Here is a 56,472-nt window from a genome sequence, read left to right on the forward strand (position 1 = left end):
TCGTATCCCTTCTCCAAAAGGAACTCGGCCAGATAAGAGCCGTCCTGCCCGGTAACGCCCGTGATAAGTGCTTTTTTCTTCATTAATTCAGTTTATCCATTTCAACGAATTCGACGTATTCGCGTAAACTCTGTTGGGCCTTTTTGGCCCTGTTCCGACCTACCGCGATTGTCGCGACTTTGCGTAGGAGAGTGCGTCTCGATAGTGTTTTGCGACCAAACTTTCATTCGGCAAGCCCTGTTGGGCTGACTTGATTTTGGTGGCCCATGCTGATGGCATCTGAACGATGTTCAACGCCTTTTCAGGGGACAGCAACAGATCCGACGCCATGACGGTTAGGAGAGTTTTCGCGTCAGGTTGCGTGCTCTCCAGCAGCGTTTCGACATTGAGACCTTCGACCGAAGGCACGTTTTTCCATGCAGCATCGGCGATCAGTTCGCGCAGTTTGTCGCGCAGATCAACGACGTTGTGGTTGCGGAATGCCACGTCGCGGGCTGTTTGGCCCAAGCTGTTGCGCAGTTCCGCCGAACCGAGCAATCGAAGAAGCGCTTCTTCAACCTTCGCGGGGCTTTGCTCGTCGACCGTAATGGCACCACCTGACTTGGACAGATAGTCAATTGTCGCGACTTCTTTGGGGCCATAGGCAAGGATCGCTGCACCCGAAGCAAGGCACTCGGGCATCTTGTTGGCCATGGAATATTGGACGTAGCGCAACGTTTCTTCGTCGAAATTATATGTCAACAGGACAGCATCTGCCCCTGCCAGCCATTCGCGATACGCTTCGGCGTCACGTGCAATTGTGTCGATAGTGGTCTGCTTCAAATCTGCGAAGAGATGAGCGCTATCGCGATGCCACCACGGCTGCGTACTGATTTCAAACGTGATGTCGTGTCCAGCTTGGCCGAGTTTTTCGACTGCTTTCGCGACGGTTAGAACGCTATCCAGCGTCATATTTGCAGCGAGGTTGCCCGAATAGCGGAGCTTCAATTGCTGGCCGTGATGGTGTTTCATCGCTGGCCATTGAACCGGATTCACACCATTCGCAAACGCGTGAAACTTGACGCCGTACCGGGCTTCGAACGCCGTAGACATTTTGTCGCAAATCGAAAGGTTCAGTGCCGCGGCATTGAGAAGGTCTGCAAAGTCATTGCAGAGTTCCTCGGAGTTCTCAGTCGGTTTGGTCTGAAGCTCAGCCGGCCAATCGTCCATGATCCAGGTCACAATCGGCGCTGTGCTTGCGCCGATAACGTCCATTGCAAACTCATGCAGGGCAGGCGTTTTCGGGACCGGACGGTAGAGAACGATGTCGGGCGCAAATTCTTCGATGGCGGACTTGGCTTCGTCGGCGGCGACGGTGGTAGTGTCATAGCCGCTCTCTTCGTTTGGAACCACTATGCCAAAACCGTTTTCGCCGACCTTAGCGACCTGCATGATACGGTCTTTGCTCCAGCCGTCGAAAAGCGTGGCTTTGAGGTCGCCCGTTGCCGTGCCGTTCCCCATAGCCGTCATGTCAAGAACGAGCAGCTTCGGGTACTTTTTGGCGTTCTGCTTTTCCTTGGCTTTCTCGACATCATCCGGAAGTTTGGCGTTCGGGAAGATATCATGGAAACTGCGTCGCTCGAATACTTCGAGCATTCCGCCCACCGTTGCATTGTAAATGGTCTGCGGTGTGCCTTCGAGCGTACGGCGTGCTTCCTCGTATGCCGCGACCATCATCTCTACCTGCGGGTCGTGCCACCGGAAACCCTTGCCGAAGTAATTGGGGTCGAAATGATTGGGATCGTCGGATTTCATGTCGAGGACACCGACAGAATAATCTTTGCCTTCCTGAGCGTCCTTCGGGATGTCGTAGCTGGCATCGACGCCAATAAGGTAGATTTCCTTGAAGCCCAGAAACGCCGCTATCTGCATCATCGAGAAGGTGACGGTGCAGCCTGTGTAGGTGATCTTGTCAGCTTCCATCGAGAAGTCGAACCCGTGCGGGTAACTCTTTCGCGGACGGTGATTGTAGAATATCGTATCTTCTGATTCCGGGAAGACATAGCCTAGATAGGCTGGGAACATCTTGATCGGACCCTTGAAGTCATTGACCCAATAAGCGCGATCTTCCGCCACCAGATGATCTTCGACGAGATAGAACGTCGGCTTCCAATCGAGTTCGCGTGCCTTCAGAAAGAAGCCGTTGACGGCAAAGGTGACTTCATCTTTCAGAACACTCAGATCGGTACGGTTCAGGCTCGGACCGTTGCCGATAAGAAAGCAGCGATCTTTGCCTTTAAACTGTTCTCTTAGCTCGCGCAGGCGGGGTCTGTACTTTTCGTCGAGGTCTTCTTTGTAGATCTTGCGCACGTGCTCGACGCCGGTGATCCGGTCGACCATACCAACACGTTCGGTCGGCAGGTAAATCGGCGCACGCGACGGTAGTCTTTTCAGTGCTTCGTCGTAAATGACCTCAAGTTCTTCCGGCGATTTGCTAAGAAGTTCGGCGCGGTTCAAAATCTCTGACAACCTGTAATCCTAATTAAGAAAGAAAGCTCGCGAGCTTTGTGATGGCTTCGTGGCTGGCTCGGATGACGGCGTCGACGGTGTTGGAGCCGTTGTGCGAGCCGAAGATGCAGCGCTCCATCGCGCGCAGGGGGCTGTCGGCGGGGAGGGGTTCGACCTCGAACACGTCGAGAGCGGCGGAGTGGACGTGGCCGGACTGCAGGGCCTCGATAAGGGCGGCTTCGTCGATCAGCGGGCCGCGGGCCACGTTGACGATGCGGATGCCTTCTTTGCACTGCGCCAGCACATCGGCGTTTAGCATGTGGAAGTTATGCTGGTTGAGCGAGCAGGTGAAGACGAGGAAGTCGAGGGTCTCGACCTGCTCTGGCCATGCGGCGCGTTCGAGGCCGGGGATACCCGCGTCACCTTCGACGCCGGGATCGTAGGCCACGACGTTCATGCCGAGCGCCTGCATACGGGTGGCGGTCTGGCGACCGATATCGCCGAGGCCGACGACACCCACGCGGCGACCGCCAAGGCTGATGCCGGCGGGCTTGGGCCAGTTGCCGGCGCGCACGCCACGGTCGATGACGAAGAGCTCGCGCGCGAGGCCGATGACAAAGCCGGTAGCGACGTCGGCGACTTCGGTGCCGAACATCATCGGGGTGTTGATGATCGGAATGCCGAGGTCCTTACAGGCTGCGAAGTCGACGTTGTCGACGCCGATGCCCCATTTGACGGCTGCGCTCAGGCGGCCGGTCTGGCCGGCTTCGAACACGGCGCGGGTCGCGGGGTCGTCACCGATGATCCAGCCGTCATAGTTCGGCAGCAGTTCGGACAGCTCTTCCTCGGTCATGATCTGGGTGACGTTGGCGCGGTGCAGACGCAGGCCCTTTTCTGCGGCGAAGTCGACGAACAGGTCGAATTGGCCGAGCATCGGCGGGCAGGTTACGAGGACGTCTTTCATTGTGCGGCTACCGTCTGGTTCTGGAGGATCATGGCAATGGCTTCGGTCAGCGCCCAGTCTTCGGGCGTGTCGATATCGGCGGCTTCCATCTTGTTCATCTCGAACAGGATCGGCTTTTTACCGATACGGGCGTCGGTCGCCTCGAAGCTGTCTTTGGTGAAAATAAAGAGGTTGGAATTTTCTTCGTACCACGGCTCCAGATCCTGCGTCTGGATCAGGTTGTCGGGGTCGTGGTTCACCGGGCTACCATCGGCGCGGTAGAAACGGGTCTGGATCTTGTTCACCGTGAACAGCGAGTCCGCAGTGCCCGCTGCAACGCCATTGTTGTAGGCGATCATCGCGTTGCGGATCGTGGTTTCCGACAGCATCGGATTTGTGGTGTGCGTCATCAGATAGGTGTCCGCAGGAACAGCCGCGATGTCGTCTTCGAGGATGCGGTTCATCGATACCAGATCGCCGCACAGCTCCGGCTTGCGGTCACGAATACGCACGCGGCCACCTTCGACAAGGCCGTTTTCGGCGAGGATGTCACGCGCGTCAGTGTTGATCACGACTTCATCAATGGTCTCGATCGCGAGCAGCGTGTCGAGGATCCATTTGAAGAGCGGCTTGCCGTGCAGCGGACGGAAGTTCTTGCCCTTAACCCTCTGACTGTTGGCTTTCATAGGGAGAAGTGCGACGCAGCGGTTTGAGCCATTCATCTTGATCAGCCTTTTTGGAAACAATTGGATAAAAGAAACGTTCTTTCGCTTGGCGCGATACAACAGCGTGTTCGTGGTTGCCTTTGTAGGAGCCGACGAACTGGTTCCAGCGGTAGCGGATCATGTCCGTCTTGCCGGTCGAGGTAATGCCATTGCGGCTCGCTGACCGCAGATCGCCCAGAGTGCTCACGGTAAAGAAACGGAGCACGTCGAAGCGCGAAAGCTGCACTTCGGGCATGATGGATTGCAGCGCGATCGCCTCGCGTTCGAACCGGCGGCGGACTTGCGCCCAGCTTTCCTGATGGTGATGGAACACGGTCGCATCGGCGACATAGCCGACCTTGTGACCGGCGATCACCATGCGCTTGGCCAGTTCCATGTCTTCGAGGCCGGTCAGCTCTTCGTCGAAACGGAACTCCGCCCAAGCGGCGCGGGACACGGCGGAATTGGCGTTGTTACAGAAGAAACCATCCTGCGGAATAGCGGAGGTCTCGGGGAAGTACTTCGCGAAAATCCGGCGTTCGGAGTAGTTGCTATCGTCGTCGCCGATCTGCCGCCCGTAGGTGTAGGACACGGTGCCTTTGTCCAGCGGGTCGCAGAGGTTGAACAGCCAGTTCTCGTCGGTCGGAATGCAGTGGCCCGAAATCATGACCAGCGCATCACCCTTGGCCGCTTCGCAACCGCGGTTCAGTGACCGCCCGAAGGAGAACTCCTGCTTGGTGATAGTGACGATCTTCGCGCCATTGCGCTGCGCGATGTCCACAGTGCCGTCGGTCGAACCGGAGTCGACCAGAACCACTTCGACCTCATGGCCCCGAACATCCTGCTTGGCGATCATCTCAAAAAGGTCGCCAAGATGGCGTGCCTCGTTCAGTGTTCTGATAACTATGCTGATGAGCACATTATTACCCTGTTTCGACTACGATTTACGCACAAAATGAACGCGGAAACTCTTTCTTCAAGACATCTACACACGCTTATAGGCTGCTCGCTTTCAGGGCAACTCACCTTTGCCGCCTTGCGGCATTCCGCCTAGACACCAATCGTTAACAAATTGCTAACGATATATATTTCTGGATAGTCATTGATCAATGACTATTGCACGCTATCGGAACGCTTGCGATGGCCCACGGGCACTGTATCCGGCATCTATGACGTTGCTTCACTGATCATTTTGTGGTCTGAAACGATCAATCCGGTTGCAGAGAATATGATGACGACACAGACACTTTCCCCGAATAACGCGAGTTCTACCCGCATTTTCATCCTGGGGACTGATAACTTATTTGATCACATTCGCACGAAAAACGTGTCCGAAAGTGAATTCGAATATACGTCTGATATCGATGGCGCTTTTGCAAATAGCTCGGCAACCGTCGTCATTCCCTTCGAATCGCCGCTTGTGCGTATGCGTGATGCCATCGCTTCGGGTACGTCTTCGCAGGATGCGCTGAAGGGGTGGACGGACGAGGCGAAAGCCGTCCTTGAAGCCATCCGCCAGAACCGCCGCCGCGCGACGCTCGTCGATGCGTCCCTGCTTGCTGCGGGTGATCAGGGATTGGTCGCTGCGCTGAGCGAACGACTCGGCGTCGAGATGACAGGCGAGGGCGAAAATGGCCGTCTCTCTGCGGAAGAACTGATCCCCCTCGGTGCGATCCTGAAATCCGACGAGGCGGCGTTGCAGATCGCGCAGGAACTCGAAGCGATGCACGTCGGTCCGGTGCAGATCCGCCTGCACGAACTGCTTACCGATGTTGAAGCGAGCGAAAGGCTTTTGCGGGGTATCGCCCGTCTGCAAGAACTGGAGACCGAGCGTCCTTTGCTCACCGAAAACATGGAGCTCTCGAGCACGCGGTTGGCCGAATACGGTCAGGAGCGCGAGCTTCTGGTGGAAAACATCCAGCTGCTGAACGAAGCGCTGCAAAGCGCCGAAAGCCTCGCGTCGGACGGCGAAAAGCGCATCCAGACCTTTAAAAACGAGGTCGAGCGCCAGCGTGCGCAGGCCAAGCTGCTGGAGGTCGAGGTCAAAAGCCTCAAGCAACGTCTCGACGAAGTCAAAGCCGATAAGAAACAGCGCGAGGCGGTCCTTGCCGTGTCGCTGGCTGAAGTTGATCGCGCCCGCATTGACGCCGAGAACCGTCTGCGCGATGTCCACGCCTCGACGTCGTGGTACGTGACCAAACCGCTGCGCTTCTTCCGCCGCCTGTTCGGCTAACTTCGTGCGCCGCCCCTACCTGTTCATCGATGTGCAGCACGGGCTGTGCAACCGTCTGCGCGCGCTCGCCTCGGCTGAGGCTCTGGCGGAGCAAACGGACCGTGAACTGGTCGTCATCTGGCGTACCGATGCGCATTGCGAAGCGCGGATCGGCGATCTGCTCGATTACTCTGGCATCGTGATAGAGACGGACGAGGCCACCGCGATCCGTCAGTCTTGCGAGGTCGAATACAACTATATGGAGGCGGAGGAGAATTCTTGTCACCTCGCTCCCGTTTTTACCGACGATACAAATGAACGCGACCGCGACGTTTATCTCCGTTCGGCCTATTCGCTGGTCAGTCCGAAATTATCATTTGATCTGGAGCAGGAAAAGCTGCGGGCATTGCGTCCATCCGGCGCCGTTCTCGATCTGATCGAACCAATTCGAAAGCTGAACGATATTGCGGTTCATATCCGTATGGCGGGCGGGCAGGGGTTCGAACACCTCGAATATGAATCGCCAAAGAATTGGCCTGCGCATCGCCACGAAGAATTGCAGAAATGGCGTCAACAGAGCAATCGCGAGAAATTTATTTCTAGAATTCGCGAATTAGAAAATAACAATTCTGTTAATTCCATTTTCCTTGCCGCCGATACACCTGAGACATATGCCGCGTTTGCCGATGAATTTGGCAATAAACTTGTGACTGTCGAACGGACGCTTTACGACCGTTCCGCTATTCAGATCCAATATGCACTGGCTGATTTATTGATGCTGACGACGGGTCGTTATTTCCTCGGCAGCCCGTGGAGTTCGTTTACCGACGTCGCCCAACGGCTCGCCGGTCCGGGACGGCCAATGGATATCAGTGGTCTGGATTTCTAAAGCCGGAGCCTGAAAAGCGGTCCCATTTTTGTTCCGCTTCGACGATCCGCGAATGCATGACAGGGCTGTCGAGCCACGCCCACGCATAGCTCGGACCTTGGTCCTTCAGCCTGTCCTTGAGCGCCGCGTATACGCTGTCAAACCCGTCCATGCCTGAAAGATAATGCGTTTCGTTTATCTCCAGATCGCGGCCGATGGACTTTTCGATGCAGGTCCAGAGCTCCGCCGCACCCTCGATAAATCGGTGGCGGAGGGCTTCCGGTAGCTCGGCATGAGCGCGCAGGATAACGTCTGCAAAGCGGCTGATCGTCGGGCCGAAATCACGCCAGCCTTCTTCGATCCCGCGGCGCAGGACGAGGCGGCAGACCTCAAGTGCGCGGAACGCGGCGGTGCCGGTTTCGGGCGAGCGGTCCTGTTGCAGCAGGCCGTGCGTGTCGAGCGTCGCGATCTCGGTGCAATAGCGGCGGGCCAGCAGGTCGAACCACAAATCGCCGTGACCGCCGAGGTGCTCGGGGTGCCATAACCCGTTGGAATCAATGAAATCTCGGCGATAAAGGCGCGCGCGGCTTGTGGCCAGTTTCGTCGGCTCGCCGCGCGGCTGGTCGGGCTTTTTGCCCTTGATTTTCAACGAGATGCGCTTCGCGATCCGTTCGACCAGCGACGGCATCAGCAATTCGCGGGGTAGGGCGTCGGCATAGGCGGAGCGGCCCTCGCAGATTTCGGCCGCGCTGAGGCGTGCGAGATTCAGGAGGGCGGCAAACAGACCGTCATCGGGCAGGTCATCGGGCGACAACATTGCGATATAGCGCGCGTCCGAACGATGGCGGCCCGTGCCGAGTGCGGTGGCGAAGGTGTCGTTGCTGGCGGGGACAACGCTCAGGCCGCTAACGTCTAGCAAGTCCGACAGTTTTTCGGGATGATCGCTCACCACGATAACGTTGATATCGGTGTCTATGACGCGCTCTGCGATGGTGCGCAGGCGGGTGGCGGTCGCCTGACGCGCGGGCAGGATCACGTCGAGCCGATCCGCGCGGCCTGCTACATCGGCCTGCTTGCGCAGCGCGTGCTGGGGAAGTTGCGCGATGGGAACCCAAGCGGCCTTGCCGATGCTGTTGGCCAAAGCGGCGGGCAGGTCGGACCACGCCTCTCCGATGAGCCAGTCGGGCATGACGGGCGCGAGGGCGCGTAGAATACCGGCCTCGGCCTGAGGGGCGGTCATTTTGACAAGCGTCGGGTGTAGGCTTGCCAGCAGGCTCGCGGGCAGCGTCATGATCTGCGCGGGCTCGAAGTTTTCGTCGTCGATGTCGGAGGCTTCAAGGTATCCATCGTTGACCTTGTGCCGCCGAAACGCGGTCAGCGTTGTTCGGCTATCGGCGTTGGCAGAAGTCAGCTGCTCGCCCGTTTCACCATCCAAGCCCCTGACCGCAAACGGTTTTGCGATGATGTTCGTCAGCTTGTGGCGCGCAATATTCTTCAGCAGCGCCTGATAGGCGTCCGCATCGGGCTCGAAACACCAAACGGTCCACTGCGGATAACGCAGCGCAAACGGCACGGCGAACGCGCCAAAGCCCGCGCCGATGTCGACCGCCACGCCCTCTGGCGGCAAGGTTTGCGAGGTAAGGAAGCGTTCGTAAATCGCCTTCACCCGCCAACGGCTGTCGCCGATCAGGTGAGCGGACGGGGGGACGTCCAGTTCGGGGCGGTAACCCGCAAAGGAAACGGTGACAGTCATAGCAGCGCCGCCATATCGCGTGCGTAATTCACGCCCGGAACACGGACGCCAAGCGCCAGCAAGTCCTCGCGCTTGAATTCGCGATACGTTTTGTCGAGCAGTAGCGTCATGCTCGTCGCCGCCTCAAGGTACTGTTTTTTATAAGGATATCCGACGTTGTGCTCGCACCATTCAATCAGTTTCATGCACGAACTGAAGACCGCACTGCGATAGAGCGGGGCATCCATCCAGCGGACCCGCGCCGCGTGGTCAAGCGTCAGGCGGCTCACCGCGATCACGTCATAGCGGCGGAGACCGGCGGTTGAGGTGATCTGCGAGCGGGCATAGCGCTTGTAGTAGGTGAAGGCGGGGAAATCGCTGATAGCGATCTTCTCGGCGGCGGCGAGTACGAGCGTGTGGAAATACACGTCCTCGAAAAAATGAGTGTCCGGAAAACCGATCCCGAAAGAGCGCAACAGCTCGGTGCGGATCACCTTGTTTGCCGACTGCGGCTCGATCAATTGCGCGAGCGACCAAACCTCTTCGGCGTTGGCATCACTGCGGTTGAAAACGCCGTTCTCGTTTTTTTCGAACAATTTGTCGAAATGCTGATCGTCAAAGAACGGATGCGGATTTCCGCGCTGACCTTGCAAAACACCGCGGCAGAAAAGCACGTCCGGATTGTGCAATTGCAGCAATTCGACAATTGCAGCGAAAGACCAGTCGGGACGGCTGTCGTCGGCATCGAGAAACGTCACGTATTCGCCCTTCGCGTGCCGCAACGCAGTATTGCGGGCGGAGGACAGCCCGTCATTCGATTGCCAGATAATCCGCACGCGCGGATCGTCGATTTGCGAAAGAAGCTGTGTTGTTTCCGCATCCGACCCGTCATTCACGATCAAATATTCGAAATCGGTAAAGCTCTGCCCCAATACCGAATTGATTGCCGTAAACAGCAATGGCCCGTCGTTATAGACGGTGGTGATGCAAGTCAGTTTCGGCATTCGGTGCGCGGTCTTCCCTTCGCGTTTCATTCAACCACTTCGGACGGATGTCCGAAAGTAAATTCAACCTGAACGAATTTAATTGCGAAAGTTAAACGGCAAAGGAAACGAGGCTCGGCAGATCGGTCCGCAGACCATGCGCCGCGCCGACGACAAAGAACTGGAGGTCGTCGATCTGGATGTGGAAATCGGCCTTCGGCATCCCGAACACAAGCGCCGCGTGACCCGGCTCGCCATAGGCCCGGTCACCGCCGAGGATCGTGTGCATCGCAACGTGCGTCGTAGTCTCCGGCGTCAGGCGGATCGCGTCCTTGAAGCGGGTGTCGCGCATCTCGCCGCGCACCATACGCAGGTGCGGCTGAAGCGTCGCGCCGGTTTTCGACGAGCCGCGCAACGACACGCCGAGCACATCGCCCTTGGCCAGTTGCGCGTGACCCAGTTCCAACCGCAGCACCACCCAACGCGGGCTGCCGGACACTTTCGCATTCAGCGATGCGATCTCGCCATGACCGGAATTGAACGACAAATCGACCGTGCCTTGCTGCGAGTCCAGATCGCAGAACAGGGGGCCATGCAAATTCGCATCGCCCGAGATTTTCCCGTCAAACGACACATCCCGCAAACCGCCGATACGCGCACTGGCGGAGGTCTGGATCGGGTGGAGAACAGCTGCGGTCATCGGGGTATTCCTTATGCGTTTGCGCAGAAGCTAGCGGTTTGATGGGCCGAGTTCTAGGTTGTTATCTGCTCGCTCCAACCGAAAATGCCGGCGGCGAGAAGCAGCCCGCCTCAACGCAGCGAGATGATGCAGTCCGCGAAATCGGTCTCTACTTTGCGATGAGACGCGGTGATGATGACTGCCTTCGGCAAAATTGCCCGAATATTGCTCAGAACTTTCAACGCTGTAGGCGTATCCAGCCCTTCTGTCGGCTCGTCGAGCAACAGGACCTGAGGATGCCGCAACAGAGCCCGCGCCAACGCGACGCGGCGCATTTGGCCACCCGACAAAGCCTCTCCGCCGATGCCGGTTTTCATGTCGAGCCCGCCACGGTCGGCGGTGACGGACGCGAGGTCCATCGCCTCCAGAACCGCGGTTAGATCGGCGTCTGAGGCATCGGGCGCGGCCAGCAGCAGGTTGTCCCTCAGCGTGCCGTCGATCAGCGCGGTGCGCTGCGGAACGAAGGTCACGATCTCGCGCAGGTCGTGTTCGGAGTAGGAGGCAACGGGCGCGCCGTTCACCATAATGTCGTCCGAAGGCAGCAGCCCCGCGATCTGCTGGAGGAGCGTCGATTTCCCCGCACCCGAGGGGCCGATGACAGCTGTCATCAAACCGGGTTTTGCCGAGAAAAGCGGCGTCTCGACCGATGGCGCGGATTGGGCGGGGAGGGGCTTCGCCTCCGGCTCCGGCGTTTGCAAGCGGGCGTCGATGCGGCGCGCGGCGAGGCGCATCCTGCCAAGCTCCGCCACCGTGCGGCGCAGCGGCGCGACGGTTTCGAACAGCGCGAGAGCGGCGAAAATGCCGAGCGCGGCGGTCGCGGTGGACATCTCTCCGGCGGCGAAAGTTGCGCCCGCCCAGATCGCTCCTGCCGTCACCAGCGCCGACAAAGCGGCCAATGCAAAGCCCGTCCGCCGCTCGATCCGGTCCAGTTTGCGGCGCGTTGCATGGCGGTCGCGGATCAGGCCGGACAGCGCTTCGGTCTGCGCTTTCATCTGGCCGTAGACCACCAGATCAATGCGCGCGCGGATCATGTCGACGATACCCGAACGGATCGCTTGGGCCTGCTCTTCCTCGCGGGCCGAATGCGCGGCTGCGACCCGCAACGCGATGGCCGAGATGACAGCCGCACCCACCAGAAGCCCGCCCGCGACGATCAGCGCGACGGTGAAATTGACCAGCCCCCAGAGCGCAAAGAACGCGACGAGCAGCGCCAGCGTCCCCGCCCCGACAGGCAGTACGAGCCGCAGCGGAATGCCGTCCAGCGCCTCGACGTCCGAGGTCAGTTGGTTCAGCGCCTGCGCCCCGCGCAGCTTTTGTTGTTCGCGGAAGGGCGCGAGGATCAGACGCCCCAGCAGTTCGACCCGCAGCGTGGCGATCACGCGCAGCGTTGCATCATGGCTCGCCAGACGTTCGCCATACCGCGCCGCCGTGCGCCCCAGCGCCAGTATCCGCACACCCGCCGAGGGGCCGAAGACGTTGAATGCAATCCCGATGCCCGCCATGCCAGCCGCAGCGGCAGCGGTGATGAACCAGCCCGACAGGCTCAGAAGACCGATGCCAGCAAGCAGCACGGCCAGCGCCAGCACGGCCCCGACGATCATCGACCGGCGCTGACGTTTCATCATCAGGGCAAAGATGCGGAGGAGCGCGGTCATGCGGCCTCCAACCGGATCACGCGGTCCATGCGGGCCGCCAATGTTTCGTCGTGCGTCGCGATCAGCAGCGCCGTGCCGCGCGATTGCAGCGCCAGCAGGCCGTCGGTCACGATCTTCGCCGTTTCCGCATCGAGGTCGGCGGTCGGCTCGTCGGCGAGCAGCAGGGCAGGGCGTGCGTGGATGGCGCGGGCCAGCGTGATCCGCCGCGCCTCGCCGCCCGACAGGCCGCCGCCGGTTTCGCCCAGCACGGTCGCGTCGCCTTCGGGCAGGGCCGCGACGACCTCCAGCACGCCCGCAGTGCGCAGCGCCTCTGTGATGTCGTCGTCCGAAAATGCCACGTTGCGGCGGAGCGTTTCGCCGAGGAAATGCGGGCGCTGGGGCATCCAGCCGAGCCGTTCGCGCCAAGCCTTCGCCGTGTCATCACCAAGCCGCAGCCCGTGCACCGTGATCCGCCCGTCCGACGGCTCCAAAAGGCCGGCAACAGCAGCGAGCAGCGTGGATTTCCCCACGCCCGACGGCCCGACGAGCGCCACCGATTGCCCCGCCGTCAGCCCGAAATCGGGGTAGGAAATGCGGGTTTCGCCGCGATTGATCGTGACGTTCGACAAAGCGAGGGACATGGCGCCAGCCAGCGGCGTGGAACCCTGACCGAGGATCGGCTGCACCTCTGCCGCGTCCCATTTCGCGAAATCCTTGGCCAATGCAGCGGCGGATGCGCGGTCGTGCCACGCAGCCGACATATCGCGGAGCGGTTGGTAGAATTCGGGCGCGAGGAGCAGCAGGAAGATGACCTCGAACGGGGTCACAGGATCGCCGGTGGCGCCGAAACTGATCTCTCCCAGCAGCGAAAATCCAAGGAACACAGCGATCGTCGCGATGCCGATAGCGGAGAAAAGTTCAAGCAGCGTGGACGACAGGAACGCGATGCGCAGCACCGCCATTGTCCGCGTGCGCAGGCTGTCGGCGCGGGTGGCAAAGTCGGCCTGCATCCGCTCTCCGGCATTCAGAAGACGCATATCGAGCAGCGCGTTCAGGCGGTCGTAAAGCAGGTCGTTCATCGACGCGACTTCATCCAGCTGTTTTTCACTCGCGGACTGCGCCGCCTTGCCGACAAGCGCCATAAACACAGGGATCAGCGGACCGGTGATCAGGAAAATCAGACCGACGACCCAGCTGTAATAAAACGCGATCGCGAGGATCACGATCGGCACCACCATCGTGCGTGCACGGGCGGGAAAGAACCGCGTCAGATAGGGCTGGAGGATGTCCAGTTTCTCGCCCGAAAGCGCAGCAATACTGCCCGCAGCGCCGTAATCGAGGGTGATCGCCTGTGCCTCGCGGGTCACGAGCTTGGTGCGTAGATTGCGGGTCAGGCGGTCGGCGGCCTCGAACGCGCGGCCCTCTCCGACGTAGCTGAGGCCAGCGCGGATCAGGCCCAGAACGGCGAACAGAATAGCGGCGGTGAGGGGGGCGATGCCAGCGAGCTCGGCGTCCAGCAAACCAGCGATGGTCCGCGCGATGACATAGCCCTGCGCGATCCACAAAAGGTTGCCCACAACGGCCAATCCTGCCGCTTGTTTCAGCAGCGGCGCGACCGGCGCGACAAGCGTATCGAGGCTGGATTTCGGACGTCTGGCCATGCGCAGGGACATATCTAGGAAGTTGCACGTGAACAACGGAATTTCGTGCAAATCCCGTGCGGCAAATGGGTCGCGGCCTTTCCAAACGGAGAACCCGACATACATTCACGTTCAAGCATGTGAATTTTGAAATGTCAGGAGTGATTATGACCAACCCGATCGTCCAACCATTTTGGGATAAACCGACCGGAAGCTGGCAGTATGTCTTCCACGACCCTGAAACGATGAAGGGCGCGATTGTCGATCCGGTGCTGGATTTCGACCCGCTCGCCGCTGCGACGGGGTTCTCGAATGCGCACCGTATCCTCGAATATATTCGCGCCGAGCGGATCGAGGTGGAATGGATCCTCGACACGCACCCTCACGCCGACCACTTCTCTGCCGCGCCGTATCTGGCGGATATCCTGAACGCCCCGCGCGGGATCGGAGAGAAAGTGCGCAAAGTTCAAGCCCTCTGGAAAGAGATCTATCACCTCCCCGATTTCCCAACCGATGGCTCGCAGTGGGACCGTCTGTTTGCCGATGGCGACCAGTTTATGGTGGGCAATCTGCCTGTGAAGGTCATGTTCTCGCCCGGTCACACGCTGGCCTCGGTCACCTACGTTTGCGGGAACGCGGCCTTTGTGCATGACACGTTGATGATGCCCGATGTCGGGTCGAGCCGCGCCGATTTCCCCGGTGGCAGCAGCGCCGCGCTTTACCACACCATCCAGCGCATCTTTGCTCTGCCTGAAAACACGCGGCTCTTCATCGGTCACGACTACGCACCCGATGGCCGCGAGGAGCAGTGCGAGGCGACGGTGGCGGAGCACAAGGCGCAGAACAAGCACTTCAAGGACAACCCGTCCGAAGCGGAATACCGCGAGGTGCGCGACGCGCGCGACGCCACGCTAGGCCTGCCCGAACGGATGCTCGCCGCGCTCCAGATCAACATCCGAGGTGGCCGGCTGCCAGAGCCCGAGGCCGATGACCGTTCGTATCTGAAGATCCCGCTGAACTACTTTGAATCGCGCGCATAACGCCGGTTGAAACTGCCGCCCGCTTCGATGAATGTCGCGCCATAGCGTCAGACCGGAGCGGGCCGCATGTCCCTCCCCAAACATTTCGAAGAGCCCCGCCACGAGGCGATTGCCGAACTGGTCGAGGCCGCGCCGCTTGCCGCGATTGTCGTGCAGACGGACGAGGGGCTGATCGCGAACCACATTCCGCTGCTCCGCGCGCCTGCGGGTCATTTCATCGGACACGTCGCGCTGGCGAACGTCATGCACAAACTGGTCGGCGATCAGGAGGTTCTGGCGATTTTCAAGCGGAGCGACGCTTACGTTTCGCCGAACTATTACCCCTCCAAGCACGAGCACCACAAACAGGTGCCGACGTGGAATTACGAGGTCGCGCACGTCTACGGCCGGATGGAATTCCAGCACGACACCCAGTCCAAACGCGCCGCCGTCGGTCTGCTCACCCGCCATCACGAGCGCAAGGTGAACGGCGATCAAGCGTGGAAAATGGCCGACGCGCCTGCCGACTATATGGAGCAGATGCTAGAAAATATCGTCGCGTTCCGCTTCGAGCCGACCCGCGTTCTTGCCAAGCGGAAACTGAACCAGAACAAGGACTTGCGCGACCGTGAAGGCGCGGCGGAGGGCCTCCGCGCCGCAGGGCACGACGATATCGCGGGTCGTATGCTCGATTAAGTCGTGCTGACGATCCAGCTGGGGCGGATGCCGCTGGCTTCGATGAACGGGGTCACGTCTTGGCCGCTGAACAGCCCATGGTCGGTGATCAGGATCGAACCGATGCCCGCCGCAGCGCCGCCCAGAACGTCTGTGTGGAGCGTGTCGCCGACCATCGCGATGCGGCTGCGGTCGATGCCGTTCAAGCGGGCGAGGGCGGTGCCGAATGCATTGCCGAAGGGCTTTCCATAGAAATCGGGCGTCACGCCGGTCTCTGCCGCGATGCGATGCGCGAAGGTGCCGGGTTCAATCGACAGGTCATGTTCGCGCGGCGCGACGAGGTCGGGGTTGGCGACGACCAGCGGGCGGGGATGGTCCTTGAGCGCGGCAATCAGGCGCTCGGTGTCGGCCTCTTGCCACCGTTCTGACGACAGCAGAATGAACCCGCCCGCTGTGTCATAAAGTGACGGGTCATCCAGCAACTGCCCCAAGCGGACACCCTCGGGCGCATCGCTGAAATCGTCAGCCTCGGTCGCGGCGGCGGCCCAATTGCCGGCAGGCAGCGCGGCAAAGGCGACGTCGCGGCTGGAGACGACTTCATCAGCAGTGAAATCAAAGCCCAGACGGTGGTATTTCGCCAGCACCTTTTCGCGGGTGTAGCTGGCAGCGTTGGTCAGCACGACGAGCCGCTTGCCTTTGGCCCGCAGTTCCGCAATCCGCTCTACCGCGCCTTCGATCGGCGTCTCGCCGCGGTTCAGAACACCGAAAGCATCGAGGATATAGGCGTCGAAATCATCCACCGTGTCCGACAAATCGCGGCCCGTTTTGGACGCTGCGGGAAAGCTGGCAGAGGGGAAACTGGCGCGGACGTTTTCGTACTGCGCAAAGGCCTGTTCGGTATTCATAAAACTCGGTCTGGTCATGGTTTCGGCGGGAGAGCAGATAGCCCTCCCGCCGATCCGTTAAAGTATCTTTTTGCGAAGGTAAGACGACACGACTTCGCCCAAGATCACAAGGGCCAGAATGGTCAGCAGCACCATCGACACCTCGGGCCAGTTGAACGTGTCGATCGCGCCCTGAAGGATCATCCCGATGCCCCCCGCACCCACAAGGCCGAGCACCGTGGATTCGCGCAGGTTGATGTCCCACCGCAGGATCGCCACGGCAAAGAACGTCGGCATCACTTGCGGCACGATGGCGTAGAGCACGATCTTGAACCGCGAGGCTCCGCAGGCTTCGAGCGCTTCGACGGGCTTGCGGTCGATCTCCTCGATCGCTTCGCCGAGCAGTTTGCCCAAGAAGCCGATGGAGCGGAACATGATCGCGACGATACCCGCAACGATACCGGGGCCGAAAATCGCAACGAACAGCAGCGCCCAGATGATCGTATTCACCGAGCGCGACGACACGAGGATGAAGCGGCCTACCCAGAGGAAGAACTTGTTCGGGGTGGTGTTCTGCGCGGCGATATAGGCGACCGGCAGCGATACGACGACCGCGATCAGGGTGGCGAGCGTGGCGATGTTCACCGTTTGCCAGATCGCTTCGAGGATCGACGGCAGGTTCTGCGGATCGGGCGGCATCATGCGGCCAAAGAGGTCGCCCATCTGCGACGGCGCATCCCAGACCCACGCCCAGATGACGTCGATCGAGCTGAGCGCCCAAGCAACGATCAGCGCGGTGAGGGCGAAGCCTCCGTACCGGATTAGGCGCTGTTTTGGGGTGAAGCGGGACCACTGGTCCAGTTGGCTATGAACTGAGGTATTCATTATGCGATCCGCTTTCTGACAACGCCGCTGACGGCTTCGGAGATGAGGATGACGCCGACGATGACGATGGTGATGGCCAGCGCGAAATCATAGTCGTAGCGGCCAAAGGCATTCGCCAGCGTCGCGCCGATCCCGCCCGCACCGACGATGCCGACCACGGCAGAGGCGCGCAGGTTACTGTCGAGCTGATAGATGCCCAGACCGACGAGGCGCGGCATGATCTGCGGGATGATTGCGTAAACCAGCGTCGGAATGAAGGCAGCACCGGCCGCACGCATCGCCTCGACCTGACCGAAGTCGATCTCCTCGATCCGTTCGGCCAGTAGCTTGGCGACGAAACCGACCGAATAGACGACCAGCGTCAGTGCACCCGCGAAGGGGCCGAAGCCGACGGCTTTGACGAAGATGATTGCGACGATCACGGGGTGGAAACTACGGGCGATGATGATGATCGCGCGGCCGAGGATATAGACCGGCTTCACCGCGATATTGCTCGCCGCCATGAACGCCAGCGGCACGGACAGCGCGATGCCGCCGACGGTGGCGAGGATGGCGATCTTCAGGCTCTCCATGAAGCCGTCGAACAGCAGCCCTGCACGGTCGAAGTTCGGCGGAAACGCACCGCTGAAAATGCGCTGCGCACGGGTCATGCCGTCCGAAACGCGGTCCCAGTCAATAGGCAGCGTGGCGAGGGTGAAGACCACGTAAACCGCCGTCACGATATAGAGGCCGTACCGCAAAACAGGGTTCGCGATGAACGGCGGCTTGCGCCAAGTGTCGGGCTGCGTGCTCATGCGGCGGCTCCGACGGCGGCGCGGTCCTGTGCGGGGACGCCGGCGTAGATTTCGTCCATCTCGGTCTTGGTGAGCTGCGCGGGCTTGTCATCGAAAATGATGCGGCCATAGCGCATCCCGACGATGCGGTCGGAGTATTCCTTGGCCTCGGTCACGTTGTGGATGTTGATGATGACGGGCAGTTTCAGTTCGCTCGCCAGATCGCGCAGCAGCGACATGATTTGTTCGGAAGTCTTGGGGTCGAGCGACGCGGTCGGCTCGTCGGCCAGCAGGATCTCGGGGCGCTGCATCAGCGCACGCACCACGCCGACACGCTGGCGTTCACCGCCCGACAGCTCGTCCGCACGCTTGTCCGCGTAGTGGGCGATGCCGACACGCTCCATCAGTTCGTAAGCGCGGCGGATGTCGTCCTTGGGGTAGCGGCGGGTCAGCGCGGGCCAGGGCGGAATGTAGCCCAGACGGCCCGACTGGACGTTTTCCATCACGGTCAGACGGTCGATAAGGTTAAAGCCCTGAAACACCATGCCGATACGGCGGCGGGCAGCGCGCAATTCGCTGCGTTTCAGGGTCGTGAATTCGGTCCCGTTGAGATTGATCGACCCCGAAGTCGGCTCGACCAGACGGTTGATGCAGCGCAGCAGGGTGCTTTTGCCAGCGCCCGACGATCCGATGACCGAGGTGATCTGGTCGCCCTCTACGGTCAGGTCCAGCCCTTTCAGAACGGGGTCGCCCGATCCGTAACGCTTTGTCAAATTGGTGATTTTTAGCATGAGTGCCTCTGGGACATAGCACGGCCATGCCCCTGCCGAATGTGCGTCCGGCAGAAACGTGGAGAAGCCGTGAAGCTGTCCGGTCGGCGAAATGACCGACCGGACGCCGATGGTGGGAGAAACTTAGTTTCCTGCGAGGCCCTGCGGCGTGTACTCGACGCCGTTGGACGCTTGGATCTGACGGATAACCGCCCACTGATCCTTGTAGGTGATCGGGATGAACTTGCTCACGCCTTCGAATTCGTCGCCAAGCGCGGTGCCTGCGAAATCAAAGGTGAAGAAGGCTTCCTTGATCTTCTCGGCCAGCTCGGGGTCGAGGTTATGCGCGAGGTTGAACGAGGTGGTCGGGAACGGATCGCTCTCCCAGATCATGCGGACGTCCGCCGGATCATAGAGGCCGCGTTCCGCCATGCGGTCGACGACTTCGGACGCAACCGGAGCCGCATCGTAGTCGCCCGCGACAACGCCCAGCATCGACTGGTCGTGCGAGCCCGAATAGATCACTTCGTAGTCCTCGTCCGGCACAACGCCGAGATCGGGGAACAGTGCGCGCGGTGCCTGATTGCCCGAGTTCGAAGTGGGCGAGGTGTGCGCCACGCGGCGACCAGCGAGGTCGGCGACCTCTTCGATGTCGCTGTCCGATTGGGTGAAGACTTGCAGCTTGTAGCCGAACTGGCCGTCCTCTGCGCCCATGATCGCGAAGGGCACCGCACCGGCGAGGTTCACCGCGAACGGGGTCGGACCGGTCGAGAAGCCCGCAACGTGCAGACGGCCCGAACGCATGGCCTCGACCTCGGCAGAGTTCGACTGGACCGCAAAGAACTGTACGTCCTTGCCGGTGGTTTCCGACAGGTGCTCGATGAACGGCTCCCAGATGTCGGCGTAAACGGCCGGATCTTCGACGGGGGTGTAGGCGAATACGAGCGTGTCGGGATCGCTCAGCTGCGCCGGATCGGTCGGCGTGTCGGCCACAAGGTCGCCGTTCGCGTCGCAATAAAGCGTGTCTAATGCACCCTGATTGGCACAATCCTGTGCCGAAGCTGCGAATGCGCTGATGCTGAGTGCGCCCAGTGCCGTCGCGGCACGGGTGATGAATTTGGTCATATAATTTCCTCCCTTGGACGCGGCGACCCGATCTTGTTCCTCGTGGGCCACCTGCGTTGGTAGGGCCACGATAAAAGCGCCCCGATCCCGATGGCGAGGCGTAGTGTGTTAACGAAAACCGCTCCAGACTGCCTTCGGGTTAACAATGTTACAAACAGGTTTGCTCTGCTTAAACTGGCCGGAAATCTGCGCTATCAACTCTGACCGGCCTCCATTCAGGCCGGACATAAGCCAAGCACGTAGCAGGAGGAGAGTTGCATGCAGGCCGGCAAGGGAGAGCCGACAATCGCCATCGTCGACGACGATCCGCACGTCCGTGAAACGCTGTCCGCGCTCATGGTCGAAAGCGGGTTCGGCGTCGTGACATGTGCCGACATTCCGAGCTTTCACGCGCTTGGCGACCCGCCGCCCGTGGACCTTGTGGTGATAGATTTGCGGCTGAGTGGCGAGTCCGGTCTGACGCTCGCGATGCACATCCGCGAACGCTACGAAATCCCGATTGTCATGCTGACGGGCGTTGGCAACGAAATCGACCGTATTATCGGACTGGAAACCAGTGCGGACGATTACCTGATCAAACCTTTCAATCCGCGCGAGCTTGTCGCCCGCATCCGTGCCGTCCTGCGCCGCTACGGACACAGCAGCGCCAAGCCCGCGACGAACGGTCAGACGATTGCCTTCGGCGCGAAGAAACTGGACCTCGAAAGCCGGCGGCTACTGGATGGTGAGAACGAGGAAATCCCGCTGACCAACGCCGAGTATCGTCTGCTCGAGTTCTTTGCCAAGAACCCCGAGCGGGTCATCACGCGGCCCGAACTGCTCGAAGAACTTGGCTCGGATATGGAGCGCTACGTGGACCGCACCATCGACGTTCTGATCCTGCGCCTGCGCCGCAAAATCGAGCCTGTTCCGTCCAAACCCGTGCATCTGCAAACCCGCCGGACCCGCGGCTACGTGTTCCAACTGTCGCCGGGTTGACGATGGATTTCATCCGCAACCTCAGTGTCCGTTTCCGCCTGTCAGCCGCCATCGCGGTGCTGTTCACGCTCATGCTGCTGGTCAGTCTGATCGGGATGCGCGTGCTGAACCGGACCGAATTGTGGATGAACGTGCTCCATCAGGACACGCTGACAGAGGTCTCCGCCGCGCTGACGCTTTCGCAGGAATCCTCCGATCTCGCGACCTCCGCGCCGTTCCTTTTCGCTCTGTTTGCCCCGTTCCAGCTTGAAAAAGAGGCGCAGAGCATCCGCGAGAACCTCCAGCGGATCGAAGAGCAATCGGTCGGTGATCCCGAACTGGAATTCCCAATTGCGCGGCTGCGGCTGGCGATTGATGATCTGACGAACGCGCTGCTACCCCAGACCGAACGCAAGGCCGCACTGGAAGCGATCGACCGCGAGATGGTACGCCTCAACAACCGCGTGCGCAGGCTGGCCAATGACGACACGCTGCCGCTGGAGGATCGCCAGCAATGGGCCGACCTGCAACAGCTCGCGATCAACGCGCTGGGGGCCGCACGTGCCGATGCGCTGATCGAACTGGGCGACTTCAGCCGTCTTTTTACCCAGCGACGCGCACAGATTGGCGACCTGTCGCCCGACCAACAGACAACGCTGGCCGAGCTGGACGACGCCATGCAGCGCGGTGGCGGGCTTTTTGTGCTGAAATACAATGATCTGGCGGCGCATCTTGATGCGGAAAACGCGCTATTCCGCATCCGTCAGGAAACCAGCCGCATCAGCACCTACGCCGAAACCAAGGTCACTTCCGCTCAGGAACGCCTCAGCCAAGCGCGGATGGACACGTCTCGGAACCTCGAACTGGCGAAGAAATCGTTCTTCGCCTTCATCCTCGCCAGTCTTCTGGTCGCCGTGAGCTCCGCCATCTACGTCTCCCGCTATGTCGCGAGGAACATTCAGGAAATCGCTGGCAAGATGCGCGAGCTTGCCGCCGGAAACCTGCGGGCGGACCTGCCGAACAAGGTGAACTCCGACGACGAGATCGGGCAGCTTTATGCGGCGTTCGATGTGTTCCGCGAAAACGCCCGCAATCTGGACCGGCGCACGGGACAGATCAGGCACCAGAACGCGCTCTTTTCCCGTGTTTTCAACAACATCAGGGACGGTGTTGCCGTGGCCTCGGCGAACGGACTGATCGAGGCGGAGAACGCCAATCTGCGCAAACTCCTTCGCCTGCCGCCTGACACCACGAGCGGCCCCAACCAGATGGAAGAACTGATTGCGCGGTCCCGTTTCTCCCGCCAACCCACCGCCCGCGAGGTGGATTTCGAAGAATACGCCGACCCCGACGGCAACATTGTCGAGATGCGGCAATCGCCCCTGCCGAGCGGCGGCACCGTCTGGCTGGTGTCCGAAACGACCGAGCGCAAAAAGGTCGAAGCGCGGCTCGAAGAAATCCGCCGAGTCGAGGCGCTCGGTAAGGTGTCGGGCGAGATCGCACATGACTTCGGCAACATCTTGTCGAGCATTTCCGGCAACCTGCACCTGATGGAAAAAGCCGACGCCGACCGAGCCCGCGCCCTGCGCCAGCGGATCGGGTCTGCGCTGGATCTCGGCGTTTCACTGACCGAACGGCTGCTCGCTTTTGCCCGCAAACAGCACCTCGCGCCACAGGTGACGGACATCGGCGAACTGGTCGAAGGCATGGCCGATCTGCTGGAAATCGCCGTCCCGAGCACGGTGGAGATCGCGATAACCGTCCCCGAGGCACCATCGCTCAGCCTCATCGATCCGGGGCAGCTCGAAAGCGCGATCCTGAACCTTTGTGTCAACGCGGGGCAGGCGATTGACGGGGCGGGGCGGATCGAGATCACCGTTGCGGCGGGCGATGGCACGACCGTGACCATCGCGGATAACGGGCGCGGAATGACGCCGGAAACGCTCCGCCAAGCGACCGAGCCGTTCTATACGGCGCGCGCTGACGGGCAAGGGACGGGCCTCGGGCTGTCGATGGTGGACGGGTTCGTGCACCAGTCGGGCGGCGATATGACGATCACCTCGGACACGAGCGCCGCCGCGCATGGCACCGTCATCACGATGACCTTCCCGCCGGTCGAGGCGGTCGCCGGACCACAGCCCATGACCACCGGCACCGCGCTCGTCATCGACGATGACCCTGCCTATCTGGCGTCCGTCGCGCAGAGCGCCGAGAAGGCGGGCTACACCGTGCGCCGCGCGCAGACTTTTGCCGAAGGGCTCGCGATGCTGGACGCCGAAGATTTTGCGCTCGTTATCAGTGACTTGAACCTCGATAGCGGGAATTCAGGGTGGGATATCCTCAGCGCCGCGCAGGCCCGAAACCCAGAAAGCCGCCTCATCATCATGTCCACCCGCGAAATCCGAGCAGGCGCGAACGGGCTACAGGCCGCGACGTTCAAGAAACCGTTTGCCGATGCCGACCTGCGGCGCGTCTTGATGTGAAAAAGGCCGGAGCGTGAACTCCGGCCTTTCCATTCAAAGCGTCCGCTGGACTTCTTCCATCCAATCGAGCCGCATTTCCGGCACTGATTTCAGCAGCTTGTCGGTGTAATCATCGAACGGCGGCGCGAGCACCTTCGACTTCGGACCGTAGCGCACCAGCTTGCCGAGGTGCATCACGGCGATGCTGTCGGCGATGGCGCGAACGGTGGCGATGTCGTGGGTGATGAACATGTAGGACACATGCTCGCGGTCCTGCAAATCCTTGAGAAGACGGAGGATTCCGTCAGCCACCAGCGGGTCGAGCGCGCTCGTCACCTCGTCACAGATGATCAGCTTGGGTTTGGCCGCAAGAGCACGGGCGATACAGACACGCTGCTTCTGGCCGCCCGAAAGCTCTGCCGGATAGCGGTCGATAAAGCCTGCGCCGAGTTCGATTTCGTCAAGCAATTCGACCACGCGGTTGCGCAGTTCCTTGCCCTTCATACCGAAATAGAACTGGAGCGGACGGCCGATGATCGTGCCAACGGTCTGACGCGGGTTCATCGCGACGTCCGCCATCTGGTAGATCATCTGCAATTCGCGCAGATCGTTGCGGCTGCGTCCCTTGAGGTCCCGCGACAGCTCGCGGTCTTCGAAGGTCACGCGGCCCTTGATCTGCGGCAGAAGCCCCGTGATCACGCGCGCCAGCGTGGATTTGCCCGAACCGGACTCCCCCACAACAGCCAGTGTGGTGCCGGGCTGGATCGCGATGTTGATGTCCGAAAGCACCTCGCGGTCCATGCCGGTGTAGCGGGCATGAAGGTTCGAGACTTCGAGCACCGGCTTGTCATCGCTGACCTTTTCGGTGTGATCCTTGGCCGTCACCGACACCAGCGCGGCGGTGTATTCCTCGCGCGGGGCGGTGATGATCTGCTCCGTGGTGCCGTATTCCACCGTCTTGCCGTGGCGCAGAACCATGATGTCGTCGGCGATCTGGGCCACGACGGCGAGGTCGTGCGTGATATAAAGCGCCGCAACGCCCTGATCACTGATCGCCGCCTTGATCGCGGCCAGAACGCCAAGCTGCGTGGTCACGTCGAGCGCGGTTGTCGGCTCGTCGAAGATCACCAGATCGGGCTGCGGACACAGCGCCATCGCGGTCATCGCGCGCTGAAGCTGACCACCCGACACTTGGTGCGGGTAGCGGTTGCCGAAGGTTTCGGGCTCGGGCAGGCCGAGCTTGCGGAACAGATCGACGGCACGCGCCTCGGCTTCGGCTTTGCTGGCCTTACCGTGGTAGAGCGTGGCCTCGATGACCTGCTCCATCAGCCGTTTGGCAGGGTTGAAGGCCGCAGCGGCGGATTGCGCCACATAGGTCACTTCGGCCCCGCGCAGCTTGCGCAGAACGCCGGACTTCGCGTTGCGGATGTCGCGACCGCTGAGGATGATCTCCCCCTCGGTCAGTTCGATCCCGCCGCGTCCGTAGCTCATGGCAGAAAGGCCGATGGTGGACTTGCCCGCACCGGATTCCCCGATGAGGCCAAGCACCTTGCCCTTTTCCAGCGCGAGCGACACCCCGTCCACGATGGTGATCCGCTTGGGCGGCTCGCCTGGCGGATAGCTGGTCGCCTCGATCTTGAGGTTGTTGATTTCCAGCAGGTTACCCATTGCGGCCTCCTTTCAGCGACGAGGTACGGTCGAGCACCCAGTCGGCGACGAGGTTAACGCTGATCGCCAGAGCGGCAATCGCGATGGCAGGCAGCAGGGCCGCCGGAATGCCGTAGACGATCCCGTCCTTGTTTTCCTTCACGATCCCGCCCCAGTCGGCTGCGGGAGGCTGAACGCCAAGGCCGAGGAACGACAGCGTGGACACGAACAGCACCATGAAGATGAAGCGCATCCCTGCCTCCGCAACGAGCGGCGACAAGGCGTTGGGAAGGATTTCGCGGAAGATGATCCATGTGCGGCCTTCGCCGCGCAGACGGGCCGCCTCGACGTAGTCCATGACTTCGATATCGCTGGCAACCGCACGCGACAGGCGGAACACACGGGTGGAGTCCAGAAGACCCATCACGAGGATCAGCACAGGTAGCGTCACCGGCATGACCGACAGCACGACGAGCGCGAAGATCAGCGTCGGGATCGCCATGATCAGATCGACGAAACGCGACAGAAGCTGGTCGATCCAGCCACCGATCACGGCAGCGAACAGACCCAGCACCGAGCCGGTGACGAAGCTGACGACAGTGGCTGCAATAGCGACGAAGATCGTCGTCTGGCCACCCCAGATCAGGCGCGACAGCAGGTCACGACCGATGTTGTCGGTGCCCAAAAGGTGCTCTGCCGACGCGGGCTCCCACACATCGCCGACGATTTCGCTGACGCTATAGGGGGCGACCCACTGCGCGAAGATCGCGCATAGAAGGAACAGCGTGGTGATAAAAAGCCCGATAAGGGCGGGGAATGGTACACGCCTCATTTCGGATGCCTCAGTCTCGGGTTTGCGAGGATCGAAACGATATCCGCAAACATATTCAGAAGGATGTAGACCGCCGCAAAAATCAGGCCGCACGCCTGCACGACAGGCACGTCACGCTTGGCTACGTGGTCCACAAGGTACTGGCCCATGCCGGGGTAGACGAAAACCACCTCGACGACGACCACACCGACAACGAGGTAGGCGAGGTTGAGCATGACCACGTTGACGATCGGCGCGATGGAGTTCGGGAATGCGTGGCGCCAGATCACCTGAAGCCGCGGGATGCCCTTGAGCTCTGCGGTCTCAATATAGGCCGATTGCATCACGTTCAGAAGCGCCGCTCGGGTCATGCGCATCATGTGTGCGAGGACCACGAAGACGAGCACTGCAACGGGGAGCGTGATAGCGTGGAGCTTGTCCCAAAAGCCCATGCTGCTGTTGAGCATCGCCACCGACGGCGCCCAGCCGAGCTTTACCGCGACGAAGTACATCAGGATGTAGCTCATCATGAATTCGGGGATCGAAATGGCCGAGAGCGTAACGGCAGAGATCAGCTTGTCGGGCCAGCGGCCACGGTAGAGAACCGAAATCAGGCCGAGCGTGATCGCGAGCGGAACGGAGATGACGGCAGCCCAAGCGGCAAGGAATAGTGTGTTGCCGAGGCGCTCACCGATCGAGGTCGCGATATCGCGCCCGTTCGTCAGCGAGGTGCCGAGGTCGCCCTGAAGGACACCGCCGAGCCACGAGAAATAGCGCTGGTAGGCAGGGACGTTGAGGCCAAGCTCTTCGCGCAGGTTCGCGAGCGATTCAGGCGTCGCCGTCTGACCGAGGATCGACTGTGCGACGTCCCCCGGAAGGATTTGCGTGCCGACAAAGATCAATATCGACACGAGGAAAATGAGGAGAAGGCCCAGCGAAATTCGCTGGACCAACAATTTAACCACAAGTGAGTTCATGCGGCCGGCCTCAGGCCAGCCAGCACTTGTGCGGTGCGAGACCGTTCATGACTTCCCAAACGCCGGACTTTTCCCAGCCCTGGACTTCGTCACGGACGCCTTCGACAAAGTCGTTGAACATCGGCAGGATCAGGCCGCCTTCGTCGCGCAGGATCTCGGCCATTTCCGAGTACTGTGCCTTGCGCGTGTCGACGTCGAGTTCGCCCTTCGCCTTCACGAGCAGCGCGTCGAACTCTTCGTTGTTGAAGCGGGTGTCGTTCCAGTCAGCGGACGAGAGATACGCGGTTGCGTACATCTGGTCCTGAACCGGACGGCCGCTCCAGTAGGATGCGCAGAACGGCTTCACGTTCCAGACTTCCGACCAGTAACCGTCAGCAGGCTCGCGCACGATTTCGAGCGGGATGCCACATGCCTTGGCGCTTTCCTGGAACAGCTGGGCTGCGTCGACGGCACCAGGGAAGGCGACTTCCGACACGCGCAGTTCGATCGGCGAGCCGTCGTGGCCCGACTTCTCGTAGTACTCGCGTGCTTTTTCCTGATCGTAGGTACGCTGCGGAATGCTGTCGTCGAACAGCGGATAGGCCGCGTTGATCGGGAAATCGTTGCCGATGCTGCCGTAACCCTGAAGGATCTTTTCGACCATCTCTTCGCGGTTGATCGCATACTTCAGCGCCATACGCAGGTCGGCGTTGTCGAACGGTGCGGTGTCGCAGTGCATGATGAACACGTAGTGACCACGGCCCGAGTCGGTTTTGATCGACAGACCCGGCGCACGGCCGAGCAGACCTGCAACCTTCGGCGCAACCTGGTTGATGATGTGCACCTGACCCGACTGGAGCGCCGCGTTACGGGCGGTCGGATCGTTGATGACAGCGATTTCGACGCGGTCGAAGTTACCGCGGGTCTGGTCCCAGCAATCTTCGAACTTCTCGAACGCATAACGCACGCCCGGCTCTGCTTCGACGACCTTGTAGGCTGCGGTACCGATACCGGCGGCGGGGTTGTCGCGGCCGCCGTTCGGCTGGATCACGAGGTGGTAGTCCGACATCAGGTAGGGAAGGTCGGCGTTGGCTTCGGACAGTTCGACGATGAAGTCGTTGCCGTCGACCGACATGTTCGCGATGCCCTGCATGATGCCCAGAGCGCCCGACTTCGAGTCTTCGTCCGAGTGGCGCAGCATGGTTTCCAGAACGTCGTTCGGGGTCAGCTCGCTACCGTCGTGGAACTTGACGCCGGTACGGATCTTGAAGGTCCAGGTCTTGGCGTCTTCGCTCGACGAGATGTCTTCGGCCAGACGCATGTCCAGCGTGCCGTCGGCGTTCACGTCGACGAGGGTTTCGCCGAAGGTACGGGTGACGTGGAACGCGACCTGCGCCAGCGCCAGTGCCGGATCGAGCGATTCAGTGCTCTCGCCGCCGCCGAGACCCAGCTTGAGCGTGCCGCCCTTGACTGCTTCCTGCGCAAGAGCAGAGCTGAACGGCATGTTCACAGCTGCAAATGCGCCAAAGCCGAGCACACTGGCCCGGCTCAGAAGTTCACGACGCGTCAGACCCTTTTTCGGGGCGAAACGCTGGTAGGTGCGCGGTTCGTGATTATGTTTTGTCATTCTAGATCCCTGTTTTTATTTCGTTATTCGGCCACCCGTTAATCGGGTTTCGGGGCCGCCCCCGGATGGGAGGGAACGGCCTCAGGTGACAGCGCCCTCCGGTGAAGGTGCCGCCGCCTGGCGCTGACCTACATGCCTGCCGTGGCCATCGGCGTCTTTGCCGGCATGTTCTTCAGCGTATGCAGCAACCGCCTTTGCCACGGCCTCTTCGGGCAGGCAGGTCCGGCGGGTATTCAAATCGGTGTGCAGGAGAAGCGTCTCGACGGTCGCAGCGAGAGACTCGCCGTTCCACAGACGGTGGAAGAGGTGCAGTTTCTTGCCCTCGCCGCCCATCACCTGGGTGGTGACAGTCAGTTTGTCACCTGCATGTACTTCGTCGAGATATCGGATGTGGGTTTCCACAGTGAAATAGCTTTTGCCCGATGCGATGTAACTCTCATCTGCCCCAACTATGGCCATAAAGCGATCCGTGGCAAGCGAAGACGCCTCGAGGTAGTGGGTTTCGTTCATGTGACCGTTGTAATCGGTCCAGCTTGCGGGAACCTGACGGCGTGCGGTGACGGGCAGGCCGTCCTTGGTCTCGTTGGTCAGCAGATTGGCATCGTGCGCGTTGACTACGCCGCCAGCGCCCGAGCCGCTGCGCTTGAGCGCACGTATCATGCCGACCACGTTGTCGTCGCGCAGACGTTCCAACTCGCGGATCGACATATGGCCCGACTGGTCATCCGACTGACCCGCGATGAGGTCCACGAGTTCGTCGGTGAACTCCGGCACGTCCATCAGCTTGGTCCACGGCCATTCCAGCGCGGGGCCGAACTGCGCCATGAAGTGCTTCATGCCAGCCTCGCCGCCCGCGATGCGGTAGGTCTCGAACAGACCCATCTGCGCCCAGCGGATGCCGAAGGCCATGCGGATCGCTTCGTCAATTTCCTCGGTCGTCGCGACGCCGTCTTTGACGAGCCACAGGCTCTCGCGCCACACGGCTTCGAGCAGGCGGTCAGCGATGTGCGCGTCGATTTCCTTGCGGAGGGTGAGCGGGAACATCCCGATGCCGCGCAGGATTTCCGCTGCCTTTTCAGTGCGTTCCGCTTCGCCGACCAGTTCGATCAGCGGCAGCAGATAGACAGGGTTGAACGGGTGGGCGACGATAGCGCGCGCGCCTTCCGCGTTCAGTTCGGACGGTTTGAATCCCGACGTGGACGAGCCGATGACAGCCGTCTCAGGCGCCAGATCGGACAGAGCGCCCAGAACCTTGTGCTTGAGGTCGAGCCGCTCGGGCACGCTTTCCTGCACCCAATCGACGTTCGCAACCGCTTGGCCCATGTCGGAGAAGAACTGCAGTTCCCCTTCGTCGGGCATCGCGTTGTCATAGAGCGCGGGCAGGGCGCGGCGGGCGTTCGAAAGCACCTCGCCGATCTTGCGTTCCGCTTCGGGATCGGGGTCGAATACGTTGACGTTCCAGCCGTTCAGCAGGAAACGCGCAGCCCAACCGCCGCCGATAACACCGCCACCGATGATTGCTGCGCTGCGGGTCATGCTTTCACCTGCGGAGAACGCTTGGTCAGACCGAGTTTCTCGCGGACTTCGGCGGGGCCGATCACGCGCGCACCGAGGTTCTCCGTGATGGTCACGGCGCGCTCAACAAGCTGCGCGTTGGTCGCCAGTTGGCCCTTGCCGAGCCACAGGTTGTCCTCAAGGCCGACACGCACGTTGCCGCCAGCCAGAACCGACGCAGCCACATACGGCATCTGTTCACGGCCAAGGCTGAACGCCGACCAGTTCCAGTCTGCGGGCACGTTGTTCACCATCGCCATAAACGTGTTCAGATCGTTCGGCGCGCCCCACGGAACGCCCATGCACAGCTGCACCAACGCCTGCGGCTCCAGTGTGCCTTCTTCGACCAGTTGCTTGGCAAACCAGAGGTGGCCGGTGTCGAAGGCTTCGATCTCGGGCTTCACGCCCAGTTTCGTCATCATCCCGCCCATAGCGCGCAGCATACCGGGGGTGTTGGTCATCACGTAGTCGGCTTCGGCAAAGTTCATCGTGCCGCAGTCGAGCGTACAAATCTCGGGCAGGCATTCGGCGACGTGCGCCATACGCTCGGTCGCGCCGACCATATCGGTGGCAGCTTCGTTGAGCGGGAACGGCGCTTCGGTCGAACCGAACACGATATCGCCGCCCATGCCTGCGGTCAGGTTCAGCACCACGTCGACCTCAGCGTCACGGATGCGGTCGGTGACTTCGCGATAGAGCGCGAGGTCGCGCGACGGCTTTCCGGTCTCGGGGTCGCGAACGTGGCAATGAACGATTGCAGCACCTGCCTTCGCCGCGTCGATCGCGCTTTCCGCGATCTGTGCCGGGCTACGCGGGACGTGCGGCGAGCGATCCTGTGTCGCTCCAGAGCCGGTCACCGCGCAGGTGATGAATACTTCTTTGTTCATGGCCAATGGCATCAAAAACTCCTGTGCCGTCTTGCGTCGTGCCTTATGGCGGTGCCGTCAATGTACAAGAGAATGTGCATCACGACCGCCATGACAGGGGATGCTAAGGGCAGACAAACGGCGCGCAATGTCATATCTTGCCATTAATTTGTCAAATACGGCCTATTTTCGATGCCCCACGTCCGGTTTCTGCTTTTCGACGGGTTCTCCAACATGGTGCTGTCGTGCCTGCTGGAACCGCTGCGCGCCGTGCGCGATCAGGGCAACGACGCCCTCAGCTGGGAAATTGCAACGCCCCACGGCCAGCCCGCCAAAAGCTCCAGCGGTTTAAGTATCGCGCCGGATGCGGACGCGGGAACAGGGCGCTTCGATCTGCTGGTCGTCATCAGCGGCTACAGCTACCGCGAGCACTCAAAGCCCGAAAATCTGGCGCTCGTCAGCCGCCTCGCTCGCCAGTCCGATCTGGTCATCGGCGCGGACACGGCCAGCTGGATACTCGCTTCCGCCGATCTCTTGGACGACGAGGTGGGCACGATCCACTGGGCCGTGATCGCCGACTTTACCGAGGAATTCCCACAGGTGAACGTCAGCTACGACCGCTTCGTGCGCAGCGGCAAATTCTGGACCTGCGGCGGGGCCTCCACCGCGCTGGAGATGATGCTGGCCTACATCGCCGAAACCTTCGGCCCCGCGAGCGCCTTCCTTGCGTCGACCATGTTCCTCCATGACGCCGAACGTCAGCAGATGGCGGGGCGGGGGCCGAACCGTTTGCAGGGCAGGGGGTCGTCGCGGCTGCGGCAGGTGATGAACCTGATGGTCGAGACGATCGAAACCCCGCTGAAGCTCGAAGACATCGCGGATCGTGCGGGCCTTACGGTGCGGACGTTGAACCGGATGTTCCAGTCCGAACTCTCGCTCTCCCCCGGTCAGTATTACCAGATGGTGCGTCTGTCACACGCGCGGGAACTGGCGTCGAATTCGGAATACGACCTGCGAGAGATCGCATTGCGCTGCGGGTATGCGGATGCCTCGGCGCTCAGCAAAGCGTTCCGCAAAGCGTTTGGTCATCCCGTCCGCAAATCCCACGGCAACAGGCCGACTAGCCGCCAAACGCACTGATTGCGTCGATGATCTGGGTAAAGCTGCCGCTTGCGTGATCGTTCACATTCCGCGCCCGCAGCCACCCGTGAACGAGGCCCATCTGCACCGTCACCTGCGCCCCCGTCCGCGTGGCAAACGCCTCGGCATCCGAACACAGAGGGTCACATTCGCAGGGAAACAGATGCGTCGGCGGCAAATCATCGAGCCGCCCTTTTGCAGGCACCAATCGCGGGTCTTCGGGGTCGCCGCCACGGACGCTGCCGTAGAACTCCAGATCGGCGGTCGTCAGCATCGGCGCATGGGCGTGGGTGTCGAAGCTGCCGCCGCTGCGCTGCATTCCGAGCATCGGATAGATCAGCACCTGCCCGAGGATCGGCAGATCGGGCCGCGTCCCCGTCAGCGTCGCGCAGAGCGTTCCGCCCGCGCTATCACCTACGAGCACCACAGGACCGAGCGCCTCGGCAACGGCCGTGATGTCCTCATAGGCCGCGGGATGCAGATGTTCGGGCGAGAGGCGGTAGTCGATGGCCACCAGCCGCATCCTCGTGCGATGCGCGATCTCCGCACAGGTGTCATCGTGGCTCTCCAGTCCGCCAAGGACGAACCCGCCGCCATGCGCGAACAGGATCGTCTTATCACCGGTCCCGTAGATGCGCACGGGAACGCCAGCGATCTGCGTATCCTCGACAGCCAACCCTTCGGGCCGCCCCGCATGGAAATGCGCGCACATGCGGTTATAGACAGCGCGCTGCCCCTCCACATCATCGACAGGCACGCCCGGCGGGTAAAAGCTGTCCGTCTCCGCGATGAACGCGAGGATTTCGGGGGAGAGGTAACTGGCGTAATCCAAAGCGGCACCTTCGTTATTCGGCCCGAAGCCACCACGAAAGCGCCGCTGAGGCAAGAGACGTCAATGCCGCGTCGGCACGCTGAGCGCGAGGCCCCCCGCGTCGAACGCGTGGATATGCTGCGGATCGGCGCGCAGATGGATGCGGTCGCCCATCGCGCCGACGCCAGTGGCGGAGCTTTTGAACGTCACCGACGGCAGCGCATCACCGTCCAGCGTGATGTGATAGAGCGCGTATTCCCCGAACTCCTCCACCACGTCGATGGTCCCTTCGATCCCGCCGCCAGTGACCTGTTGCAGATGCTCGGGACGGACGCCGACGGTTTCGGTGCCGTCCGGTAGCGCAGTATCCGGCAAAGCCCGCGCGGCCTGTTCCGGCGTCAGGAAATTCATCTGCTGTCCACCGATGAACCCAGCGACAAAAGCGTTCGCGGGATTGCGGTATAGCTCTAGCGGTGTGCCGATCTGCGCGACCTCGCCGCCGTTCAGCACCACGATCCGGTCGGCGAGGGTCATCGCCTCCACCTGATCGTGGGTCACATAGATCATCGTCGTCCCCAGCCGCGCATGAAGCCGCGCGATTTCTACCCGCGTCTGCCCGCGCAAGGCGGCGTCGAGGTTGGAGAGCGGCTCGTCGAACAGGAACACCTCCGGTTCGCGCACGATAGCCCGCCCGATGGCGACGCGCTGACGTTGACCCCCGGACAGTTCGCGCGGAGAGCGGTCGAGGTAGGGCTCCAACTGAAGAATGCCCGCCGCGATATCGACGCGTTCTTGAATCTTGGCCTTCGGGGTCTTGGACAGCTCCAACCCGAAGGACATGTTTTCGCGCACTGACATATGCGGGTAGAGCGCGTAGCTCTGGAATACCATCGCGATACCGCGCTGCGGGGCGGGAGTGTTGTTCATCACCTTCCCGCCGATTTCGACCGTCCCGCCAGAGACGTTCTCCAGCCCCGCAATCATCCGCAATAGGGTCGATTTCCCGCAGCCCGACGGGCCGACAAAGACGATGAACTCCCCGTTGCGGATATCGAGGTCGATGCCCTTGATGACCTTGAGCGCGCCGAAGGTTTTCTCGACGCTGTGGAGTGCCAGATCAGCCATTGTCGACCTCCACCACAATCGTCTTGATCTCGAACGGGCGGAAGTCGAGCGTGACGGCGTTATCGGTGATCTCCAGCGGTGCCGAGCGTTCTTCTTCCATCAGGTTTGCTGTGCGCACGGACTTGATCGGCAGGCCGAATGTCACCTGTGTGTTCGCACGGCGATTGGCGTGTTCGAACAGGCGCAGCACGAGGCCGGAGCCGTCTTCGGCCTGCTTGACGGCCTCGACTGTCACGTTGACAGCTGTCACCTCGGCGAGGCTGAAGGCATCCTCCGCCATGTCCGTCAGATCGCCCATCACTTTGATCGGATTGTTGAACCGCTCCGCCGCATGGTGGACGGTTTCCAGATCGGACAGTCCGTCGTGGATCATCAGGGCGTAGCGCACCGAATGCAGCCCTTCGTCCGCGTCGGGCGCGGGGAAGGCGGGACTGCGCACGAGCGTCAGGCGGACCGTCTGTTCGTGGGCGTCGTAGGCGTATTTGCAATCGTTCAGCAGCGCCGCGCCGAAGTCGGGTTCGGACATGTCGACCCAGCGGTGCATCGACGCCTCAAAACGCGCTTTGTCCCAGCTTGTGTTGCGGTGCGTGGCGCGGGTGACGTGGCCAAACTGGATTTCCGAGCGGACTTCGGACACGTTCAGGTCGAACGGGAACTGCGCCTTCAGCACGGTGTGTTTGTCGTGCCAGTCCATGTGGGTGTCGAACTCCACCATCGCGGCGCCGTCCTGCAAGGAGATCACCTGCGTGACGGTCGATTTGCTGTAGTGGCGTACGACCTTGATCGCGGCGCGGTGGGGGCCTTCTTCAATGACCTCGACGCTGGTGGTGTCGAGGGGCCAGAACTGCTCCTCGAAATACCAGTCGATGTCCCACGCGTCCCACTCCATTGGCTTGTCCTCGTACGCGACGAGCGCGTTGGCGACCTCGCCAGCCTTGATCAGCTCGCGGGAGCGGGCCTTGTCGAAGGCCGAGGTGATCTGCCCTCGATCGTCGAACCGGATGGAAACGCGGTCGTTCTCAAGGTGCGTTTTGGAGACCGAAAGGCCCGAGGTTTTCGCGGGCGCATCGGCCTTCGCGATACCGGTCCAGCCCTGCGAGCCAAGGCCGTGGACAGGGGCAACCAGTTCGCTCGTACCGTCGGCACGGTGGATGGTCTGGACGGGCTCAGTGGTGCCGCCGGTACTGATGCCAGCGGTGCCTTCGGGCAGGCTGACCAGATCTCCGTCGCGGGTCTGGCCGGTGAGGTTATAGACCCGCGCGCCACTGGTGCGCAGCGTGTTTTCCGCCTGCGCGAGAGGGCCTTGGGTACTGTCGAGTTCACTGAACAAAGCGGCGTATTCCGCGTCGGTGTCCTCGTACACCTCGGGGATCGAGGTGCCGGGGAGGATGTCGTGGAACTGGTTAATGAGCACGACCTTCCACAGACGGTCGAGGTCCTCGCTCGGATAGCTCGCGCCCTTTGTCGCAGCGGCCAGCGAGGCGAAATATTCCAGCTCGCGCATGGCGCGTTCGGCGTTGCGGTTGTTGCGCTTCGTGCGGGCGATCGTGGTGAGCGTGCCGCGGTGGTATTGCAGGTACAGCTCGCCATTCCAGCGGGGGAATTTCGGCGCGTTCTCGGTCATCGCGCCGCCCATGCGGTCCAGAAAATCGCGCAGGCCTTCGAGCTTCACATGCGGCGCGCCGGGGATGCCTTTTTCCATGCGGGTGCCGCGCTCGACCATCTCGCGGGTCGGACCGCCGCCGCCGTCGCCCCAGCCGTAGCAAATGGCCAGTTCGGGGTGGACTGCCTTTGGTTCATAGCGTTTCCAGCCGCCCATGACCTGACTGGCCGACAGGTCGGAGTTGTAGGTGGTGAAGATCTCGTCGCTCTCGAAATCCTGCGCAACGAGCAGGTGCGCTTTGGTGTCCGTCCCGTCGATGCCGCGCCAGAAGAACGTGTCGAACGGGTGCTTGTCGGTGTCATTCCACGACAGTTTGGACGTGATGAAATAATCGAGGCCGGATTTCTGGATGATCTGCGGCATGTTCGCGGAATAGCCGAAGGTATCGGGCAGCCAGACGCAGGTCGGCGTGACGCCGAATTCGGTCTGGTGGAAGTGGCGACCGACCATGATCTGACGGATCATGCTTTCGCCCGAAACGATGTTCGCGTCGGGCTCCACCCACATCGCGCCGTCGATTTCGAGCTGCCCGCTTTTGACGGCTTCCTTGATGCCTTTCCACAGCACGGGATAGTCGCGCTTGATGAAATCGTAGAGCACCGCCTGATTGTACATAAATTTGTACTGCGGATATTCTTTCATCATATTCAAAGCGGTAGCAAAGCTGCGACCGCCTTTCTCGCGGGTATGCTTCACCCGCCAGAGCCACGCGATATCGACGTGGGTATGACCGAAGGCAACGACCGACGGCTTGGCGCTCGTGTCCTCCATGTCATAGATTTCCTGCGCGATGGCCTTCGCCTCGGCGATGGAGCCTTGAAGCCCCTCCGTCAGCCCTTTGCCGCGGCGATCCAGTGCCCGCAGCGCACGGTCCACGATGTTGAAAATCGCGTGGCGGCGGTTGTCGGTCTGGTGCAGGCGCGAGGCGACATCGAAGGGCGTGCGGAGGTCGTAGAACAGCTTTTCGACCTCTTCGTTGCGCACCAGATAATCGACGCGGAAACCCGCCAGCGGACGGTCAAAGAAGGTAAACGCATCGACGTGCAGCACGACCTTGGTCCCCGGCACGGCATCCCGCATGATGACGAGTTCGTTGTGATTGCCGTCGATCGCCTGCGTGATCTCGCCGTCGAGATAGGCGAGGCACTGCGGATCGGTCGAGCCGGGCCGTTCCTGCCATTGCGAGGTGAAGCGCAGCAGGAACACTTTGCCCGCCGCATCCTCGGGCACGGTAATCTCTGCCGCGAACCACGTGTTGCCCTGCTTTTTCGACCAGACGGTGCGCTGATCGAAGGCGGGCCAGTTGCGCCAATCGGCGGTCAGTGCAAACGACGTTTCCAGATCGGCTTCGTGGAAGTGCCACGCGATCTCGCCGCTCACGGGCTGGAGGATCTTGTCCTTCAGATCGTCCAGAAGGCGCTGGAGCTTGCCCTCTTGTTTGACGTCATCCGTGGTCAGGGCGAGCTTTTGTTTCAGGGGGGTGCTGTATGTCATCCTTTGACTCCGACCCCTGCAAATCCGGTGTTCATATTCCGGCGCAGGAGAAAATAGACGGCCACGGCGGGCGTTGCGTAAATGATTGAGAAAGCTGCGAGAAATCCGTACTGGATCGACCCGTTGCGCCCGAAAGCCGAATAGAGGCCCATCGACATCGGAAAGGCGTCCTCGGTCCGCGAAAAGAGCAGCGGAAACAGAAATTCGTTCCATGCGGATGTGAAGGTAAAGAACCAGACGACGGCGAGGCCCGCCTTGGACATGGGCAGAACCACGCGCCGCAAAATGGTGGCGAGCGACGCGCCTTCGACGTGCGCCGCTTCTTCGAGCTCGACGGGAACCGTGTCGAAAAAGTTCTTCAGAAGCAGCATCGCGAAGGGCAGGTTGAGCACCGTCAGCGCGACGATAATACCGACGTTATTCAGCAAACCGACGCTCTGCGCGGCGAAGTAAATCGGGACGAGAATACCCGTCGGCGGCAACATCCGCAGCAGCACGAGCGACCACAGGAATGCGTTGCGACCAGGGATTTTGAGGCGCGAAAGGGCGTAGGCCGACCCCGACGCCACGACGAGCGTCAGCGTGGCCGTGCCGCCCGCAATGAACAGCGAATTCCACAGTTGCAGCAGGGACTCGCCCGTCAGCGCTTGGGCAAAATTGTTCAGACCCAGTTCCTTGGGAAACCGCAACTGGCCAGTGGCGATGGGGTCGACGGCGGTGGACAGAAGCCACGCGAACGGGCTGACCCAGATCACCGCCATAAAGGCCAGTGCGATGTTGAGAGTGCGGGATTTATTCATCATTCCGGCTCCTTCAGCAGTCGCAGGTAGAACAGGGACATCACGCCGACGATCACCAGCATCGCGACCGAAATCGCACTGCCGTAGCCCAGTTTGCCGATGCCAAAGCTCTGTTTATAAAGGAAGATCGACAGGACTTCGGTCTTGCTACCCGGACCGCCGCCAGTGAGCGCGTAGATCAGCGGGAAGTAGGTGAACGTCCAGATCGTGATGAACAGCAGGTTCGTGCCGATGTGCGGCTTGATGATCGGCAGGATCACGCGGCGGGTGCGTTGCCATGCGTTCGCGCCATCCACTTTGGCCGCCTCGACGACCTCTTTGCTGACGTTATCGAGCGCCGCGGAATAGAGCAGATAGGACCACGCCGTGCCCTTCCAGATATTCGCGAGGATCACGACCGGCAGCGCGTAGTCGTTGAGGAAGTTGACCGGCTCCATCCCCAGCGGAATGACGATGAGCTGGTTGACGAGGCCGGTTTTGCTGGTGGTCGCGGACCACAGGAAGGCGGCGACGATATCGGGAAGCAGCCAGCCGAGCATCAGGGAAACCTCGAGCACCGACCGCACGCCGCCGTACATATTCCGCAGGACAGCGGCGAGCGTGAAGCCGAGGATGCTCTGCCCGATGATGGCCGAGAAGAATGTGAAATTCAGCGTGGTCCAAAGGCTTTCGAGAAAGCCGCGCCGCGTGAACAGGCGTTCGTAGTTATCCAGCCCGACAAACGACCACTCGGTCGCCTTGCGGCCATAGAGTTCGAGGTTGGTAAAGCTGAACATCAGCGCCCAGCCCGTGAAATACAGCAGCACGCCGACAAAGATCAGCGCAGGGATCGCCGCGACGATCAGGACGGGGACGGAGCCCGACAGCCACGGGCTGACCCATGATTTACCGCTCTTCTGCATGACAGGAATTCCGATCGCTCGTGGATAGTGGCGGGCAGGCGGGAGGCCCTGCCCGCCGTTCGCTCATTCGAGGGTCATCACGTTCTCTTCGCCGAACTCGTCGACCAGAGCTTCGTGATATTCCTCGAGGGCATCCTCGGGATCGACGCCGTCAAGAATGGCGCCCGTCATGTCCTGCACCAGCGCAGAGACCACCTGATAACCGGGGTAGGTGTCGCGGCCCGTGGTTGTCGCGGCAAGTTCGGTCGCTTGGGCGAGGAACGCGTTCTCCATATATTCTGGCGATTCAGAGATGTCGGTCCGCACGGCCATGCGGCCATTGTCGAGCGTCCACTTCTTGAAGTTCGCCTCGTCGAAGATCGCGGTGAGAAGCGCTGTCGCGGCCTCTTTGTCCTCCGCGCCGGCATTCACGCCAATGGCCCAACCGCCCGAGATATTGGTGGTCGCGGGCGCACCTTCGGCGCCGCTGCCCGGCCATGGGGTCCAGCCGATGATCTCTTCGCGGTTACTCGGCACATCAAGCCCGTTGCAGTCGAACAGGCACGCCCATTCCCACGATCCGCTGGCGAGGATGCCAATCTCGTCGTTGTTCAGCGCCTCGCGCACCGCGCTCGATAGGTCGGTCGCATAGTTGATCGACGGCTCGGTGAGTTCGCGCTCTACATAGACCTCGTGGTAGAGGTTCGCGGTCGCCGTGATGGCGGGGCTTGCGCCGATCCATTTTCCCTCGGCCCAATTGCGCAGGCGGTTGCGCTCGCCCTCTTTTGTGTCCGCGCCGAGCATCGCCATGTAGAAGCCCTGCATCGTCGCGGCTTCGGCCTGCTTGGTGCCAGCGGGCAGCAGGAAGGCATAGTCCGCGCCGGTGGCGTCCTTCACCTTTTGCGCGGCGTCCAGAACGTCATCCCACGTTTCAGGGTGCCACGGCATTTCGATGCCAGCGGCCTCGAAGTTGGATTTGTCATACCACAGCATCCGCACATCGGTGTCGGTTGGCAGGGCATAAACTGAGCCGTCGAAAGACACGACGTCCAGCAAGCCCGGCATGTAGTACTGGAACTGGTCCCAGTCCGAGAGCGGACCTTCGAGCGCTTCGAGGTAGCCGGCGGACGCAAGCTCTGCGACCATGAAGCTGTCGAGCACCGCAACGTCCGCCGCTGTGCCAGCGGCCAGATCGACAGCCACGCGCCGGTCATAGCCGTCGACGGGTAGTTCGGTGCTGGTAACGGTGGTGCCGGTGTCGGCCTCGTACTGCTCGATCGCAGGCTCGACGAGCGAGGCGATCCACTGCGGGTACATGATAGACACATCGGCGAAAGCCGTGGTTGCACTTGTGCTCAGGGCGCAGATCGCGGCCCCGGTCAGAAATTTTTTCATTACTAAATACTCCTCCTCCGGACGGTTCTCACTTGCAAAGTAGGCTACCGCCATAGGTTGATCGTAGGCACTATTCGAAATTTATTGCAACGTTACAATTTACAATTCTTACTGGCTTATTCCGCAAACGTTTTGAATCATTAGATAAAAAAATTCCGTTCGCTATGGGTTTCTGCTATCAATTGCAACGATGCAATTCTGCAGTGCAGCGCCTTTCTGAACCGGACCCGACATGCCCAAATCCCGCCAACGCCCTACTTTGAAAACACTTTCCGAACATACGGGGCTTAGTCTTTCGACGGTGTCGCTGGCGCTGCGGGGCGGCGAAAATCTCAAAGAGGGCACGCGACTCAAGGTGATGAAGGCGGCGCAGGAGCTGGGCTATGTGCCGGACCGCGCAGGGGTGAAGCTGCGAACGGGGCGGTCGAACGCGGTGGGGATCGTACTGGACGGGCACGAGGATTCTGTCGGGTTTTCGCGCAACCTCATTCACGGGATCAGCGATACGGTGCGGGCGGAGGGGCTTTTGCTCAACGTCTACCCCGAATTCGACAGGGCGGAGACGAACCGCACGATCCAGAGCCTGATTGCTGGCGGGCAGGTGGACGGGTTGATCCTGACGCACACCGAACCGCAGGACGCGCGGGTGAAGATGCTGCTGGAGATGGACTTTCCCTTTGTCACACACGGCCGGACGGAACTGTTCACCCCGCACGCATACCACGACTTCGACGCGGCGGCGTTCGTTGCGATGGCCGTTCAGCAACTGGCGGATCGCGGGGTGGGGCAGATCCTTGCGGTCATGGCCGAGAGCGAGATTTTCAACCACGATATGCTGGCCCGCCAGTTCCGCGCCGAATGCGAAGAGCGTGGGATCACGGCAGAGATTTACAGCGGTCCGCGGCGCGGGCGCGACCATATCCGCGGCCTGCGCGAGCTTGGCCTGTCGCTCGCCAATACCGGCGTCGAGGCGATCCTGTGTGACAGTGAATTGACCGCGATTACCGTCGCCACGGGCCTGCGCGATGCGGGGATCAGCGTCGGGGATGACATGCCGATGGTGGCCAAACAGACGTCAGATCTGCTCTACGCGCTGTTTCCCGAGATCACGGGGATTTACGAGGACGTCTATGCCTCGGGCCGCGAACTGGCCCGTCTTTTGATGCAACGCATTGCAGGCGTGGCGGCGGGCGAGTTGCAGACACTCGCCGCGCCAGTGGTCTATCGCGGCTGATTAGCGGCGCGGCCAGCCGTTCAGCATGGCTTGCAGCGTCAGGCGAAGTTCCGGCGTGCGGTCAAGGTCGGGCATCCAGCTGATGATGCCAGGATGGTGGAAAGCGCCGGTGGCAAAGAACAGGGTGGAGGTCGCCTCCTCAGTGGAGGGGCCGAGGTTCAGTTCCTCGACCATACCCGCCAGTTGGCCCTTGAGCCGCGCAAGGTGATGACCGGCAGCAGGGGTGCCGCGCACGACGGCCATATCGAACGCGGTGAAAAGCTGGATATCGCCCAGAACACGCTCGCGCTTTAGGGTGTAGAGGGTCACGAACCAGTCGACGATGCGCTCTTCGGCAGGGGCGGCAGAGTCCGCGATGTCCTGTAAAGGCGACTCAGTTTTCGACAACCAACGCTCCACAACGGCGTCCAGCAGGGCCGCTTTACCGTCGAAATAGGGATAGAGCGCCGCGTGGGATACACCCATGGATTTAGCGACATCACTCAGACGAAGCTTGTCCACGCCAAGAGTGCGGATTTTTTCCATCGAGATTTCAATGGCTTTGGCGCGGATCTCGTCAGGGGTGAGACCTAATTTGGGCATACGTTTTGAACTCCGTTGACCGAGGCAATACAAACAAACTACAGAATTTGCAGAAAGTAAATTAAAGGAACCTAATCTGTCATTAGTGGTAACGAGGCCCAAGGCACTCCGCTAGGGCCTGTAATCGTAACGCCGCAATGTTTGGGTTCTTTTATTGCGCTTCATTCTCATATTGACCACTCATGAAAGAGCCTTCTCATAAACACTACTCCCGCACAGGACAATCTCCTGCCCTCCGCCCGTTTCCTTGCCGGTCTCGCTGCGATTCTGTTTGTTCCGATCGTTGTGTGCTTCTTCCTGCCCGAAGTCCCCGCTTGAGCCGACTATCCGGGCATCATCTTCAACCTCGCTATCTTCGGCCTCGTGTCGCGTATGCCCGCTCCCGAATGGGGCCGCGCGGCGGGGTATGGCTGGCTGATCATCATCGCCTTCTATGACGGCAACGGCCGCAAAGAAGCCTGATCCTATAACGTCCCCTGTGCGGTGTCCCTTCGGGGGCGCCGCATTTAGCTGATTATTTTAGTCAGCCATTGAATTCCTCTCAGCAGAGGCATATTCCGAGCGAAATAGTCAATTTTTCGCAAAGCGGGATATCCGCCATGTTGGACCAGCAGACGATCCTTTCTCCGATCCTCAGAACCTATGATCTGAAAGCGGGCTACGAGGGCAAGACGATCCTGAACGGCGTCGATCTGGATGTCGGACAGGGCGAGTTTGTTGCGCTGATCGGGCCGAATGGCTGCGGGAAATCGACCCTGCTGAAGACGATGGCCCGTATTCTCACGCCCACGAGCGGCGTTGCAGAGCTGAACGGCCGCGCTGTTCACGACACCCCCACCCGCGAGATTGCCAAGGCGATGGCGCTGCTGCCGCAGACGCCGCTGACGCCAGACGGGCTGACCGTGCGCGAACTGGTCGCGCAGGGCCGTTTTCCGCACCAGACGCTGTGGCGGCAGTGGACCAAGGCGGACGAGACCGCTGTCCACGACGCGATGGAGGCGACCGATGTCCTCCAGTTCGCCGATCGTCCCGTGACCGCGCTGTCGGGCGGGCAACGGCAGCGGTGCTGGATCGCGATGACGCTGGCGCAGGATACGGACGTCATTCTGCTGGACGAGCCGACGACGTACCTCGATTTGAAAATCCAGATCGACGTGATGCAACTGCTGTCCAAGATCGCGGCGCAGGGGCGCACGCTGGTCGTGGTGCTGCACGAATTGAACCTCGCGGCTGCTTACGCCGACCGCGTGGTGATGATGCGCGACGGCGCGATCGTGCATCAGGGGCATCCGGCGGAGTGCATCACCGCCGAAACGCTCGAAGACGTGTTCGGACTGCGCGCCCGCGTAATGACCGACCCCGACACGGGGCGGCCCGTTTGCATTCCGATGACTGGCCCCGCTGCCTGAGATGGGCCGCCTGACGATCAGTTTCGCGCTGACCGCCGCGCTGGTGGTGCTCGCCGCGCTATTCCACATGAGCGTGGGCGCAAAGGCGGTGCCGCTGTCCGAAGTGACCGGCGCATTCACCGCGTTCGACCCTACCGTGATGGATCACCAGATCGTCCGCGCCTTGCGCCTGCCGCGCGCGGTGATCGCCATTTTCGCGGGTGCGGCCTTGGGCATGGCGGGCGCAATGACCCAAGGGATCACCCGCAACCCGCTCGCCGAGCCAGGCATTTTGGGCGTGTTGAAGGGCGCGGCGTTCGCGGTGTTCATCTGCGTCGGCTTCCTCGGGCTGGTGAGCGTTGCGTGGATTCCATTGGTCGCCGCCATCGGCGCTGTCATCAGCGGAGCCATCGTCTTCGCCATCGCGCGGGCCGCGCCGGAGGGGGCGACACCCGTGACACTCGTGCTTTGCGGCGCGGCGATTTTGGCGTTCCTCTCGGCTGTTCTCATGGCAGTCCAGCTCCTCGATGAAACGACATTCCAGAACCTGCGGGTCTGGGCAAGCGGGACGCTTACGGGCGCCAAGCTGGAGACCGTTTACTGGGCGCTGCCGTGGGGCGTCGTCGGCGCGGTCATCGCGGTTTGGATCGCGCCGCGCGTGACGGCAATGGCGATGGGGGACGAGGCGGCGCTCGGCCTCGGGATCGACCTGACCAAGACGCGGGCATGGGGCTTTGGCGCCGTGGTGTTGCTGAGCGCGGCGGCGGTGTCGGTCGCTGGCCCGCTGGAGTTCCTCGGCCTCGTGGTGCCACACATGGCGCGGATGATCGTCGGCGCGGACTACCGCGCGATCGTGCCGTATTCGGCTTTGCTGGGGGCGCTTGTACTTTTGCTGGCCGACATTGCGGCACGGACTGTGCTGGCACCGGCAGAGATTTCAACGGGCATCGTGCTGGCGCTGATCGGCGCACCGGTGTTCGTCGGCCTGATCCGGGCGCGGCTATGACGCGGGTCTGGGCGAGCAAAACGGGCCGGTTTTCGGTGCTGCTGCCTGCGGCGGGGTACGGCGTTTTGGCCGTTCTCGCCGCTGTGCTGGTGGTGTTTTTCATCGGGCAGGTGGCCTTGGGTACCTATACCCTGTCACTAGCGGAGGTCTGGGCCACGCTGACTGGATCGGCGCAGGACATGGCCCGCACGGTTGTCTTCGACTTCCGCATTCCGCGCGCCTTGGCCGCGATGCTGGCGGGGGCGCTGTTGGCGGTTTCGGGGGCGATCTTGCAGGCGCTCACCCGCAACCCTTTGGCCGATCCGTCGCTGGTCGGCGTCAGTCAGGGCGGTGCTTTGGCGGTCGTGTCGACCATCATCCTGTTCCCCGCATTCCCGCCCGCGCTGCGCCCCTTGGTAGCCTTCGTCGGCGCGATGGCCGTAGCCGCTTTGGTCCAAGCCTTGTCGGACAAGGGCAGGGGGCGGAACGCGTTGCGCTTTATCCTCATCGGCATCGCGATTTCGTCGTTCCTCGCCGCGCTGATCCGCGCGTTCCTGACCTACGGAGACATCCGCGACTCCATGTCGGCGCTGAGCTGGCTGGCGGGGAGCGTGCATTCGTCGGGCTGGCAGGACGTGGCGATCATGGGGGCGGCTTTAGCAGTCGTTTTCACGACGATCCCCGCGGTGGCGCGGCGGTTGTCAGTGCTGCAACTGGGCGAAGAAGCGGCCACGGGCCTCGGGCTGGACGTGCGTTTGAACAACCGCGTGCTGCTGTTCACATCGGTCGCTTTGGCAGCGGTCGCAGTGGCGGCGGTCGGGCCGCTGGTGTTCATCGGCCTCATCGCCCCGCAAGCGGCCAAGAGGATGGTGCGGACCGGCGCGGGCATGCACTTGCTGCTGACCGCACTCACAGGCGCGATCATGGTCATCGCGGCGGACCTTGCCGGACGGACGCTGCTTTCGCCGACCGAGATCCCAGCGGGCGTGGTGACGGCGATCATTGGCGCGCCTGTGTTTTTGCTAATCATGCTGCGCCGGAATGCGTAGGTCGGGCGCTTTACTTCCTTTCCATACTATTTTAGTCAGGAATGAGATTTTTCAATTGCCGAGGTTCGCTATGCGACTCATTCCGCTTTCTACCTTTGCCGTTCTGATGTCCTCTGCCGCTGCGATGGCGCAGGACTATCCGCTGACGATCGAACATAAATTCGGCACCACCGTGATCGAGGAAAAGCCCGAACGCGTGGCAACGCTCGACTATGTCGGCGCGGACGATCTGCTGGCGCTTGGCGTACAGCCGGTGGCGATCCGTTACTGGTATGGCGACTACGAACACGCCGTCTGGCCGTGGGCGGAGCCGCTGCTGACCGCCGAGCCCGAGATCCTCAAGGGCGAGATCAATTTCGAACAGGTCGCGGCCTCCGATCCCGATGTGATCTTTGCGATGTGGTCGGGCATCACCGACGAGGACTACGAAAAGCTGTCCAAGATCGCGCCGGTGGTCGCAGTCGTTCCGGGTATCGGCGATTACGAGATGCCTTGGGACGAACGCGCGCTGCTGGCGGGCGAGGTCGTCGGCGAGGCCGATCTGGCGCAGGAACTGGTCGACGGCGTGCGTGCGCAACTGGATGACGTGGCCGCCGCGCATCCCGATTGGGCGGGCAAGACGGCCTCGGTTGCTTACATGTGGGGCGATGCGCCCGGTGCCTACACCAGCGCGGATATCCGTCCGCAGGTGCTGGCCAAGATGGGCTTTACTACGCCCGAGGCCATTGACGCGAACCCCGATCCGAGCGGTTTCACCACCACCCTGTCGACCGAGGATTTGTCCCCTCTCGACGGTGATCTGATCATCTGGATTTCGACCGATGGCGATTATTCCAAGATCAACGGCCTGCCAACCAAGCCGTTCCTGACCGCCGCGCAAGAAGGTTACGAGGTGTTCCTCGATGCGGAAACCACGGGTGCGTTCAGCCACTCGACCCTGCTGAGCCTGCCTTATGCGGTCGAAAAACTGGTCCCGCAGATCGAAGCCGTGATCGACTAATGGTCCTCCACGCGCCGCAACTGACACCTGCCGACTGGCCCGCTGCCTATGCAGCGGCGCTGCCGTCGTTCGTGTTGCTGCGGCGCGAGTTAGCTTCGGGGTTGCTGCGTCTGTCGGACCTGTCGGACCCTGCCGCGTGCGGGCTGGCAGTGGCCGAGGAGCTGCGCATCTACGATGACCTCGACAGCAAGAGCTGCGGGGCGTTTTTCCTCAATCGCATGGGCTACGAGGTCGCGCGGGCGATGGCTGCGCTCGACCTCACGGGCCACCAGATCGGCCACCTGACGGCAGAGAGCATCGCGTTTCGCACCAGCGTCGCGGTGTTCCGGTCGGGGGACGAAGAACTGCCGTACCTGCAAACCTCGCTGGTGTTTCCGCACTGTTTCATGATCGGACAGAGCGACCCCGCCGCGCGGGTGAATGATGCTATCGTGCGGGTCTTCGCGCCTGTGATCGAAGCGGTCACGCTGAACTGCAAGCTGTCCAAAGGCGCGCTCTGGCGGATCGTGGCGGACGGCGTGGCGGCCGCCTATCTGGAGCTTGGCAAGGCGGCGAACGACCCCGAGGCCAAGAAGCGCGCCGAGGCGATCCTGTGTCTGCGCGGCTCGCCGCTGTGGAACAAACAGGTCGGGTTCATCCGCGTGGACCTGCCCGCCTCCGATGCCCCCGACGGGCAGGCGCAGAGCGAAACCTTCCGCAAGCGCGGCGGGTGCTGCCGTTATTACAAGAGCGCCAAGAGCGGCGGGAAATATTGCGCGACCTGTATCCACGAGCCGGAGCCGCAGGTGGCGCTGATGGACTACCTTAAGCGCCGCCGCCTCGCGGAAATGCACGCCTGAAACGGGCGGTCAATCTAATGAGACCTGCGGTCATATTCTCCTGACTGGCGGGTGGGTAATTGCCTCTCCATGATTTGTGGAAAGGATTATCCAATGAAAAAGACTGTGATTGCCGTGCTTGTTTCCTGTGTGTTTGTGGCTGCCTGCGCCGAGGACGGCTCGCTTTATACCCCTGTTGTAGACGGCGTGCCTGCGGCGAATTTCAACACCGACCTCGCGGCGTGTCAGGCGCTGGCACAGAACCAGCGGCACCTCGATCAGGAAACCATGGCGGCGGCCGCGATGGGTGCGGGCGCGGGTGCGCTGCTGGGGCACTGGGACGATGACGCGGACGCCGCTGGCGGCGCTGTTGCGGGAGCCTTGGCTGGCGGAATTGCCGGTGCGGTCGATGCGACTGACACGCGCAAAGCCATCGTGATCGCGTGTATGCGTGGCCGCGGTCACAAGGTGGTCGCGTAAATGCCCGCCGCCATCGCATAAGCCGCGCTCGCCTGCCTGCCGATCGCCATGCACATCGCGCTGGCCTTCGGCGCACCGCTTGGCCGCTTTACGGTCGGTGGACGGTTCGAGGGCCGTTTGCCGCCGCTCTGGCGGGGGCTCGCGATTGTTCAGGCGTGTATCTTGGCCGCGATGGCTTGGGTGATCCTGAACGAAGGATCACCCGATAGCTGGCTGACGGTCGTGACCGTGATCACGGCGATTTCGCTGATTGCGAACGCGGCCAGCCCGTCCAAGCCCGAGCGCCTTCTCTGGACGCCCGTGCTGTTCCTGATGACCGTCGCGGCGCTGGTCGTGACGGTTATTCGGTGACTTTTTTGACGAACTGGGACTTCAGGCTCATCTGGCCGAAACCCGGGATCTTGCAGTCGATGTCGTGATCGCCGCCGACAAGGCGGATGCCGCGCACCTTGGTGCCGACTTTGACGACGGACGACGATCCTTTGACCTTGAGATCCTTAATGACCGTGACGGTGTCGCCATCGGCAAGGACATTGCCCACGCTGTCGCGGATGACGTCTTCGTCGGCGGGGGCGGCTTCAGCGGACCACTCGTGGCCGCATTCGGGGCAGGTCAGCAGGGCATCCACCTGATAGGTGAACGCGGACGAACATTCGGGGCAGGGGGGCAAGGTATCACTCATACCCAAGCCTTTAGCGCCACGGCGGCGCTCTGCCTAGAGCAACTAATGCGACAGAGCGGCGCGGAGCGTGCTGGGCTTGCTGGTCTTGTTCGACAGATCGAGCGAGGTCAGCAGATCGAGCAGGTGGCTCTTCATCAGTTCCTCGGCCAATGCGCCGTCCTTTTTCTGGAATGCCGAGATCAGGGCGTGGTGCGCATTGCTTTCGCACAGCGCGGCGCGGCGCTGCCAGTAGAGCGCAATAATCAGCGAGGAGCGCGAAATCAGTTGCTCGACGAAGTTCAGGATCGTCTCCTGATCCGAAATGCGCGCGATCTCGATATGGAACTGGCCCGACAGATAGAGCGCCCGCCCGTTATCCCCGTCATGGAGCGCAGCATGTTCGGCGTCGATATGGGCGCGCAGCAGGCCCAGGTCTTCTGGCGTCATCCGTTCAGCGGCAGAGCGGGCGGTGCGCGGCTCCAGCAGGGCGCGGGCCTCGAACACCTCGCGGGCTTCGCGGACCGAAGGCTGGGCGACGAAGGCACCGCGATTGCGCTGGTGTTCGATCAGGCGGCGATGGGTGAGCGCCTGCAAGGCCGCGCGCACGGTGGTGCGGCTGACGCCATAGATATCGCCAAGCTCTTCTTCACTCAGCTTCGCACCGGGGGCGATGCGGTGTTCGTGAATGGCTTTTTCCAGATCGTTTGCCAGCGACTCGGCTGACGGGGGTACGGTGTCGTTCATTGCGTTTCCTCTGCCTTATAAGTGGAATCACGGGCAGCGCAGGGCAAGTCGGACCGTGGGTCAGATCGATGTCGGCAGGATTGTATACAATTTTGTGACCGAATATGTGCACATACTTGTCGCAACTGCCCATTCCCTAAGCAGATCATGTTTCTGCCCCTGCCACCTACGAAAAAGAGATGACGTAACGCGACCGCTCAGGCTGCCATGAGAGCACGAGATTTCAATCTTAGTGCGACAAGCAGGAGTAAGGCATGGGCGCCGGATACGATCTGGAACTGGTCAATCTGACCAAGCGGTACGGCGACACGCTGGCCGTCGATGGCATCGATTACCACTTCAAGGCGGGTCACTATGTCTGTCTGCTGGGGCCGTCGGGCTGCGGCAAATCCTCGACCCTGCGGATGATTGCGGGACACGAGAGCGTTTCCAGCGGGTCGGTCGTGCTGGACGGTTTCGACGTCAGCCACCTGCCGCCCGCCAAGCGCGGCACGGCGATGATGTTCCAGAACTACGCGCTGTTCCCGCACCTGAGCGTGCGCGACAACGTCGCCTTTTCGCTGCGCATGAAGGGCATCGACAAGGCGGCTCGCCACAAGAAAGCGAACGAGCTGCTGGAGCTCGTGGACATGACCAAATACGCCGACCGTCTGCCCGCGCAGCTTTCAGGCGGGCAGCAGCAGCGTGTGGCACTGGCCCGCGCGCTGGTCACGCAGCCCAAGATTCTGCTGCTGGACGAGCCGCTCTCCGCGCTCGACCCGTTCCTGCGCATCCGGATGCGGGCGGAGCTGAAAAAGCTCCAGCGCGAACTGGGCATTACGTTCATCCACGTCACCCACGGTCAGGACGAGGCACTCGCGCTCGGCGACGAGTTGGTGGTGATGAACAACGCGGTGATCGAACAGGCGGGCCGTGCCCGTGATGTGTGGGCCGCGCCGCGCACCGAATTCGTGGCCCGTTTCATGGGTGGCCACAACGTCATCAATCTGGCTGGCAGCAAGGTCGCGCTGCGGGCCGATGACGTCATCGTCGGACAGGAGGGCATGGCCGCGACCGTGTCCGCTGTCGAATATCAGGGCGGCCACGTTGCCCTGACCACAAAGACCGAAACGGGCGAGGAAGTGCTCGCGCTCGTGCCCGAAGGTCATTTCTTCGAGTCTCCCAAAAATCCGGGCGATGCCGTGCGGCTCGCTTGGGACGAGGGGCGGCTGCACCGCCTCCAAGCCTGAACCACTGAAAACTCCTCTCCAACAAGGGACTAACACCATGTCTAAGATGCGTTATAGCCGTCGCGCTGTACTTAAGGGCGGTGCTGCCGCTGCTGCTGCGACCGCTCTTCCAGCCCCGATGATCTGGGCTCAGGAAATCAAGGATATCACCCTGCGCCAGTTCGGCACGGGTGTGTCGAACCTCAACGAGGTCGGCCAGAAGGTCAAAGAGGACCTCGGCTTTACCCTCGAAATGACCGCGCTGGATTCCGACAGCGTCACCCAGCGTGCCGCCACCCAGCCCGACAGCTTCGACATTGCCGACATCGAATACTGGATCTGTAAGAAGGTCTGGCCGACCGGCAACCTGCAAGCCATGGATGTCAGCAAGATCAAGCGCTACGACCAGATCGTCGGCATCTTCAAGGACGGCAAACTGGCCCCCGACAGCGAGATCGCACAGGGCACCGCGCCGCACACCGTCGGCTTCGTCGAAGGTCCGGAGTCGACCTCGTTCGCGAACGAGCAGACCAACTGGATGACCCTCATCCCGACCATCTACAACGCCGATACCCTCGGCATTCGTCCGGACCTCATCGGTCGTCCGATCGAAAGCTGGGCCGAACTGCTGAACCCCGAATTCAAGGGCAAAGCCTCGATCCTCGACATCTCGTCGATCGGCATCATGGACATGGCGATGGTTTGCGAAGCCATGGGCGAAATCCAGTACGCCGACAAAGGCAACATGACCAAGGAAGAGATCGACAAGACCATCGCGATCTTCACCGAAGCCAAGCGCAACGGCCAGTTCCGCGCCTTCTGGAAGACCTTCGACGAGTCCGTGAACCTCATGGCGTCGGGCGAGGTTGTCATCCAGTCGATGTGGTCGCCGGCGATCACCGCCGTCAAATCGCGCGGCATCGACTGCGTCTACCAGCCGCTCAAGGAAGGCTACCGTTCGTGGGGCGGCGGCATCGGTCTGTCGAAGTCGCTCACCGGCATGGAGCTGGATGCGGCCTACGAATACATCAACTGGTACCTCGACGGCTGGGTCGGCGGTTTCCTCATGCGTCAGGGTTACTACTCGGCCGTGCCGGAAACCTCGAAGGAATACATGTCGGCCAACGAATGGGGCTACTGGTTCGAGGGCAAGGAAGCCTCCGAAGACATCCTCAGCCCGTTCGGCGACGTGCTGGCCAAGTCGGGCGACACCCGCGACGGCGGCTCGTTCGAAGAGCGCATGGGCTCGGTCGCCTGCTGGAACGCCGTCATGGACGAGAACCAGTACATGGTTCGCAAGTGGAACGAATTCATCGCTTCGTAATCACTCCCGCGCGGGGGGCATCATGCCTCCCGCGCACTCCGCCTGACTTCGAGAGGCCCCATGACCCGCTCATTTACCGCATGGCTACAGGCAGCGCCGCTGGCGATCGTACTGGTCGGTTTCCTTGTCGCGCCGATCATCATGATTGTGATCGTCAGCTTCTGGGGCGCCACCGAATGGTCGATCTATCCGGCCTTCCAGTTCGATAACTACGCTTATCTGTTCAGCTCGGAAGTCACGTACCGCGTGTTCTTTGCCACGTTCAAATACGCTTTCATCACGTGGGCTTTCACGCTTTCCATCGGTTTTACGGTGGCCTATTTCCTTGCATTCCACGTCCGCACGCAGGCGATGCAGATCGCGCTCTTCCTGCTCTGCACGATCCCGTTCTGGACGTCGAACATCATCCGCATGATTTCCTGGATTCCGTTTCTGGGCCGCAACGGCATCGCCAACCAGACGCTGATTTCGTGGGGCATCATCGACGAGCCGCTCGAATGGCTGCTCTATTCCGACTTCTCGGTGATCCTTGCCTTCGTGCACCTTTACACGCTGTTCATGGTGGTGCCGATCTTCAACACCATGATGCGTATCGACAAATCGCTGATCGAGGCCGCCTATGACAACGGTGCCTCCGCGATGCAGACGCTCTGGCATGTGATCGTGCCGCTGACAAAGCCGGGTATCATGATCGGCACCATCTTTGTCGTGACGCTGGTCATGGGTGACTTCATCACCGTGCGCTTCATGTCGGGCAGTCAGAAAGCCAACGTGGGGCGCCTGATCTCCAACGACATCGGGCTGCTGCAATACCCGTCCGCTTCCGCCACCGCTGTTGTGCTGCTGTGTACCGTGCTGATCGTGATCGCCGTGCTGCTGCGCTTCGTCAACATCCGCAAGGAGCTGTGAGATGGAAAGCCGTTCCCGTTCTTTCTACGTCCTCGCCACGTTTTTCGCGCTGTTCCTGCTGTTCCTCTACGGCCCAACGATCACCATCGCGATCCTGTCGTTCCAAGGCCCGCAGGGCGGTCTGACCTTCCCGATGAACGGCGTGTCGCTCTATTGGTTCTTCGACCTGTTCGAAGAGCAAGCGGTCGGCGATATCTGGGGCGCGTTCCGCCGCAGCTTCGGCCTTGGCCTGATGGTCATGGTAACGACGGTGGTCGTTTCGGTCGCGGCGGGCCTCGCCTTCCGCAAGAAATTTCCCGGCGCGGGCATCCTGTTCTACCTTGCGATCACATCGCTGGTGATCCCGTCGATCCTGATTTCGCTCGGCGTCGGCCTGATCTTCCAGCAACTCGGGCTCAAGATCCACTGGGCGACCTCGGGCTTCGGCTCGCAGCTGACATGGACGCTTCCGTTCGGCCTGCTGATCATGTTCGCGGTGTTCAACCGTTTCGACAAAAGCTTCGAAGAAGCCGCCCGCGACCAAGGCGCAACGGCGTGGCAGACGATCCGCTTCGTGATCCTCCCGATCATTGCGCCGTCGCTGCTCGGCGTTGCTCTCTTCGGCTTTACGCTCAGCTACGATGAATTCGCCCGCACGCTGATGACCGCAGGCAGCTACAACACGCTCCCGCTGGAGATTTTCGGCATGACGACCAACGTCACAACGCCGGTGATCTACGCGCTCGGCACGCTGACGACGCTGTTCTCGTTCCTTATCATCGGCGTGTTCATCCTCACTGTCTTCTTCATGCAAAAGCGCCGCTCGCGCGCCGGTTCGGACGCGGGCAAGGGGGTCTGATGCGCATCGTATATGTGAACCCCAATTCCACCGAGGCGATGACCAGTGGGATCGTTTCGGTCGCCCGCGCGGAACTGCCCGACGACGAGATTATCGGCGTAACCAACGCAGGCGGCCCACCCGCGATCCAAGGACCGGAGGACGGCGACGCCGCCGTTCCCGGGGTTCTGGAGGCCGTCCGCGCCAACCCCGACGCGGGCGCGATCGTCATCGGATGTTTCGACGACACCGGATTGGCTGAGGCGCAGGCGGCGGCATCCTGCCCCGTGCTCGGCATCGGGCAGGCGTCCTATCTGATGGCGGCATTGCTGGGAAAGAAGTTCTCAGTGGTCACGTCGCTCGACGTGTCGGTACCCGTGATCGAAGCAAACATCGCACGCGGCGGTTTCGCGGATGCGTGCAGCGCGGTGACGGCGAGCGGCTTGCCCGTGCTGACCATCGACGAGGGCAGCGAAGATACCCGCAGAACCTTGGCCGACCACATCAGCCGCGCACACGGCGATGTTGTGGTGCTGGGTTGCGCGGGGATGGCGCCGCTGCGCGCCGATCTGGAAGCGCGGACGGGCGTCACGCTGATCGACGGCGTTGCCGCCTCGGCCCATCTGGCAAAGGCGGCAGCGGCTTACATCAGGGCTTAATTGCCGGCGTCATTAAGGTGCGCCATGTCCTCTTCCGTCAGGACCAGTTCGGCGGCCTTGGCGAAGCTTTCGACCTGAGACACCTTGGTCGCGCTGGCAATCGGCGCGGTCACGCCATCCGAATTGATGATCCACGCCAGCGCCACCTCGGCCGGAGCGGCGGAGTGTTTGTCGGCCACGTCGGTCAGCGCCTCGATAATCTTCATGCCGCGGTCATTTACGTATTTCTCGACCATGCCGCCGCGCTGACGGCCTTCGAGGTCGGCCTTGCTGCGGTATTTGCCCGACAGGAATCCCGACGCGAGGCTGAAATACGTCACGACGCCGATGTTGTTGGCGATGCAATAGTCGCGCAGCTCGCCCTCGAACGTGTCGCGGTCGTAAAGATTATATTCGGGCTGGAGCACCTGATAGTGCGGCAGTCCCTTGTCACTGGCGATTTGCGCCGCGTTTTCCAGCATGGTCGCGTCATAGTTCGACGCACCGATGGCGCGGATTTTGCCTGCTTTGAGCAGCTTGTCATACGCCTCCAGTGTCTCGTGATGCTGCGCGGTCGGGTCGGGCCAGTGCGAGAAATAGAGGTCCACGTAGTCGGTTTTCAGACGCGACAGGGAGTCGTCTATGGCGGTACTGATCCAGCGTTCGGACAGGCCCTTTTTGCTCTCGCCGCCCATGTCGGAGCCAACTTTGGTGAAGAGCTTCACCTTCTCGCGCATCCCCGGACGGGCGGACAACCAGTTGCCCAGAACGGTCTCGGACTCGCCGCCCGAATTGCCGTCGGCCCACGCGGAATAGACGTCTGCGGTATCGATGGTGTCGAAGCCGTGGTCGATGAAGGCGTCGAGAATGCGGAAGCTCTCTGCCTCGTCGAGTGTCCAGCCGAGCACGTTGCCGCCGAACACGATGGGAGAGATCTTCAGTCCCGTTTTACCCAGTTCACGATTATCCATGATGAAATCTCCTTTCTGAGGAATGCTCACCATAGCTATCGCGAACGCCGAAAGTTGCGACCCCGTTCACCCGTTCGTGCGCTGCACAACCCGCGGGGTCTATCGCACCGAGGAATAATAGGCGGCGAGGTCCGCGATATCTTCGTCCGACAACGGCTTGGCGGCGGCGGCCATCAGATGCGCGCGCTCGGTCGTTGGAACGGGGCCGTCGCGGTACATCATCAGCCAGTTATAAAGGAAATACCCGTGCTGCCCTGCGATGCGCGGCACGTCGCTGCGTTCGGGGTAAAGGCCGTTTTCGCCGTGCCCTTCGTGGCAGGATGAACAGGCGGCGATGTCCTCGTGTTCACTGCCGCGATTGGCCAGATCGCGCCCACGCTCCGCATCGCCGAAAGGCAAGGGGATGCCGTTCCATTCGGCCCCGCCGCCCGCCATGCCCTCCGCGACGCGGGCGCGTTCGATGGGTTCGAGCGGTTTGGCGAGGGGTTGCATGAACCCGCTCTGCCGCTGGCCGTTTCCGTAGGCCATCAGCGCGGCGATCAGGTAGCCCTCGGACTGGCCGCTGACGATGGGAGCGGCGCCACCCCTGCCCATGCCGTCCTCGCCATGGCAACGGGTGCAGGTGTTGGGAATGCCGTCCGTAAAGCTGATCGCGTCGGAGCTGTAGGCTCCCGCCTCGCCGAATGCTGCCTCTTCGTATGTAGTGCGATCGAAGTCGTTGTAATGGCTCAGGAATGCGGCCATCGCCCAAGGCTCGTCATCACGCTCGGCGACCCATGACGGCATCCCTGTGTATTTGAAGCCGTGGCGGGCGATCCACCAGAATTCCTCGGGTTCATAGTCGTCGCCATCGAGCGGCGGCGGGGCGGGGCGCATATGTTCTACGACAGGATTTCGCTCGATCCCCGGTGCGCCGTGGCACATCTGGCAGCTCGTCGCAAAATGCCCCGCGCCGAGGCGGATGAGGGCCGGATCGCTCAGATCGACCTGCGCCGGCACCTCGATACGGCTGGCGCGGACGGTGACGGCGTTGCGCAGATACTGGTGCAGCACCTCGCCCACCAGCGGGAAATGCGGGACGGAGGCGGCGATGTTATAGGGCGCGAGGGTGAAGAACGCGGCACCGGCAATGGCAGCGATGGCGGCTCCGCCGATGAGGTAGTGTTTCATGCGAATGCCTCCGATGTTTCGAGTGCGAGCCAGATCCGGCGGAGGGCCGCGGCGAGGTACATCGCGCCGCCTGCGCCAGCCATGAGGATGCCCGCGATCTGTTGTTCTTCGAGCGCATCAAGGCCCAGATATCCCGCGCAAAAACTGCCGTAGAGCAAGCGCGGCGCGAGGCCGATCAGCGCGCCGAGCAGCGTCATATGCATGGTCGTGACCAGCAGCACGATTGCGCCGC

The 56,472-nt window shown here is 61.5% G+C and carries 53 protein-coding genes (1 of these 53 only partly in view); 20 read left to right on the plus strand and 33 right to left on the minus strand.

Going from position 1 to position 56,472, the window contains the following annotated elements; translation table 11 throughout:
* From HCZ30_RS14450 to HCZ30_RS14470, 5 genes are all read right to left on the minus strand, one after another.
* A partial coding sequence (locus tag HCZ30_RS14450; RefSeq protein ID WP_167639110.1) for a GDP-mannose 4,6-dehydratase occupies positions 1–83 on the minus strand: 83 nt, incomplete at its 3' end.
* A gap of 76 nt (positions 84–159) precedes the next feature.
* On the minus strand, positions 160–2,496 hold the full coding sequence (locus HCZ30_RS14455; protein ID WP_167639018.1) for a 6-hydroxymethylpterin diphosphokinase MptE-like protein: 2,337 nt from the start codon (positions 2,494–2,496) through the stop codon (positions 160–162).
* A 25-nt stretch (positions 2,497–2,521) separates the two neighbouring features.
* Complete coding sequence (locus HCZ30_RS14460) at positions 2,522–3,451, minus strand: phosphoglycerate dehydrogenase (protein WP_167639019.1); 930 nt, start codon at positions 3,449–3,451, stop codon at positions 2,522–2,524.
* On the minus strand, positions 3,448–4,116 hold the full coding sequence (locus HCZ30_RS14465) for an acylneuraminate cytidylyltransferase family protein (RefSeq protein WP_167639020.1): 669 nt from the start codon (positions 4,114–4,116) through the stop codon (positions 3,448–3,450). The genes HCZ30_RS14460 and HCZ30_RS14465 overlap by 4 nt, the downstream gene beginning before the upstream one ends.
* Positions 4,091–5,053, minus strand: a complete 963-nt coding sequence (locus HCZ30_RS14470) for a glycosyltransferase (RefSeq protein WP_167639021.1) — start codon at positions 5,051–5,053, stop codon at positions 4,091–4,093. The genes HCZ30_RS14465 and HCZ30_RS14470 overlap by 26 nt, the downstream gene beginning before the upstream one ends.
* Positions 5,054–5,461: 408 nt before the next feature.
* Here HCZ30_RS14470 and HCZ30_RS14475 point away from each other — a divergent pair, with 408 nt between their 5' ends.
* Together HCZ30_RS14475 and HCZ30_RS14480 are read left to right on the plus strand one after the other, a co-directional pair.
* On the plus strand, positions 5,462–6,367 hold the full coding sequence (locus HCZ30_RS14475) for a hypothetical protein (RefSeq protein WP_167639022.1): 906 nt from the start codon (positions 5,462–5,464) through the stop codon (positions 6,365–6,367).
* Between the two features lie 4 nt (positions 6,368–6,371).
* A complete protein-coding gene (locus HCZ30_RS14480) occupies positions 6,372–7,235 on the plus strand; it encodes a hypothetical protein (protein ID WP_167639023.1) in 864 nt (287 codons plus the stop codon).
* On the opposite strand, the gene HCZ30_RS14485 is transcribed toward HCZ30_RS14480, so the two are convergent.
* The 5 genes from HCZ30_RS14485 to cydD form a co-directional block, all read right to left on the minus strand.
* A complete protein-coding gene (locus HCZ30_RS14485; RefSeq protein ID WP_167639024.1) occupies positions 7,216–8,967 on the minus strand; it encodes an FkbM family methyltransferase in 1,752 nt (583 codons plus the stop codon). The genes HCZ30_RS14480 and HCZ30_RS14485 overlap by 20 nt on opposite strands.
* Positions 8,964–9,950 (minus strand): glycosyltransferase family 2 protein, encoded by a 987-nt coding sequence (locus HCZ30_RS14490; RefSeq protein ID WP_167639025.1) that lies wholly within the window; start codon positions 9,948–9,950, stop codon positions 8,964–8,966. The genes HCZ30_RS14485 and HCZ30_RS14490 overlap by 4 nt, the downstream gene beginning before the upstream one ends.
* A 91-nt stretch (positions 9,951–10,041) precedes the next feature.
* On the minus strand, positions 10,042–10,629 hold the full coding sequence (locus HCZ30_RS14495; protein WP_167639026.1) for a hypothetical protein: 588 nt from the start codon (positions 10,627–10,629) through the stop codon (positions 10,042–10,044).
* Between the two features lie 110 nt (positions 10,630–10,739).
* Entirely contained in the window at positions 10,740–12,323 is a 1,584-nt protein-coding gene (locus HCZ30_RS14500) for an amino acid ABC transporter ATP-binding/permease protein (RefSeq protein ID WP_167639027.1), read from the minus strand.
* The gene (gene cydD, locus HCZ30_RS14505; RefSeq protein WP_167639028.1) at positions 12,320–13,963 is read right to left on the minus strand and encodes a thiol reductant ABC exporter subunit CydD; all 1,644 of its coding nucleotides are present in this window, start codon (positions 13,961–13,963) and stop codon (positions 12,320–12,322) included. The genes HCZ30_RS14500 and cydD overlap by 4 nt, the downstream gene beginning before the upstream one ends.
* Positions 13,964–14,109: 146 nt before the next feature.
* Here cydD and HCZ30_RS14510 point away from each other — a divergent pair, with 146 nt between their 5' ends.
* Both HCZ30_RS14510 and HCZ30_RS14515 read left to right on the plus strand, forming a co-directional pair.
* Positions 14,110–14,982, plus strand: coding sequence for an MBL fold metallo-hydrolase (locus HCZ30_RS14510; RefSeq protein ID WP_167639029.1), 873 nt, complete (start codon positions 14,110–14,112; stop codon positions 14,980–14,982).
* Between the two features lie 66 nt (positions 14,983–15,048).
* Complete coding sequence (locus HCZ30_RS14515) at positions 15,049–15,657, plus strand: FMN-binding negative transcriptional regulator (protein ID WP_167639030.1); 609 nt, start codon at positions 15,049–15,051, stop codon at positions 15,655–15,657.
* Here the strand turns inward: HCZ30_RS14515 and HCZ30_RS14520 are convergent.
* From HCZ30_RS14520 to phnD, 5 genes are all read right to left on the minus strand, one after another.
* Entirely contained in the window at positions 15,654–16,541 is an 888-nt protein-coding gene (locus HCZ30_RS14520) for an HAD-IIA family hydrolase (protein WP_246212860.1), read from the minus strand. The genes HCZ30_RS14515 and HCZ30_RS14520 overlap by 4 nt on opposite strands.
* Positions 16,542–16,598: 57 nt before the next feature.
* Positions 16,599–17,405, minus strand: a complete 807-nt coding sequence (phnE, locus tag HCZ30_RS14525; RefSeq protein WP_167639032.1) for a phosphonate ABC transporter, permease protein PhnE — start codon at positions 17,403–17,405, stop codon at positions 16,599–16,601.
* Positions 17,405–18,199, minus strand: a complete 795-nt coding sequence (gene phnE / locus HCZ30_RS14530) for a phosphonate ABC transporter, permease protein PhnE (RefSeq protein WP_167639033.1) — start codon at positions 18,197–18,199, stop codon at positions 17,405–17,407. The genes phnE (HCZ30_RS14525) and phnE (HCZ30_RS14530) overlap by 1 nt, the downstream gene beginning before the upstream one ends.
* Positions 18,196–18,969: a phosphonate ABC transporter ATP-binding protein gene (gene phnC / locus HCZ30_RS14535; RefSeq protein ID WP_167639034.1), complete on the minus strand. Its 774-nt coding sequence runs from the start codon at positions 18,967–18,969 to the stop codon at positions 18,196–18,198. The genes phnE (HCZ30_RS14530) and phnC overlap by 4 nt, the downstream gene beginning before the upstream one ends.
* A 123-nt stretch (positions 18,970–19,092) precedes the next feature.
* Positions 19,093–20,073 carry a phosphate/phosphite/phosphonate ABC transporter substrate-binding protein gene (phnD, locus tag HCZ30_RS14540; protein ID WP_167639035.1) on the minus strand — a complete coding sequence of 327 codons (981 nt, stop codon included), beginning with the start codon at positions 20,071–20,073 and terminating at the stop codon, positions 19,093–19,095.
* Between the two features lie 258 nt (positions 20,074–20,331).
* On the opposite strand from phnD, the gene HCZ30_RS14545 reads away from it, so the two are divergent.
* Positions 20,332–21,051 carry a response regulator gene (locus HCZ30_RS14545; protein ID WP_167639036.1) on the plus strand — a complete coding sequence of 240 codons (720 nt, stop codon included), beginning with the start codon at positions 20,332–20,334 and terminating at the stop codon, positions 21,049–21,051.
* Between the two features lie 2 nt (positions 21,052–21,053).
* Positions 21,054–23,513, plus strand: a complete 2,460-nt coding sequence (locus HCZ30_RS14550; RefSeq protein WP_167639037.1) for an ATP-binding protein — start codon at positions 21,054–21,056, stop codon at positions 23,511–23,513.
* Between the two features lie 33 nt (positions 23,514–23,546).
* Here the strand turns inward: HCZ30_RS14550 and HCZ30_RS14555 are convergent, their stop codons facing one another.
* The 6 genes from HCZ30_RS14555 to HCZ30_RS14580 all read right to left on the minus strand — a co-directional run bounded on the left by HCZ30_RS14555 (position 23,547) and on the right by HCZ30_RS14580 (position 30,986).
* Positions 23,547–25,160, minus strand: a complete 1,614-nt coding sequence (locus HCZ30_RS14555; RefSeq protein WP_167639038.1) for an ABC transporter ATP-binding protein — start codon at positions 25,158–25,160, stop codon at positions 23,547–23,549.
* Positions 25,153–25,971, minus strand: coding sequence for an ABC transporter permease (locus HCZ30_RS14560; protein ID WP_167639039.1), 819 nt, complete (start codon positions 25,969–25,971; stop codon positions 25,153–25,155). Before HCZ30_RS14560 ends, HCZ30_RS14555 begins: the two co-directional genes overlap by 8 nt.
* Positions 25,968–26,927 carry an ABC transporter permease gene (locus HCZ30_RS14565; RefSeq protein ID WP_167639040.1) on the minus strand — a complete coding sequence of 320 codons (960 nt, stop codon included), beginning with the start codon at positions 26,925–26,927 and terminating at the stop codon, positions 25,968–25,970. Before HCZ30_RS14565 ends, HCZ30_RS14560 begins: the two co-directional genes overlap by 4 nt.
* 10 nt (positions 26,928–26,937) lie before the next feature.
* Positions 26,938–28,533, minus strand: a complete 1,596-nt coding sequence (locus HCZ30_RS14570; protein ID WP_167639041.1) for an ABC transporter substrate-binding protein — start codon at positions 28,531–28,533, stop codon at positions 26,938–26,940.
* Between the two features lie 81 nt (positions 28,534–28,614).
* Positions 28,615–30,069: a carnitine 3-dehydrogenase gene (locus tag HCZ30_RS14575; protein WP_167639042.1), complete on the minus strand. Its 1,455-nt coding sequence runs from the start codon at positions 30,067–30,069 to the stop codon at positions 28,615–28,617.
* Complete coding sequence (locus tag HCZ30_RS14580; protein WP_167639043.1) at positions 30,066–30,986, minus strand: 3-keto-5-aminohexanoate cleavage protein; 921 nt, start codon at positions 30,984–30,986, stop codon at positions 30,066–30,068. Before HCZ30_RS14580 ends, HCZ30_RS14575 begins: the two co-directional genes overlap by 4 nt.
* A gap of 159 nt (positions 30,987–31,145) precedes the next feature.
* On the opposite strand from HCZ30_RS14580, the gene HCZ30_RS14585 reads away from it, so the two are divergent.
* Positions 31,146–32,093 (plus strand): GlxA family transcriptional regulator, encoded by a 948-nt coding sequence (locus tag HCZ30_RS14585; protein ID WP_167639044.1) that lies wholly within the window; start codon positions 31,146–31,148, stop codon positions 32,091–32,093.
* On the opposite strand, the gene HCZ30_RS14590 is transcribed toward HCZ30_RS14585, so the two are convergent.
* The 6 genes from HCZ30_RS14590 to HCZ30_RS14615 all read right to left on the minus strand — a co-directional run bounded on the left by HCZ30_RS14590 (position 32,074) and on the right by HCZ30_RS14615 (position 40,262).
* Complete coding sequence (locus HCZ30_RS14590; RefSeq protein ID WP_217703060.1) at positions 32,074–32,925, minus strand: alpha/beta hydrolase; 852 nt, start codon at positions 32,923–32,925, stop codon at positions 32,074–32,076. The genes HCZ30_RS14585 and HCZ30_RS14590 overlap by 20 nt on opposite strands.
* A 60-nt stretch (positions 32,926–32,985) precedes the next feature.
* Positions 32,986–34,029: an ABC transporter ATP-binding protein gene (locus HCZ30_RS14595; RefSeq protein WP_167639045.1), complete on the minus strand. Its 1,044-nt coding sequence runs from the start codon at positions 34,027–34,029 to the stop codon at positions 32,986–32,988.
* Entirely contained in the window at positions 34,022–37,186 is a 3,165-nt protein-coding gene (locus tag HCZ30_RS14600; protein WP_167639046.1) for an alpha-mannosidase, read from the minus strand. Before HCZ30_RS14600 ends, HCZ30_RS14595 begins: the two co-directional genes overlap by 8 nt.
* Positions 37,183–37,989, minus strand: a complete 807-nt coding sequence (locus tag HCZ30_RS14605) for a carbohydrate ABC transporter permease (RefSeq protein WP_167639047.1) — start codon at positions 37,987–37,989, stop codon at positions 37,183–37,185. The genes HCZ30_RS14600 and HCZ30_RS14605 overlap by 4 nt, the downstream gene beginning before the upstream one ends.
* Positions 37,986–38,888 (minus strand): carbohydrate ABC transporter permease, encoded by a 903-nt coding sequence (locus HCZ30_RS14610; RefSeq protein WP_167639048.1) that lies wholly within the window; start codon positions 38,886–38,888, stop codon positions 37,986–37,988. Before HCZ30_RS14610 ends, HCZ30_RS14605 begins: the two co-directional genes overlap by 4 nt.
* Before the next feature lie 63 nt (positions 38,889–38,951).
* Entirely contained in the window at positions 38,952–40,262 is a 1,311-nt protein-coding gene (locus HCZ30_RS14615; RefSeq protein ID WP_167639049.1) for an extracellular solute-binding protein, read from the minus strand.
* A 232-nt stretch (positions 40,263–40,494) separates the two neighbouring features.
* On the opposite strand from HCZ30_RS14615, the gene HCZ30_RS14620 reads away from it, so the two are divergent.
* Positions 40,495–41,496 (plus strand): substrate-binding domain-containing protein, encoded by a 1,002-nt coding sequence (locus tag HCZ30_RS14620; RefSeq protein ID WP_167639050.1) that lies wholly within the window; start codon positions 40,495–40,497, stop codon positions 41,494–41,496.
* Here the strand turns inward: HCZ30_RS14620 and HCZ30_RS14625 are convergent, their stop codons facing one another.
* Positions 41,497–42,078 (minus strand): TetR/AcrR family transcriptional regulator, encoded by a 582-nt coding sequence (locus tag HCZ30_RS14625; protein WP_167639051.1) that lies wholly within the window; start codon positions 42,076–42,078, stop codon positions 41,497–41,499.
* A gap of 599 nt (positions 42,079–42,677) precedes the next feature.
* On the opposite strand from HCZ30_RS14625, the gene HCZ30_RS14630 reads away from it, so the two are divergent.
* The 7 genes from HCZ30_RS14630 (at position 42,678) to HCZ30_RS14660 (ending at position 48,149) form a co-directional block, all read left to right on the plus strand.
* Positions 42,678–43,487 carry an ABC transporter ATP-binding protein gene (locus HCZ30_RS14630; protein ID WP_167639052.1) on the plus strand — a complete coding sequence of 270 codons (810 nt, stop codon included), beginning with the start codon at positions 42,678–42,680 and terminating at the stop codon, positions 43,485–43,487.
* A gap of 1 nt (position 43,488) precedes the next feature.
* Positions 43,489–44,472: a FecCD family ABC transporter permease gene (locus HCZ30_RS14635; protein ID WP_167639053.1), complete on the plus strand. Its 984-nt coding sequence runs from the start codon at positions 43,489–43,491 to the stop codon at positions 44,470–44,472.
* Complete coding sequence (locus HCZ30_RS14640) at positions 44,469–45,500, plus strand: FecCD family ABC transporter permease (protein ID WP_167639054.1); 1,032 nt, start codon at positions 44,469–44,471, stop codon at positions 45,498–45,500. Before HCZ30_RS14635 ends, HCZ30_RS14640 begins: the two co-directional genes overlap by 4 nt.
* A 70-nt stretch (positions 45,501–45,570) precedes the next feature.
* On the plus strand, positions 45,571–46,500 hold the full coding sequence (locus tag HCZ30_RS14645) for an ABC transporter substrate-binding protein (RefSeq protein ID WP_167639055.1): 930 nt from the start codon (positions 45,571–45,573) through the stop codon (positions 46,498–46,500).
* The gene (locus tag HCZ30_RS14650; protein WP_167639056.1) at positions 46,500–47,339 is read left to right on the plus strand and encodes a hypothetical protein; all 840 of its coding nucleotides are present in this window, start codon (positions 46,500–46,502) and stop codon (positions 47,337–47,339) included. The genes HCZ30_RS14645 and HCZ30_RS14650 overlap by 1 nt, the downstream gene beginning before the upstream one ends.
* A gap of 93 nt (positions 47,340–47,432) precedes the next feature.
* A complete protein-coding gene (locus HCZ30_RS14655; RefSeq protein WP_167639057.1) occupies positions 47,433–47,798 on the plus strand; it encodes a glycine zipper family protein in 366 nt (121 codons plus the stop codon).
* Positions 47,799–47,846: 48 nt separating this feature from the next.
* Positions 47,847–48,149, plus strand: coding sequence for a hypothetical protein (locus tag HCZ30_RS14660; RefSeq protein ID WP_167639058.1), 303 nt, complete (start codon positions 47,847–47,849; stop codon positions 48,147–48,149).
* Here HCZ30_RS14660 and HCZ30_RS14665 read toward each other — a convergent pair.
* Both HCZ30_RS14665 and HCZ30_RS14670 read right to left on the minus strand, forming a co-directional pair.
* Positions 48,139–48,480 (minus strand): zinc ribbon domain-containing protein YjdM, encoded by a 342-nt coding sequence (locus tag HCZ30_RS14665; protein ID WP_167639059.1) that lies wholly within the window; start codon positions 48,478–48,480, stop codon positions 48,139–48,141. The genes HCZ30_RS14660 and HCZ30_RS14665 overlap by 11 nt on opposite strands.
* Before the next feature lie 42 nt (positions 48,481–48,522).
* Positions 48,523–49,203: a GntR family transcriptional regulator gene (locus tag HCZ30_RS14670; protein WP_167639060.1), complete on the minus strand. Its 681-nt coding sequence runs from the start codon at positions 49,201–49,203 to the stop codon at positions 48,523–48,525.
* Positions 49,204–49,457: 254 nt separating this feature from the next.
* Between HCZ30_RS14670 and HCZ30_RS14675 the strand changes: the two genes are divergently transcribed.
* Genes HCZ30_RS14675 through HCZ30_RS14695 form a run of 5 tightly spaced genes read left to right on the plus strand, consistent with a single transcriptional unit; the run spans position 49,458 to position 54,120 of the window.
* Positions 49,458–50,432, plus strand: coding sequence for an ABC transporter ATP-binding protein (locus HCZ30_RS14675; protein ID WP_167639061.1), 975 nt, complete (start codon positions 49,458–49,460; stop codon positions 50,430–50,432).
* A gap of 37 nt (positions 50,433–50,469) precedes the next feature.
* Positions 50,470–51,735, plus strand: a complete 1,266-nt coding sequence (locus HCZ30_RS14680; RefSeq protein WP_167639062.1) for an ABC transporter substrate-binding protein — start codon at positions 50,470–50,472, stop codon at positions 51,733–51,735.
* A 60-nt stretch (positions 51,736–51,795) separates the two neighbouring features.
* Positions 51,796–52,644, plus strand: a complete 849-nt coding sequence (locus HCZ30_RS14685) for an ABC transporter permease (protein WP_167639063.1) — start codon at positions 51,796–51,798, stop codon at positions 52,642–52,644.
* 1 nt (position 52,645) lies between these two features.
* Complete coding sequence (locus tag HCZ30_RS14690; RefSeq protein ID WP_167639064.1) at positions 52,646–53,482, plus strand: ABC transporter permease; 837 nt, start codon at positions 52,646–52,648, stop codon at positions 53,480–53,482.
* A complete protein-coding gene (locus tag HCZ30_RS14695; RefSeq protein WP_167639065.1) occupies positions 53,482–54,120 on the plus strand; it encodes an aspartate/glutamate racemase family protein in 639 nt (212 codons plus the stop codon). Before HCZ30_RS14690 ends, HCZ30_RS14695 begins: the two co-directional genes overlap by 1 nt.
* Here the strand turns inward: HCZ30_RS14695 and HCZ30_RS14700 are convergent.
* The 3 genes from HCZ30_RS14700 to HCZ30_RS14710 all read right to left on the minus strand — a co-directional run.
* The gene (locus HCZ30_RS14700; protein WP_167639066.1) at positions 54,117–55,070 is read right to left on the minus strand and encodes an aldo/keto reductase; all 954 of its coding nucleotides are present in this window, start codon (positions 55,068–55,070) and stop codon (positions 54,117–54,119) included. The two genes, HCZ30_RS14695 and HCZ30_RS14700, sit on opposite strands and share 4 nt — an antisense overlap.
* A 99-nt stretch (positions 55,071–55,169) precedes the next feature.
* Positions 55,170–56,240 carry a c-type cytochrome gene (locus tag HCZ30_RS14705; RefSeq protein WP_167639067.1) on the minus strand — a complete coding sequence of 357 codons (1,071 nt, stop codon included), beginning with the start codon at positions 56,238–56,240 and terminating at the stop codon, positions 55,170–55,172.
* Positions 56,237–56,472, minus strand: the final stretch of a protein-coding gene (locus tag HCZ30_RS14710; RefSeq protein WP_167639068.1) for a cytochrome c oxidase assembly protein. It continues 343 nt past the right edge of the window; 236 of the gene's 579 nt are visible here — the last part of the coding sequence; the start codon falls outside the window, past its right edge; it ends in the stop codon at positions 56,237–56,239. Before HCZ30_RS14710 ends, HCZ30_RS14705 begins: the two co-directional genes overlap by 4 nt.

Source organism: Marivivens donghaensis, assembly GCF_011806565.1.
Taxonomy (GTDB): Bacteria; Pseudomonadota; Alphaproteobacteria; order Rhodobacterales; family Rhodobacteraceae; genus Marivivens; species Marivivens donghaensis_A.

Excerpts from the sequence above, each read along its gene's own strand:
- phnC (WP_167639034.1), bottom strand. The coding sequence starts at position 18,969 with ATGCTAAAAATCACCAATTTGACAAAGCGTTACGGATCGGGCGACCCC.
- HCZ30_RS14520 (WP_246212860.1), bottom strand. The coding sequence starts at position 16,541 with ATGAATACCGAACAGGCCTTTGCGCAGTACGAAAACGTCCGCGCCAGT.
- HCZ30_RS14660 (WP_167639058.1), top strand. The coding sequence starts at position 47,847 with ATGCACATCGCGCTGGCCTTCGGCGCACCGCTTGGCCGCTTTACGGTC.
- phnE (WP_167639033.1), bottom strand. The coding sequence starts at position 18,199 with ATGAGCACGCAGCCCGACACTTGGCGCAAGCCGCCGTTCATCGCGAAC.
- HCZ30_RS14620 (WP_167639050.1), top strand. The coding sequence starts at position 40,495 with ATGCCCAAATCCCGCCAACGCCCTACTTTGAAAACACTTTCCGAACAT.
- HCZ30_RS14605 (WP_167639047.1), bottom strand. The coding sequence starts at position 37,989 with ATGATGAATAAATCCCGCACTCTCAACATCGCACTGGCCTTTATGGCG.
- HCZ30_RS14565 (WP_167639040.1), bottom strand. The coding sequence starts at position 26,927 with ATGAACTCACTTGTGGTTAAATTGTTGGTCCAGCGAATTTCGCTGGGC.
- HCZ30_RS14510 (WP_167639029.1), top strand. The coding sequence starts at position 14,110 with ATGACCAACCCGATCGTCCAACCATTTTGGGATAAACCGACCGGAAGC.
- HCZ30_RS14640 (WP_167639054.1), top strand. The coding sequence starts at position 44,469 with ATGACGCGGGTCTGGGCGAGCAAAACGGGCCGGTTTTCGGTGCTGCTG.
- HCZ30_RS14500 (WP_167639027.1), bottom strand. The coding sequence starts at position 12,323 with ATGACCGCGCTCCTCCGCATCTTTGCCCTGATGATGAAACGTCAGCGC.
- HCZ30_RS14650 (WP_167639056.1), top strand. The coding sequence starts at position 46,500 with ATGGTCCTCCACGCGCCGCAACTGACACCTGCCGACTGGCCCGCTGCC.
- HCZ30_RS14680 (WP_167639062.1), top strand. The coding sequence starts at position 50,470 with ATGTCTAAGATGCGTTATAGCCGTCGCGCTGTACTTAAGGGCGGTGCT.
- HCZ30_RS14700 (WP_167639066.1), bottom strand. The coding sequence starts at position 55,070 with ATGGATAATCGTGAACTGGGTAAAACGGGACTGAAGATCTCTCCCATC.
- HCZ30_RS14635 (WP_167639053.1), top strand. The coding sequence starts at position 43,489 with ATGGGCCGCCTGACGATCAGTTTCGCGCTGACCGCCGCGCTGGTGGTG.
- HCZ30_RS14675 (WP_167639061.1), top strand. The coding sequence starts at position 49,458 with ATGGGCGCCGGATACGATCTGGAACTGGTCAATCTGACCAAGCGGTAC.
- HCZ30_RS14695 (WP_167639065.1), top strand. The coding sequence starts at position 53,482 with ATGCGCATCGTATATGTGAACCCCAATTCCACCGAGGCGATGACCAGT.
- HCZ30_RS14465 (WP_167639020.1), bottom strand. The coding sequence starts at position 4,116 with ATGAAAGCCAACAGTCAGAGGGTTAAGGGCAAGAACTTCCGTCCGCTG.
- HCZ30_RS14610 (WP_167639048.1), bottom strand. The coding sequence starts at position 38,888 with ATGCAGAAGAGCGGTAAATCATGGGTCAGCCCGTGGCTGTCGGGCTCC.
- HCZ30_RS14570 (WP_167639041.1), bottom strand. The coding sequence starts at position 28,533 with ATGACAAAACATAATCACGAACCGCGCACCTACCAGCGTTTCGCCCCG.
- HCZ30_RS14485 (WP_167639024.1), bottom strand. The coding sequence starts at position 8,967 with ATGACTGTCACCGTTTCCTTTGCGGGTTACCGCCCCGAACTGGACGTC.
- HCZ30_RS14575 (WP_167639042.1), bottom strand. The coding sequence starts at position 30,069 with ATGACCCGCAGCGCAGCAATCATCGGTGGCGGTGTTATCGGCGGCGGT.
- HCZ30_RS14580 (WP_167639043.1), bottom strand. The coding sequence starts at position 30,986 with ATGCCATTGGCCATGAACAAAGAAGTATTCATCACCTGCGCGGTGACC.
- HCZ30_RS14615 (WP_167639049.1), bottom strand. The coding sequence starts at position 40,262 with ATGAAAAAATTTCTGACCGGGGCCGCGATCTGCGCCCTGAGCACAAGT.
- HCZ30_RS14545 (WP_167639036.1), top strand. The coding sequence starts at position 20,332 with ATGCAGGCCGGCAAGGGAGAGCCGACAATCGCCATCGTCGACGACGAT.
- HCZ30_RS14690 (WP_167639064.1), top strand. The coding sequence starts at position 52,646 with ATGGAAAGCCGTTCCCGTTCTTTCTACGTCCTCGCCACGTTTTTCGCG.
- HCZ30_RS14685 (WP_167639063.1), top strand. The coding sequence starts at position 51,796 with ATGACCCGCTCATTTACCGCATGGCTACAGGCAGCGCCGCTGGCGATC.
- phnE (WP_167639032.1), bottom strand. The coding sequence starts at position 17,405 with ATGAATACCTCAGTTCATAGCCAACTGGACCAGTGGTCCCGCTTCACC.
- HCZ30_RS14490 (WP_167639025.1), bottom strand. The coding sequence starts at position 9,950 with ATGCCGAAACTGACTTGCATCACCACCGTCTATAACGACGGGCCATTG.
- HCZ30_RS14560 (WP_167639039.1), bottom strand. The coding sequence starts at position 25,971 with ATGAGGCGTGTACCATTCCCCGCCCTTATCGGGCTTTTTATCACCACG.
- HCZ30_RS14670 (WP_167639060.1), bottom strand. The coding sequence starts at position 49,203 with ATGAACGACACCGTACCCCCGTCAGCCGAGTCGCTGGCAAACGATCTG.
- HCZ30_RS14630 (WP_167639052.1), top strand. The coding sequence starts at position 42,678 with ATGTTGGACCAGCAGACGATCCTTTCTCCGATCCTCAGAACCTATGAT.
- HCZ30_RS14600 (WP_167639046.1), bottom strand. The coding sequence starts at position 37,186 with ATGACATACAGCACCCCCCTGAAACAAAAGCTCGCCCTGACCACGGAT.
- HCZ30_RS14665 (WP_167639059.1), bottom strand. The coding sequence starts at position 48,480 with ATGAGTGATACCTTGCCCCCCTGCCCCGAATGTTCGTCCGCGTTCACC.
- HCZ30_RS14550 (WP_167639037.1), top strand. The coding sequence starts at position 21,054 with ATGGATTTCATCCGCAACCTCAGTGTCCGTTTCCGCCTGTCAGCCGCC.
- cydD (WP_167639028.1), bottom strand. The coding sequence starts at position 13,963 with ATGGCCAGACGTCCGAAATCCAGCCTCGATACGCTTGTCGCGCCGGTC.
- HCZ30_RS14495 (WP_167639026.1), bottom strand. The coding sequence starts at position 10,629 with ATGACCGCAGCTGTTCTCCACCCGATCCAGACCTCCGCCAGTGCGCGT.
- HCZ30_RS14460 (WP_167639019.1), bottom strand. The coding sequence starts at position 3,451 with ATGAAAGACGTCCTCGTAACCTGCCCGCCGATGCTCGGCCAATTCGAC.
- HCZ30_RS14655 (WP_167639057.1), top strand. The coding sequence starts at position 47,433 with ATGAAAAAGACTGTGATTGCCGTGCTTGTTTCCTGTGTGTTTGTGGCT.
- HCZ30_RS14625 (WP_167639051.1), bottom strand. The coding sequence starts at position 42,078 with ATGCCCAAATTAGGTCTCACCCCTGACGAGATCCGCGCCAAAGCCATT.
- HCZ30_RS14585 (WP_167639044.1), top strand. The coding sequence starts at position 31,146 with ATGCCCCACGTCCGGTTTCTGCTTTTCGACGGGTTCTCCAACATGGTG.
- HCZ30_RS14705 (WP_167639067.1), bottom strand. The coding sequence starts at position 56,240 with ATGAAACACTACCTCATCGGCGGAGCCGCCATCGCTGCCATTGCCGGT.
- phnD (WP_167639035.1), bottom strand. The coding sequence starts at position 20,073 with ATGACCAAATTCATCACCCGTGCCGCGACGGCACTGGGCGCACTCAGC.
- HCZ30_RS14595 (WP_167639045.1), bottom strand. The coding sequence starts at position 34,029 with ATGGCTGATCTGGCACTCCACAGCGTCGAGAAAACCTTCGGCGCGCTC.
- HCZ30_RS14555 (WP_167639038.1), bottom strand. The coding sequence starts at position 25,160 with ATGGGTAACCTGCTGGAAATCAACAACCTCAAGATCGAGGCGACCAGC.
- HCZ30_RS14515 (WP_167639030.1), top strand. The coding sequence starts at position 15,049 with ATGTCCCTCCCCAAACATTTCGAAGAGCCCCGCCACGAGGCGATTGCC.
- HCZ30_RS14645 (WP_167639055.1), top strand. The coding sequence starts at position 45,571 with ATGCGACTCATTCCGCTTTCTACCTTTGCCGTTCTGATGTCCTCTGCC.